The organism is Aliiruegeria lutimaris, assembly GCF_900099935.1.
Taxonomy (GTDB): domain Bacteria; phylum Pseudomonadota; class Alphaproteobacteria; order Rhodobacterales; family Rhodobacteraceae; genus Tropicimonas; species Tropicimonas lutimaris.
On the sequence record NZ_FNEK01000040.1, the window covers coordinates 1 to 42,679 of the forward strand.

44 protein-coding genes and 1 tRNA gene are annotated in these 42,679 nt (G+C 62.7%); 31 read left to right on the forward strand and 14 right to left on the reverse strand.

Going from position 1 to position 42,679, the window contains the following annotated elements; genetic code table 11:
• The 5 genes from BLR85_RS17315 to bcoG all read right to left on the reverse strand — a co-directional run.
• A partial coding sequence (locus BLR85_RS17315) for a helix-turn-helix domain-containing protein (protein WP_139188436.1) occupies positions 1–299 on the reverse strand: 299 nt, incomplete at its 3' end.
• Between the two features lie 229 nt (positions 300–528).
• A tRNA-Glu gene (locus BLR85_RS17320) sits at positions 529–603 on the reverse strand.
• An 88-nt stretch (positions 604–691) separates the two neighbouring features.
• A complete protein-coding gene (locus tag BLR85_RS17325; RefSeq protein WP_093159233.1) occupies positions 692–2,104 on the reverse strand; it encodes a carnitine 3-dehydrogenase in 1,413 nt (470 codons plus the stop codon).
• Positions 2,105–2,112: 8 nt separating this feature from the next.
• The gene (locus BLR85_RS17330; RefSeq protein ID WP_093159238.1) at positions 2,113–2,433 is read right to left on the reverse strand and encodes a hypothetical protein; all 321 of its coding nucleotides are present in this window, start codon (positions 2,431–2,433) and stop codon (positions 2,113–2,115) included.
• Positions 2,434–2,458: 25 nt separating this feature from the next.
• Entirely contained in the window at positions 2,459–3,370 is a 912-nt protein-coding gene (gene bcoG, locus BLR85_RS17335) for a 3-dehydrocarnitine:acetyl-CoA trimethylamine transferase BcoG (RefSeq protein WP_093159242.1), read from the reverse strand.
• Positions 3,371–3,445: 75 nt separating this feature from the next.
• On the opposite strand from bcoG, the gene BLR85_RS17340 reads away from it, so the two are divergent.
• The 8 genes from BLR85_RS17340 to BLR85_RS17375 all read left to right on the forward strand — a co-directional run bounded on the left by BLR85_RS17340 (position 3,446) and on the right by BLR85_RS17375 (position 12,861).
• Positions 3,446–4,387: a GlxA family transcriptional regulator gene (locus tag BLR85_RS17340; RefSeq protein ID WP_093159247.1), complete on the forward strand. Its 942-nt coding sequence runs from the start codon at positions 3,446–3,448 to the stop codon at positions 4,385–4,387.
• 137 nt (positions 4,388–4,524) lie between these two features.
• Positions 4,525–6,114 (forward strand): ABC transporter substrate-binding protein, encoded by a 1,590-nt coding sequence (locus BLR85_RS17345; protein ID WP_093159251.1) that lies wholly within the window; start codon positions 4,525–4,527, stop codon positions 6,112–6,114.
• 285 nt (positions 6,115–6,399) lie between these two features.
• On the forward strand, positions 6,400–7,491 hold the full coding sequence (locus BLR85_RS17350) for a M24 family metallopeptidase (RefSeq protein WP_093159256.1): 1,092 nt from the start codon (positions 6,400–6,402) through the stop codon (positions 7,489–7,491).
• Positions 7,491–8,498 (forward strand): ABC transporter permease subunit, encoded by a 1,008-nt coding sequence (locus BLR85_RS17355; RefSeq protein ID WP_093159261.1) that lies wholly within the window; start codon positions 7,491–7,493, stop codon positions 8,496–8,498. Before BLR85_RS17350 ends, BLR85_RS17355 begins: the two co-directional genes overlap by 1 nt.
• A 1-nt stretch (position 8,499) precedes the next feature.
• A complete protein-coding gene (locus BLR85_RS17360) occupies positions 8,500–9,390 on the forward strand; it encodes an ABC transporter permease subunit (protein ID WP_093159267.1) in 891 nt (296 codons plus the stop codon).
• A 4-nt stretch (positions 9,391–9,394) separates the two neighbouring features.
• Positions 9,395–10,372 carry an ABC transporter ATP-binding protein gene (locus BLR85_RS17365; RefSeq protein ID WP_093159270.1) on the forward strand — a complete coding sequence of 326 codons (978 nt, stop codon included), beginning with the start codon at positions 9,395–9,397 and terminating at the stop codon, positions 10,370–10,372.
• Positions 10,369–11,322, forward strand: coding sequence for an ABC transporter ATP-binding protein (locus BLR85_RS17370; RefSeq protein WP_093159273.1), 954 nt, complete (start codon positions 10,369–10,371; stop codon positions 11,320–11,322). The genes BLR85_RS17365 and BLR85_RS17370 overlap by 4 nt, the downstream gene beginning before the upstream one ends.
• A gap of 285 nt (positions 11,323–11,607) precedes the next feature.
• On the forward strand, positions 11,608–12,861 hold the full coding sequence (locus tag BLR85_RS17375; protein ID WP_139188437.1) for a tryptophan 2,3-dioxygenase: 1,254 nt from the start codon (positions 11,608–11,610) through the stop codon (positions 12,859–12,861).
• 17 nt (positions 12,862–12,878) lie between these two features.
• On the opposite strand, the gene BLR85_RS17380 is transcribed toward BLR85_RS17375, so the two are convergent.
• The gene (locus tag BLR85_RS17380) at positions 12,879–13,496 is read right to left on the reverse strand and encodes a nucleoside/nucleotide kinase family protein (RefSeq protein ID WP_093159282.1); all 618 of its coding nucleotides are present in this window, start codon (positions 13,494–13,496) and stop codon (positions 12,879–12,881) included.
• Between the two features lie 242 nt (positions 13,497–13,738).
• Between BLR85_RS17380 and BLR85_RS17385 the strand changes: the two genes are divergently transcribed.
• The 3 genes from BLR85_RS17385 to BLR85_RS17395 all read left to right on the forward strand — a co-directional run bounded on the left by BLR85_RS17385 (position 13,739) and on the right by BLR85_RS17395 (position 16,469).
• The gene (locus tag BLR85_RS17385; protein WP_244520765.1) at positions 13,739–14,965 is read left to right on the forward strand and encodes an ROK family transcriptional regulator; all 1,227 of its coding nucleotides are present in this window, start codon (positions 13,739–13,741) and stop codon (positions 14,963–14,965) included.
• 71 nt (positions 14,966–15,036) lie between these two features.
• A complete protein-coding gene (locus BLR85_RS17390; protein ID WP_244520766.1) occupies positions 15,037–15,831 on the forward strand; it encodes a tryptophan 2,3-dioxygenase in 795 nt (264 codons plus the stop codon).
• A 77-nt stretch (positions 15,832–15,908) separates the two neighbouring features.
• Positions 15,909–16,469 carry a hypothetical protein gene (locus BLR85_RS17395; RefSeq protein WP_093159290.1) on the forward strand — a complete coding sequence of 187 codons (561 nt, stop codon included), beginning with the start codon at positions 15,909–15,911 and terminating at the stop codon, positions 16,467–16,469.
• Positions 16,470–16,542: 73 nt separating this feature from the next.
• On the opposite strand, the gene BLR85_RS17400 is transcribed toward BLR85_RS17395, so the two are convergent.
• The gene (locus BLR85_RS17400) at positions 16,543–16,941 is read right to left on the reverse strand and encodes a phage holin family protein (protein WP_093159295.1); all 399 of its coding nucleotides are present in this window, start codon (positions 16,939–16,941) and stop codon (positions 16,543–16,545) included.
• Between the two features lie 187 nt (positions 16,942–17,128).
• Between BLR85_RS17400 and BLR85_RS17405 the strand changes: the two genes are divergently transcribed.
• The 16 genes from BLR85_RS17405 (at position 17,129) to BLR85_RS17480 (ending at position 33,045) form a co-directional block, all read left to right on the forward strand.
• A complete protein-coding gene (locus BLR85_RS17405; RefSeq protein ID WP_093159299.1) occupies positions 17,129–17,506 on the forward strand; it encodes an SHOCT domain-containing protein in 378 nt (125 codons plus the stop codon).
• A gap of 444 nt (positions 17,507–17,950) precedes the next feature.
• A complete protein-coding gene (locus BLR85_RS17410) occupies positions 17,951–19,072 on the forward strand; it encodes a LacI family DNA-binding transcriptional regulator (protein WP_093159303.1) in 1,122 nt (373 codons plus the stop codon).
• Complete coding sequence (locus BLR85_RS17415; protein WP_093159308.1) at positions 19,072–20,418, forward strand: ABC transporter substrate-binding protein; 1,347 nt, start codon at positions 19,072–19,074, stop codon at positions 20,416–20,418. Before BLR85_RS17410 ends, BLR85_RS17415 begins: the two co-directional genes overlap by 1 nt.
• Before the next feature lie 90 nt (positions 20,419–20,508).
• The gene (locus BLR85_RS17420) at positions 20,509–21,756 is read left to right on the forward strand and encodes a carbohydrate ABC transporter permease (RefSeq protein ID WP_093159312.1); all 1,248 of its coding nucleotides are present in this window, start codon (positions 20,509–20,511) and stop codon (positions 21,754–21,756) included.
• Between the two features lies 1 nt (position 21,757).
• Complete coding sequence (locus tag BLR85_RS17425; RefSeq protein WP_093159316.1) at positions 21,758–22,972, forward strand: carbohydrate ABC transporter permease; 1,215 nt, start codon at positions 21,758–21,760, stop codon at positions 22,970–22,972.
• A gap of 6 nt (positions 22,973–22,978) precedes the next feature.
• Complete coding sequence (locus tag BLR85_RS17430) at positions 22,979–24,238, forward strand: MGH1-like glycoside hydrolase domain-containing protein (RefSeq protein WP_093159320.1); 1,260 nt, start codon at positions 22,979–22,981, stop codon at positions 24,236–24,238.
• Between the two features lies 1 nt (position 24,239).
• Entirely contained in the window at positions 24,240–25,292 is a 1,053-nt protein-coding gene (locus BLR85_RS17435) for an ABC transporter ATP-binding protein (RefSeq protein ID WP_093159325.1), read from the forward strand.
• 19 nt (positions 25,293–25,311) lie between these two features.
• The gene (locus BLR85_RS17440) at positions 25,312–26,565 is read left to right on the forward strand and encodes a glycerate kinase type-2 family protein (protein WP_093159330.1); all 1,254 of its coding nucleotides are present in this window, start codon (positions 25,312–25,314) and stop codon (positions 26,563–26,565) included.
• Positions 26,566–26,673: 108 nt separating this feature from the next.
• Positions 26,674–27,468: a S49 family peptidase gene (locus BLR85_RS17445; protein WP_093159335.1), complete on the forward strand. Its 795-nt coding sequence runs from the start codon at positions 26,674–26,676 to the stop codon at positions 27,466–27,468.
• A complete protein-coding gene (locus tag BLR85_RS17450) occupies positions 27,469–27,657 on the forward strand; it encodes a hypothetical protein (RefSeq protein WP_093159339.1) in 189 nt (62 codons plus the stop codon).
• Between the two features lie 4 nt (positions 27,658–27,661).
• Complete coding sequence (locus tag BLR85_RS17455; protein ID WP_093159344.1) at positions 27,662–28,657, forward strand: calcium/sodium antiporter; 996 nt, start codon at positions 27,662–27,664, stop codon at positions 28,655–28,657.
• A 16-nt stretch (positions 28,658–28,673) separates the two neighbouring features.
• Positions 28,674–29,459, forward strand: a complete 786-nt coding sequence (locus BLR85_RS17460; RefSeq protein WP_093159349.1) for an SDR family oxidoreductase — start codon at positions 28,674–28,676, stop codon at positions 29,457–29,459.
• A gap of 297 nt (positions 29,460–29,756) precedes the next feature.
• On the forward strand, positions 29,757–31,655 hold the full coding sequence (gene uvrC, locus BLR85_RS17465; protein WP_093159354.1) for an excinuclease ABC subunit UvrC: 1,899 nt from the start codon (positions 29,757–29,759) through the stop codon (positions 31,653–31,655).
• Between the two features lie 37 nt (positions 31,656–31,692).
• Positions 31,693–32,352, forward strand: coding sequence for a CDP-diacylglycerol--glycerol-3-phosphate 3-phosphatidyltransferase (gene pgsA, locus BLR85_RS17470; RefSeq protein ID WP_093159358.1), 660 nt, complete (start codon positions 31,693–31,695; stop codon positions 32,350–32,352).
• A gap of 3 nt (positions 32,353–32,355) precedes the next feature.
• Entirely contained in the window at positions 32,356–32,604 is a 249-nt protein-coding gene (moaD, locus tag BLR85_RS17475; protein ID WP_093159363.1) for a molybdopterin converting factor subunit 1, read from the forward strand.
• Positions 32,605–33,045 carry a molybdenum cofactor biosynthesis protein MoaE gene (locus tag BLR85_RS17480; RefSeq protein ID WP_093159369.1) on the forward strand — a complete coding sequence of 147 codons (441 nt, stop codon included), beginning with the start codon at positions 32,605–32,607 and terminating at the stop codon, positions 33,043–33,045.
• 33 nt (positions 33,046–33,078) lie between these two features.
• On the opposite strand, the gene BLR85_RS17485 is transcribed toward BLR85_RS17480, so the two are convergent.
• From BLR85_RS17485 to ubiA, 3 genes are all read right to left on the reverse strand, one after another.
• Positions 33,079–33,408, reverse strand: a complete 330-nt coding sequence (locus BLR85_RS17485) for a hypothetical protein (protein WP_093159374.1) — start codon at positions 33,406–33,408, stop codon at positions 33,079–33,081.
• Positions 33,405–35,465 (reverse strand): OmpA family protein, encoded by a 2,061-nt coding sequence (locus BLR85_RS17490; RefSeq protein WP_093159379.1) that lies wholly within the window; start codon positions 35,463–35,465, stop codon positions 33,405–33,407. The genes BLR85_RS17485 and BLR85_RS17490 overlap by 4 nt, the downstream gene beginning before the upstream one ends.
• 92 nt (positions 35,466–35,557) lie before the next feature.
• Positions 35,558–36,553 (reverse strand): 4-hydroxybenzoate octaprenyltransferase, encoded by a 996-nt coding sequence (gene ubiA, locus BLR85_RS17495; RefSeq protein WP_093159384.1) that lies wholly within the window; start codon positions 36,551–36,553, stop codon positions 35,558–35,560.
• Positions 36,554–36,575: 22 nt separating this feature from the next.
• Here ubiA and BLR85_RS17500 point away from each other — a divergent pair, with 22 nt between their 5' ends.
• The 4 genes from BLR85_RS17500 to BLR85_RS17515 all read left to right on the forward strand — a co-directional run bounded on the left by BLR85_RS17500 (position 36,576) and on the right by BLR85_RS17515 (position 40,173).
• Positions 36,576–37,298 (forward strand): 16S rRNA (uracil(1498)-N(3))-methyltransferase, encoded by a 723-nt coding sequence (locus tag BLR85_RS17500; RefSeq protein WP_093159389.1) that lies wholly within the window; start codon positions 36,576–36,578, stop codon positions 37,296–37,298.
• Positions 37,298–38,158, forward strand: coding sequence for a GNAT family N-acetyltransferase (locus tag BLR85_RS17505; protein ID WP_093159394.1), 861 nt, complete (start codon positions 37,298–37,300; stop codon positions 38,156–38,158). Before BLR85_RS17500 ends, BLR85_RS17505 begins: the two co-directional genes overlap by 1 nt.
• A 16-nt stretch (positions 38,159–38,174) precedes the next feature.
• A complete protein-coding gene (locus BLR85_RS17510; RefSeq protein WP_093159397.1) occupies positions 38,175–38,702 on the forward strand; it encodes a hypothetical protein in 528 nt (175 codons plus the stop codon).
• A 100-nt stretch (positions 38,703–38,802) separates the two neighbouring features.
• Positions 38,803–40,173: a glutamate--cysteine ligase gene (locus tag BLR85_RS17515; RefSeq protein WP_093159400.1), complete on the forward strand. Its 1,371-nt coding sequence runs from the start codon at positions 38,803–38,805 to the stop codon at positions 40,171–40,173.
• A gap of 24 nt (positions 40,174–40,197) precedes the next feature.
• On the opposite strand, the gene BLR85_RS17520 is transcribed toward BLR85_RS17515, so the two are convergent.
• From BLR85_RS17520 to BLR85_RS17535, 4 genes are all read right to left on the reverse strand, one after another.
• Entirely contained in the window at positions 40,198–41,046 is an 849-nt protein-coding gene (locus BLR85_RS17520; RefSeq protein ID WP_093159405.1) for a DUF805 domain-containing protein, read from the reverse strand.
• Between the two features lie 124 nt (positions 41,047–41,170).
• On the reverse strand, positions 41,171–41,545 hold the full coding sequence (locus BLR85_RS17525) for a DUF805 domain-containing protein (RefSeq protein WP_093159410.1): 375 nt from the start codon (positions 41,543–41,545) through the stop codon (positions 41,171–41,173).
• Between the two features lie 41 nt (positions 41,546–41,586).
• Entirely contained in the window at positions 41,587–42,204 is a 618-nt protein-coding gene (gene plsY, locus BLR85_RS17530) for a glycerol-3-phosphate 1-O-acyltransferase PlsY (RefSeq protein WP_093159414.1), read from the reverse strand.
• Positions 42,205–42,363: 159 nt separating this feature from the next.
• Positions 42,364–42,679, reverse strand: a 316-nt coding sequence (locus tag BLR85_RS17535; protein ID WP_139188438.1) for a transposase, incomplete at its 5' end; no start/stop codon positions are given.

Genomic DNA, 42,679 nt, shown 5'->3' on the forward strand with positions numbered 1-42,679 from the left:
CTCTCGATCACCTCGGCCACCTGAGCGTCCGATACCGTGCGGGGCCTTCCAGGGCGATATTCGTCGGTCAGACCCTCGATCCGGTCCTTCACGAACCGCCTGCGCCACTTGCCCACCGTGTGCTCATGCACCCCAAGTCGCGCACCGACCTCCTTGCTTTGAAGCCCCTCCGCACAGAGCAGGATCATCCGACACCGGTCCGACAGCGAGCGCGGAGCCTTGTGCCGTCGGATCTGAGCCTCGAGAAAGCTGCGCTCATCGGCACTCAGAATCACCTCGTCTGCAACCCGGCCAACCATATCATCCCCCCGAAATCACTCGGATCAATGATACGAACTACAGTTCCAGGTGACTAGCGACGAAGAGCATCAGCATGAATGCGGTTTCCATGGTGCGGTGGTCCTTTCTGGTTGGCAGCGGTGCCGCAGAGGCCTGTTTCAGCGCATTTTCAGGATGTTGGGTTTTATGATGGGCGGGAATGCCGGCTGCCCGAAAATATCTTCAAAATCAAAATTTTATGGGATGTCTTGGCAGTCCGTAGGGGAATCGAACCCCTCTTTCCAGGTTGAAAACCTGGCGTCCTAACCGATAGACGAACGGACCATACCGGCGTGGCGGTCTTACTAGCCAAGGATTCGCGGCATTGCAACCCGGATTTGCAAGTGATCGGCACAAGACAAGGCGAATGTTTTCAGAGGCGTTCCTTTGGCGCGGGCTGCTTTAGATTCCGGTGCGCTGCAGCCATGCTGTCAAGGCGGTTTCGGACCATCTCGGCGGGCTCGCAAGCGCGGCGCGTTTGCAGGCTCACATGGATCAGCAATTGCTCGGCGGTGGCCATTTCCTCGCCGGAAGCGTTGAACATGCGATGGAACAGGCGCAGCTTCTTGCCGGAGCCGTCGAGGAGCTGGCTGCGGACGACAATACGCTCCCCGGCCTTGGCTTCGTTGAGGAACCGGATGCGGATATCGACAGTGAAATAGCTCAATCCACCCGCCACGTAATCGGCATCCGCCCCGATGGCCGCCATCATTGCATCGGCGGCATCCGAGAAGGCCTGTCCGAAGCGGCTCTCGTTCATGTGGCTGTTATAATCGGTCCAGTCGATAGGCACGATCCGGTCAACCGTGGTGATCGGCCCCTCCGCTTGCGCGAGAGCGGGCAAGGTGGCCTCGTGCTCCGAGATCAGCGCGCCCGCTGCCGCGCCGCGGGCCTTGAGCGCGCGCATCATGGCGACGAGATTATCGTCGCGCAGGCGTTCCAACTCGCGGATGGAGAGATGGCCGGATTGTGCGTCCGATTGCCCGGCGATCAGCTCGACCAGCTCGTCGGTGAATTCGGGCACGTCCATGAGCTTGGTCCATGGCCATTCCAGCGCCGGGCCGAACTGGGCCATGAAATGTTTCATACCCGCCTCGCCACCGGCAATGCGGTAGGTTTCGAACAGGCCCATCTGCGCCCAACGGAGACCGAAGCCGTAGCGGATCGCGTTGTCGACCTCCTCGGTCGTGGCGATGCCGTCCTTGACCAGCCAGAGGCTCTCGCGCCAGACGGCTTCGAGCAGCCGGTCGGCGATATGGGCGTCGATCTCGGCGCGCACCATCAGGGGATACATGCCGATGGAACGCAGGATGTCGGCGAAGGCCGGGGTGCCGCCGACGATCTCGACAAGCGGCAACAGGTAGACAGGGTTGAAGGGATGGGCCACGAAAATGCGCTCGGGATGCGCGCGGCCCTCTCGCAGCTCCGACGGTTTGAAACCCGAGGTCGAGGACCCGATCGGCAGGTCCGCAGGCGCGGTGGCCTCGATCTCCTCCAGCACCATCTGCTTGAGAAAGAGCCGCTCCGGCACGCTTTCCTGCACCCAGTCGGCACCGTCGATGGCCTGGGTGATGGTGTCGACCTTCGTGAGTTGACCTTCGGGCGGGAGCGAGCGGTCATAGAGCATGGGCAGCGCATGGCGGGCATTGGCCAGCACCGCGCCGATCTTGCGCTCCGATTCCGGGTCGGGATCGAATAGCCTCACGTCCCAGCCGTTCAGGAGGAAGCGCGCGGCCCAGCCGCCGCCGATAACCCCACCGCCAATGATCGCCGCTGTCTTTGTCATGCAAATCCTCAGTCGATACACATTTCGTATTCGCGGCCCTCATCATCCAGAAAGACGTGACAGCCGAAGATGGGGCTGTGCGTGGAACATGTCCGCGTGTTGGCCATGCACATTCCGCTGCAATCCGTTTCCGCATTGCATGCCTTGCCAGCGTCGGGTGTCGGCAGCGTGCAGATGGGGTTCGGATTGAAGGCTCCCGCTACGCCCCAGTGCCCGCCTTGCGCAGCGCATTCCGCCGCTCCGGCGTCGTCAACCTCCGATTGTGCCTCTTCGGTCTGGCAGGAGGCGAGCGCGAGAAAGGCAAGGCCCACACGAAAATAACGTAGCATTTCGGGTCTCCCTTCGGCCTCGACCCTACGAAAGCGGAGCCCGCTTCTCCAAGCCGAGCCGTTGCCGCACGGCCTCGGGGCCGACAACCTGTGCGCCCATCCCCTCGATGATCCCGCGGGCACGCTCCACGAGCTGGGCATTGGTTGCCAGAATACCCTTTCCAAGCCAGAGATTGTCCTCAAGCCCGACGCGAACGTTGCCACCCGCCAGCACGGATGCGGCGACGAAGGGCATCTGGTGGCGCCCCAGCGAGAAGGTGGACCAGGTCCAATCTTTCGGCACATTATTTACCATCGCCAGGAAGGTGTTGAGGTCGTCCGGGGCGCCCCAGGGTACGCCCATGCAGAGCTGCACGAGGGCAGGGGAAGTGAGCACGCCCTCCTCCACAAGTGCCTTGGCCAGCCACAGGTGGCCGGTGTCGAAGGCCTCGATCTCGGGCTTCACGCCCAGCTCCGTCATCATCGACCCCATTGCGCGCAGCATGCCGGGCGTGTTGGTCATCACGTAATCGGCCTCGGCGAAATTCATCGTGCCACAATCGAGCGTGCAGATCTCAGGCCGGCATTCGGCGATATGGGCTACGCGTTCCTCAGCGGAGATCATGTCGGTGCCCGGCTGCAAGGGCAGGGGAACGTCGGGACGGCCGAAGACAAGGTCGCCCCCCATGCCGGCGGTCAGGTTCAGAATCACGTCGACCTCCGAGTCGCGAATCCGCTCCGTCACCTCGCGGTAGAGCGCCTTGTCGCGCGCCGGGGCGCCGGTTTCGGGGTCGCGAACGTGGCAGTGGACTATCGCCGCGCCGGCCTTCGCGGCCTCTATGGCAGACTGGGCGATCTGTTCGGGCGAGCGCGGCACATGCGGGGAACGGTCCTGCGTTCCGCCCGATCCGGTCACGGCGCAGGTGATGAAGACCTCGCGGTTCATTTCGAGGGGCATGGGCGATCCTCCTTGGGGGGTTCGACAGAGGCTAGACGGATTGACCGGCTTGTTTGTGCCCGATTAACTGTAAATATGCCGGATTGGATCAAGCCTTCGCAGAAGAGTTGGCAAGTCGGGGTGCTGCTCTTCGAGCGGTTCTCGATGCATTGCCTGTCCAACACGGTCGAACCGCTGCGCGCGGCCAACGAGCTTCTGGGGCGGAGGTTCTATCGGTGGGACGTTCTGACGCTAGACGGGGCGCGGGTCAGCTCGTCTTCGGGTTTCACCGTGACGCCCGATCACGCGCTGTCCCGCGGGCCGGGGGGGGACATGCTGTTCGTGCTGCCCAGCTATGGAGCCCGGTCGTTGGCGACGCCGGGCTGCAACCGGGCGCTGCGCGGGGCGGCGCGACGTTTCTCCACCCTTGTCGGGCTCGACATGGGAAGCTGGTTGCTGGCCGAGGCGGGCCTGCTGGACGGCTATGAGGCAACGATCCATTACGACGAACTCGACGCCTTTTCCGAGCATTTTCCCGAAGTTCATGCACGCCGCCGCCGCTGGGTGAAGGACCGGAATCTTTGGTCAGCGGGTGGCGCGGTGGCGGGCTATGAGTTGATCGTCGATCATCTTGCCGAAACGCACGGGGCGGCGCTCTCGCTCGAACTGGCCTCGCTCTTCATGCATTCCGATGCCGAGGCGCCGCGTTTCGACATTCCCTCGCAGAGCGATCGCTATGTCGCTCGCGCGCTTGCGGAAATGGAGGCGCATATCGAGGAGCCCTTGCCGATCGTCGCGCTCGCCAGCGCGGCCGGCTGCCCGCAGCGGGAACTGGAGCAACGATTCTCGCGTCGGCTCGGGGCGACGCCTCGCAAGGTATATGCCCGGCTGCGGCTGAACGTGGCGCGACGGCTGCTGCAGGAGGGGCGTATGCGCACATCCGAGGTGGCTCTTCGGTGTGGGTACACGAATTCCAGCGCCTTCTCTCGCGCCTTCAGGCGGGAATTTGGGTGCTCTCCGAGGGAGTTAAGACCCTGATGGGGGAGCGGGGCGACAGAATGCGCCGCCGGTTTCTTGGGCAAGATGTTGACGGGCCATTGCATCCCAAGCGGTTTGGTAGTCAAATCCGCGCCACCTGCCCGCGACGCGGGCAATACCAACTTGGGAGAGTTTTCATGAAAATTTCGCGGACCGTCACCGCGGCGCTTCTTGGCGCCACCGTGATCGCCGGCGCTGCCTCGGCTAAGACCCTTGTCTATTGCTCCGAAGGCTCGCCTGAAGGTTTTGACCCGGCGCTCTACACGTCCGGTACCACCTTCGATGCGTCTTCGCACCCGATCTACAACCGCCTCGTCGAGTTCGAAACCGGTACGACCAACGTTGTCCCGGGCCTGGCCGAGAGCTGGGAATCTTCCGAAGATGGGCTGGAATACACCTTCAACCTGCGCAAGGGCGTTAAGTTCCATTCCAACGACGCCTTCACGCCGACGCGTGATTTCAACGCCGACGACGTGATCTTCTCCTTCGAGCGCCAGTGGAAAGAAGAAAACCCATATAACCAAGTTTCCGGCGGAACCTGGGAGTATTTCGGCGGCATGTCCATGCCGGACCTGCTGAAAGAGATCGTCAAGGTCGACGATTACACCGTGAAATTCGTGCTGAACCGTCCGGAAGCCCCGATGGTTGCGAACCTCGCGATGGATTTCGCCTCGATCCTGTCGGCAGAATATGGCGATGCGATGCTGGCCGCCGGTACCCCCGAGCAGCTTAACCAGGCGCCGGTCGGCACCGGCCCGTTCAAGTTCGTGGCCTACCAGAAAGACGCCGTGATCCGCTATGCGGCCAACCCCGATTACTGGCAGGAGCCCTCCCCGCTGGAGAACCTCGTCTTCGCCATCACGCCCGACGCCTCGGTGCGCTACCAGAAGATGAAGGCCGGCGAATGCCACGTGATGCCCTATCCGAACCCGGCCGATCTCGAGGCCATGTCCACGGATGAAGACATCAACCTGCTCCAGCAGGAAGGCCTGAACGTGGGCTACCTCGCCTATAACGCGCAGGTTGCGCCCTTCGACAACCCGAAGGTCCGCAAGGCGCTGAACATGGCGATCGACAAGAACGCCATCATCGACGTGGTCTTCCAGGGCGCCGGTGTGGTCGCCAAGAACCCGATCCCGCCGACCATCTGGTCCTATAACGACGCTGTCGAGGACGATCCCTACGATCCGGAAGCCGCCAAGGCTGCTCTGGAAGCCGAGGGCGTGACCGACCTGTCGATGAAGATCTGGGCGATGCCGGTGCAGCGTCCCTACAACCCGAACGCCCGCCGCATGGCCGAACTGATGCAGGAGGATTTCTCCAAGATCGGCGTGGATGTCGAGGTGGTTTCCTACGAATGGGGCGAGTACCTGTCGCGTTCGAAGGAACTGGACCGCGACGGTGCCATCCTTCTCGGCTGGACCGGCGACAACGGCGACCCGGACAACTTCCTGGCTGTGCTGCTTGGCTGTGACGGCGTCGGCAAATCGAACCGCGCCCAGTGGTGCAACGAAGAGTTCGACGCGCTGATCCAGAAGGCGAAAGTCACCTCCGACGTGGCCGAGCGTACCAAGCTCTACGAAGAAGCCCAGGTTGTGTTCAAGCGCGAAGCGCCGTGGGCCACCATCGCTCACTCGACCGTCTTCATGCCGGTGCGTCCGGAAGTCGAGGGCTACAAGGTGCACCCGCTGGGCGGGCACATCTTCTATGGCGTGGATCTGAAGTAATCCACCAAATGGACCGGGGCGGAAACGCCCCGGTTCTTTCTTTGCCCAACCGGGGCGACGGGATGGCCGACGTGGACGGGGGCGCTGCCCCCGGAGCTCTTCGAACTCTCCCCCGGGATGTTTGAGGAAAGATGAAGGAAGCAGGTTCGTACCCGTTTTTCACCTTTCTCCAAATATCTCCGCCGGAGGCACGATCTTCCCCCGGAAGATCGTTTTCGGCCCTCGGGAGCAGCAATTCGGACGCCTCTGCCGCTTTTTGCTCACTATCCAACAAGGTTTGCCATAATGGACCGCTACTCCGCGCTTCGCCAAACGGCTCGGCAGCTTGGTGTTGACGCCATCGCCCTGGTGCCGGGACCGAATTTCGAACGGCTCTACAACAAGTCGTTTCACAGCCACGAGCGGCCGCTTGTGATCGTTGTTCCCGCCGAGGGGCCCCCGGCTGCTGTCGTTCCCAATCTGGAACTGAAGAGCTTCGAGGCGCTTGGTTTCGAAGGCGCGGTCTTCGATTGGCGCGACCAGGTTGGCTATGGTGGGGCATTCGAGGCGTTGGCCGCCCATCTGCCGCTGACGCGGCTCGCCGTAGAAGGGCAGGTGATGCGCGTCTTCGTGCACCAAGCCTTGAGCGCTGCGAATCCTGGGCTCGAAATCGTCGATGCCGAACGGGAGATCTCGGGCCTGCGGCTGGTAAAGACGCCCGAGGAGATTTCGATCCTTGAAGAAGCGATCCGGATTTCCGAGACCGCGCTGTCCGAGACAGTGGCACAGGTCCGTGCCGGCCAGACCGAGCGCGAGGTCGAGAACCTGTTGACCATGGCGCTGTTTCGCAATGGCGCCGAGGAGCATGCGTTCGGTCCGATCGTGGCCTCGGGCGACAATTCGGCCAAGCCGCATGCCCATTCGCGCATCGATTACGCGATCCAGCCCGGCGATGCGCTTCTGTTTGATTTCGGGGCGAAATTTGGCGGGCTAAACGCTGACATCACCCGTACGTTCTTTGTCGGACATGCACCGGAGGAGGCTGCCGAGCTTTACCAGGCGGTGCTGGCGGCCAATCTCAAGGGACACGAAATTACCCGCGCCGGCGTCACGGCCCATGAGGTGGACGATGCCTGCACCACGGTATTGGAAAGCTCGAAGTTTGCGGATCTGATCCGCCACAAGACCGGCCACGGACTCGGCCGGGCGGTGCATGAAGCGCCGCAAATCATGCGCGGAAACCACGAAAAGCTCGACTCCGGTATGGTGTTTACCATCGAACCGGGGCTATACCGCGCCGGATCTATTGGGGTGCGCATCGAGGACGACGTGCTTGTCACCGACACCGGGTGCCGCTCTCTCACCACCTATCCCAAGAACCTTACGGTAATAGGATAATGCTGAATTTCCTTCTGTCCCGCCTGTTGACGTTCATCCCGACTTTCATCGGCGTGACACTCATCTCCTTCTCCTTCATCCGCGTGCTGCCGGGCGATCCGATCATCGTCATGGCCGGCGAACGCGGCATGAGCGAGGAACGCTACAACGAACTGCGCGCGCAGTTCGGCTTCGACCAGCCGCTTTTTTCCCAGTACTGGGATTACATGACGGGCGTGCTGCAGGGCGACCTCGGCACGAGCTTCGTCACCAAGAAGCCCGTGTTCGACGAGTTCTTCGCCCTCTTCCCGGCGACGCTGGAACTTTCGCTCTGCGCGATCACGTTGGCGATCCTGCTCGGTATCCCGGCAGGCGTCATCGCGGCGATCAACCGTGGCAAGTTCTTTGACCGGGCGCTGATGTCCTCGGCTCTGGTCGGTTACTCGATGCCGATCTTCTGGTGGGCGCTGCTGATGATCATCGTCTTTTCCGGCATTCTCGGTTGGACGCCGGTCTCCGGACGGATCTCGCTGATGTTCTATTTCGACGATGTCACCGGCTTCATGCTGATCGACAGCCTGCTCTCGGGGCAGGCGGGCGCCTTCAAATCGGCGGTCAGCCATCTCGTTCTGCCGACCATTGTTCTGGCCACGATCCCGCTCGCGGTCATCGCGCGCCAGACGCGTTCCGCCATGCTCGAAGTGCTGGGCGAGGACTACATCCGCACCGCGCGCGCCAAGGGCCTTCCGCCGTCGCGGATCACTTATGTCCATGCGCTCAGGAACGCGCTGATCCCGGTCATCACCGTGATCGGCCTGCTGGTCGGCACGTTGCTGGCCGGCGCCATCCTGACCGAGACGATCTTCTCCTGGCCGGGTATCGGCAAGTGGATGGTCGACTCGATCTACCGCCGCGATTACCCCGTCGTGCAGGGCGGCCTGATGCTCATTGCCGTCATGGTGATGGTCGTGAACCTGACCGTGGATCTGCTCTACGGCCTCATCAACCCGAAGATCCGGAAATCCTGACATGGCTGAAACAACCCTATCCGTTGAACGCCCGGGCCGCCTGAAGGAATTCTGGTACTATTTCCGGGAGAACCGTGGCGCCGTAATCGGTCTATATGTTTTCATCGGCGTGTTCTTCGTGGCCGTCTTCGCCCCGTGGCTCGCCCCCTATGACCCGACCGAGCAGTTCCGTGAACACCTGCTGCAACCGCCTGCCTGGCAGGAGGGGGGCAGCTGGGCCTATGCGCTCGGCACCGACGCGCTCGGGCGCGACCTGCTTTCGCGGCTGATCCATGGCGCGCGCTTCTCCTTCTTCGTGGGCGTGGTCGTCGTGGTCATCGCAACCACGGGTGGGATCACCATCGGTTTGCTGGCGGGCTTCGCGCCGAAATGGCTCGATACCATCATCATGCGCCTGATGGACGTGATCCTGGCCTTCCCCTCGTTGCTGCTGGCGCTGGTGCTGGTTGCCGTGCTGGGCCCGTCGCTGATGAACGCCGTCATCGCCATCGCTATCGTGCTGCAGCCGCATTACGTGCGCCTGACGCGGGCCGCCGTGATCTCGGAACGGCACAAGGACTACGTGACCTCGGCCAAGGTGGCCGGTGCCGGCCGCTTCCGGATGATGTTCATCACCGTGCTGCCCAACTGCCTTGCACCGATCATCGTGCAGGCGGCGCTGAGCTTCTCCAACGCCATCCTCGACGTGGCCGCCCTTGGCTTTCTCGGCATGGGCGCGCAGCCGCCCACCCCGGAATGGGGCACCATGCTCGCCGAGGCGCGGGAATTCATCCTGCGCGCCTGGTGGGTCGTCACCTTCCCTGGCCTTGCCATCCTGATCACGGTGCTGGCCATCAACCTGATGGGCGACGGTCTGCGCGACGCGCTCGATCCCAAGCTGAAGAGGAGCTGACGACATGTCCTTGCTTGAAGTCCGCAACCTCTGCGTCGATTTTGAAACCACGTCGGGTCGCTTCCGCGCCGTGGACGGGTTCGACCTGACACTCAACCCGGGTGATATCACCGCAATCGTGGGCGAATCCGGCTCCGGCAAGTCGGTGGCTTTCCTCGCCATGATGGGGCTGCTGCCCTGGACCGCGACCATCACCTCGGACGTGATGAAATTCGACGGGCATGACCTGAACGTGATCACGCCAAAGCAGCGCCGGCAGATCATCGGCAAGGACATGTCGATGATCTTTCAGGAACCGATGACCTCGCTCAATCCGTGCTACACGGTCGGTTTCCAGATCAAGGAAGCGCTGCGCATCCATCTTGGCATGGACCGCAAGGCGCGCCATGCCCGCGCCATCGAACTGTTCGAACAGGTCGGCATCCCGGCACCGGAAACCCGCCTTTCCGCCTTCCCGCACCAGATGTCGGGCGGCATGAACCAGCGGGTGATGATTGCCATGGCGATCGCCTGCAAGCCCAAGATGCTGATCGCCGACGAGCCGACCACGGCGCTCGACGTCACCATCCAGGCGCAGATCCTCGAACTGCTCACCTCCTTGCAGGAAGAGACTGGCATGGCGCTGGTGCTCATCACCCATGACATGGGCGTGGTGGCCGAGACGGCACAGCAGGTCTCGGTGCAATATGCCGGGCAGAAATGCGAACAGCAGGAGGTGACGGCGCTCTTCACCCGCCCGCATCACCCCTACACGGCCGCGCTCCTGGCCGCGCTGCCGGAACGTGCCACCACCAAGCATCTGCCGACCATCCCCGGCGTCGTGCCGGGGCAGTTCGACCGGCCAAAGGGCTGTCTCTTCAGCCCGCGCTGTTCGATTGCGACGGATCTCTGCCGGGAGGCGCCGCCCCCCGTCGGCGGAGCGGAGATCGGATTCGCGCGATGCCACACGCCCATCAATCTCAACGCGGAGGAGACCGCATGAGCGAACCCGTCCTCATCGCCGAGAACCTGACGCAGGAATATGTGCTCAAGGGCGGCATGTTCGGCCACGACCGCATCGTCCGGGCCCTGACCGGCGCCTCCTTCAGCCTGGAGCCGGGCAAGACGCTGGCCGTGGTAGGCGAAAGCGGCTGTGGCAAGTCCACGCTCGCGCGCTGCATCACCATGATCGAAGAGCCGGTCGCCGGCTCTTTCGTGCTCAACGGAACAAAAGCAACCCCCGAGAATTACAAGGAGTTGCGCACAACGGTTCAGATCGTCTTTCAGGACCCTTATGGCTCGCTCAATCCACGCCAGCGTTGCGGCCAGATCCTCGAAGAGCCGCTGATCATCAACCATCCCGAAATGTCGTCGGCCGAACGCACCCGCCGGGCGCGGGAAATGCTGGAACTGGTGGGCCTGCGCCCCGAGCATTACGACCGCTACCCGCACATGTTCTCCGGCGGCCAGCGCCAGCGCATCGCGGTCGGCCGCGCACTGATGCTGGAACCCAAGGTGCTGGTGCTCGACGAACCTGTATCGGCGCTGGACCTTTCCATCCAGTCCCAGATCCTCAACCTGTTGGTGGACCTGCAGGAACGCCTTGGGCTGGCCTATCTCTTCATCAGCCACGACCTCTCGGTGGTCAAACACATCGCTGACGACGTGATCGTGATGTATCTCGGCCGCCCGGTGGAAGTCGCCGCCAAGGAAGCGCTGTTCGAGCACCAGCGCCACCCCTACACCAAGGCGCTGCTCTCCGCGACGCCCATGGCGGACCCGACACTGCGCAAGCAACGGATCAAGCTCACGGGCGAACTGCCCTCGCCAGTGGACATCCCCCCCGGCTGCCCCTTCAGCCCGCGCTGCTGGAAGGCAACGGACAAATGCCGCACGGAACGTCCCGAACTGGATCAGGGCGCCCACCGAGCCGCCTGTCATTTCCCGGAATAGACCGGCACATCACTGCAATCATCTTTCCGGAAATATCCCGGGGGGAGCGCTTGCAAAGCGCGCGGGGGGCAGCGCCCCCCGTCCGGCTTCTCCACCTTCCAATGACGTCCGCCCCCGTGCGATGGGCCTCACAAGCCGCTCATTTCACGGGCAAGCCGTCTGTTCGTTGCGAAAACCTTTTTGGATCGAGTGAAACGGTTGCTCGCGGGCGCGGCCCTGCCTAAAACTGGTGGGGTAGCGCAAACAGGGTCATCCCGACCACTGCGGGATCTTGGGGAGAACTCGGTGTATTCCAATCCACCGGGACAGATGCAACCAGAGCTTGCCGAAATGACGGCATTCTCCCAGGCCTTCGAAGCGTGGGAGGCCACGGCTTGCGTGGCCGACTTTCCCTACGCGTCGGTGTTGGCGCTGTATCACAAGCTCGGAAAGCATTTCGTGCCGGAGCCGGTGACGGACTGCCTGATACGGGCACGCGAGGCGCATGTACCGGCCGGTGGAGCGCCGCGTTTGAGCGCCTTTCTGGACTGCATGTTGGACAAGAGCGATGACCGTTACGACTACGCCAGTTATTGCGCGCTTGAACTGCTGGAACTGCCCTGCGGTGACCCCGTCGCCCTGACCTTGGATGAGATCGCGCGGGAGCGCGATATGGCGCTGCTGGCCCTGCTCGGGGACCTTGTCGGGTTCGAATGGCGTGCATTGCAGGGGCAGGAATCCCGGCTGCCACAGATGCGCCCCGATGCGGCGCTTGCCAGCAAACGGGTACAACGCGTGCTGGCGGCGATGCGCCCCTCGCTTTTGCGTTTGGGCTGTTCGAGTCACGCTTTGCCCGGCAAGATCGATGTGCAAGGGTTTCTCGACTGGCGGCAGGCCGTCTTGCCCGATGAGTGCCGGACAAGAATGGCGTTGAGCATCCTGCCGGTGCACGTCGTACATGACGAGTACCTCTTCCTGCGCACCCTTCAGGCCTTCGAGGCGAATTTCGCCTGGATCGCGGTGCTCCTGCGCGGCGCGCTTCATGCGCTGGAACGCGATGGCGAAAGCGCATTGGAAAGCCTCGAACAGGCCAACGGCTACCTGCGCGAGACAGCGCGGCTCTTTCCCTTGCTTGGCACCATGCAGATCGCCGCCTTCCACGATTTCCGCCGCTTCACCGAGGGCGCCAGCGCGATCCAGTCGGCCGGCTACAAGAAGGTCGAAGCGCTCTGCCGGCGGCCGGATGAGGAGCGCTTGAATTCGATCGCCTATGCCGCCGTGCCGGGCATTCGGGACGCCGTGCAAAACGGGCAACCCACACTGGAAGAGGTCTATGCGCGGGCATGCGCGCGGCGCCATCTGTCCGTGGCCGTTCTGGGCAAGATCGAAGCGCAAATGGGCCTTTTCGCAAGCCAGTTGCTGCGCTGGCGGCAGGCCCATCTGCAACTGGCGCGGCGTTTTCTCGGGGAGCGGGGCGGCACCGGCTATACCGAAGGCGTGCCCTATCTCGCATCGGTAAAGGACATTCCGGTTTTTCGGACCGTCCCGGCGCGTTCCTGAACGCCGCGGTTCCGTGCCTAGAAAACCCTGTCCACTTTCCCGACCGCCCCGGCGATGCGGCGCGCATTGGCGAGGTCGTTTCCGCGCGCGCGGGCTTCGGCCTCCTCCGGCGTGTGGTCGTGATTGACCCACCGGCGCACGAGGCGCTCCAGCAGGATCGCCTCGGGGATGTCGAGATAGCAGGACAGGTCCCACAATTCGGCGAGGCGGTTCCAGGGGGCTTCGGCGAAGCAGAGGTAATTGCCCTCGACCACCGCGATCCGGTCCTTCGGGCCGATGGCGATCGCCCCGGCAACCGAGAGGTCGCGGCCGCGATCGAAGGTCGGCAGGATGACCTCCTCCTCTGTCTTCAGGCGCCCCATCGCGTGGATGAACCCCATCGCGTCGAAGGTCTCTGGCGCGCCCTTTCGCGGCAGCAGCCCGCGCGCTTCCAGCAGGGCATTGTCGAGATGGAACCCATCCATGGGCACATTCACCGCCCCCGCGCCGCGGGAATTGAGTTCTTCCACCAGATCGCGGGCGAGGTGGGATTTTCCCGAGGCCGGCGCTCCGGCAATCGCGATCAGGCTCCGGCGCCCGGACGGCTGCACGCCGGTGATCTGGTCGGCAAGTTCAAGCAGACGCTTTCGGTTCATATCCTCCCCCTTCCTTTGCGGACCGTACTCGCAGCCGGGCAATAGCGGCAAGTGACGGCCTCGATCTATCTGCCCGTTCGGTGGGCGCTTCGCATCTAGCGGAGATTCCGCTGCCGGAACATGGGGCATGATGCGCGCCAAGGACGGTCGGATCTGCCATTCGCGCGGCCCGGAAAATTCATTGCATGTTGACAGCTTAAACGCACCTTTTCATTGTTCCCTTCTGGATTAGGGGGTGCACCGTGACGACAAGCGACGGGGACAGTAAGCCCAACAGGGAGGCCGTCGCTTCCGTGCGCGGGTCAAACCAGAGCGGGTTGCGTGCCCATAACGAACGTCTCATCCTGTCGCTTCTTCGCAACAAGGGGCCAATGCCAAAGGCCGAGATCGCGCGGGTGACGGGGCTGTCCGCCCAGAGCGTTTCCGTCATCATGCGCGGGTTGGAGCAAGAGGGGCTGCTGGAACGGGGCGAGGCCATTCGCGGCAAGGTCGGCCAGCCGTCGGTGCCGATGCGCCTGTCGCCGAACGGTGCATATTTCTTCGGGCTCAAGATCGGACGGCGTTCGATCGACCTGCTGCTGGTCGATTTCATCGGCAACGTCCTCGGGCGGACCCATCTGGCCCACGCCTATCCGACCCCGGGGGAAGTCATTCGGTTCGCCCTGTCTTCCGTCCAGGAACTGCGGAAGAAATTGTCGCCCGAGCAGGCCCCGCGCATTGCCGGGCTTGGCATCGCGATCCCGTTTCGCCTGTGGGACTGGGCGGTCTCCATCGGGGCTCCGGCCGAGGAAATCCGCGAGTGGCAGAACCGGGATATCCAGCAGGAACTATCCGAGGCGCTCGATTTCCCCGTCTATCTTCAGAATGACGCAACCGCGGCCTGCGGAGCCGAGCTGATTTTCGGAACCGGGCCGAAGCCGCCGGATTTCCTGCATTTCTTCATCGGCTATTTCGTCGGTGGCGGGCTGGTGTTGAATGGGCGTCTCTTTGTCGGGCGCACCGGTAACGCCGCGGCACTCGGCTCCCTGCCGATCCCCGCGCTCGGGGGCGCGCATCTCCAGCTTGTCGATGTCGCCTCGCTCTCGGTGCTGGAAGGGATGTTGGCTGATCAGGGTGCGGCGGCCGTTTCCGCGCTCTGGGACAATCCGAAGGAATGGAATTTCAACGGGGAGGTGGTCGATCGCTGGATCCGCGATGCCAGCGCCGGACTGGCCTATGCAATTGCCGCCTCGGCCTGCGTGGTCGATTGTGATGCGGTCCTGATCGATGGCTGGATCCCTGACGACATCCGGGGGCGTCTCGTCTCGCAGACCAAAGCGGCGCTGCGCCATCTGGATGTCAGCGGGATCGAATTGCCGCGGGTTTACCCGGGCACGATCGGACCGGACGGGCGCGCATTGGGCGCCGCCGGCCAGCCGCTCTCGAACCGTTACCTTGTCGATCTCAACGCGATGCTCAACACCGGGTAGAACGGCCCGTTGATCCAGTTGCCGGGCGCCGCTAGGCATGATCGAACCCGCCGCGAAACAGGATGCTGGAAATGGCCGACACGTCAGAATTTTCCTACGGAAGCCACCTGCAATTGGACAAGCTCCTGTCGACGCAGGTCCCGGTCTCGGGCCGGCATGACGAATTGCTGTTCATCATACAGCACCAGACGAGCGAGTTGTGGTTTCGCCTTGTTCTGGCCGAGATCGACGCGGCCCGCAGCCGCCTGAAGGCCGGCGATCTGCGCGGCGCGCTCAAGGCGCTGAAGCGTGTCGCGGTGGTTCTCTATCACCTCGTTCAGAGCTGGGAGGTGCTGCGGCAGCTGGATCCGGTCGATTTCCTGTCCTTTCGTGGTGACCTTGGCGAGGCGTCCGGGTTCCAGTCCTGGCAGTACCGGCTGCTGGAATTCGCGCTCGGAAATCGCGAGCGCCACATGCTCGACGCGCATCGCGACCGGCCGGAAGCCATTGCGCAACTGGAGGCAGAGCTTTCCCGCCCCTCTCTTTACCAGGAATGCCTGATTGTTCTGGACGCGGGGATTGGGGCGGAAATCCCTATCGAAGCGTTGGTGCCGGGGGGAGGTTATGAACAACAACAGGCGGTGCTCGATGGCTGGGCCGTGGTCTATCGCGACCGGGCGCGCCATGCGGAACTCTATGATCTCGCCGAACAGCTGATCGAAATCGAAGACCGGTTCCGCTGCTGGCGGTTCAACCATGTCACCACGGTCGAGCGGGTGATCGGCGCTAAAGGGGGCACGGGGGGCACGAGCGGCGTGCACTATCTCAGGCGCATGTTGGACGTCGTGCTGTTCCCGGAACTCTGGGAGGTTCGCACGGTGCTGTGAGGCGCCCGAGCTTTGCGCTTGCGTGCGGCAGTTGCACCTGCAAGGCATGGGCAAGGAAATTTTGGAGGTCGCTGAGAATGAATCTGAAAGTGGGTTTGGTCGCCTGTTCGCTGCTGCTGGCTGCGGGATGTGACACGTTTACCGGAAATACGAATTTTGCCGAGCGGAGCGAGACCGTCAGCCTGACCGGGACGGTCGAGGCGATCTTCCCGGAAGACCGGCTGTTCAAGGTCCGCAATGGTGGTACCGCCGTGGTCTTCCGTGCCGGACCGCAGGTCAAGAATTTCGCAGAGCTGGAAGTCGGCGACACTGTGACGATGGACTATTACGAGTCCGTCGCCGTCGGCATGGCCGACCCGGCCGATCCGGGCACTGCGATCGGTGAAGTCCTCGTCGGAACGGCCGCGGAGGGCGACAAACCGGGCGCTGCGATGGTCGGCTCCGGATCGACCGTGGTCGAGTTCCTGTCCTATGACGAACTGACCCAAACCGCGGAGATCAAGCTGGCAGACGGAACGGTGGAGCGCGTCGGCGTTGCGCCGGAAATGCGCGCCTTCGCGGCCGCGAGAACCGCGGGCGACCGGATCGCCGTCGCCGTGGACCGGGCGCTTGCCGTGGCGGTCGTTCCGAGCGAGTGACAACTGCCACCCGAAAAGATTACGGCCAGCCGTCATGGCTGGCCGTTACTGTTTAAGACCCTTTCGGCCTACCTTATTTCTTGTCGTCTTTCTTGCTCTGGACGTATTTCTTGAGCAGAAACATCGGCAAAACCATGATGGCGATCATCGTGGCGACCCAGACGATCAGGGTGCCCAGCAGCCAGGTGCTCAGACCGGTGATCTGCATCCCCCCAACCAGAATCGTGGTGATCCACAACCCGACAAAGGTGGTCACGAGCGCGACACCGCCCTTGAGCGCCGGCAGGCTCTTCTCGGACATGGACTCGATAACCGGACCGGCAATCGCGATGGCCAAGGAGAGCAGGAGCGTCGCGACGATGAATCCCTGCGCGGTAAAAGAGAAGGACTCGCCGAGCAGAACGCTGGCGACAAAAAGCCCGACCGCATTCGCCAGGATATGCGTGGCAATATTAATCAGCATCCGAACCATCTGGTCCTCCTAATTGGCTGTTTGAGACCGATAGTAACCTCCGAATGCCCTAATCCAAGGAATAATTGCGTGGAATCGTTGTGCTTAAAAAGCCTTCGGCTCTATCGTTTCGTCGGGCGGCTGTCGTATCCGTCCGATAACCTCGGTAGAAAGGCTCGCCATTTCGGCGCCACAACAGGAGAGAATTATGCCCATCCTTCATATTTTCTGGTCGATCTTTCTGATCTTCCTTCTTGTAGCTTGGTTCTGGACGCTGATTGCCGTGGTCAGCGATATCTTTTCCAGCGACGACCTCAACGGCATGAGCAAGGGGCTCTGGATGCTCGGAGTGATCATCGTGCCCTGGCTCGGTGTGTTGCTCTACTTGATCATTCGCGGTGACGCGATGCAGGAGCGCTCCCGCGCGGCGGCGGAAAAGCTTCAGGAAGCCCAGAAAGCCTATATCCGCGATGCGGCCGGTGCGGTTTCCACAGCGGACGAGTTGGATAAGCTGGCCAAGCTGAAAAACGATGGCGTGATTACCGAAGAGGAATTCGCCGCCCAGAAAGCCAAGCTGCTAGGCTGAATCGCCTTCTGCGCAAGCCACGGCGTTCTCGCATCGCTGGCTGATCTCTGTTCGCAAGATGCCGGGGCGGCGGCATGATTCGTTTTTTGCCGCCCCGAAGGTTCGATTTTGACGACGGATGGACCGTTTCAGTGCGTGACTGGTGGTGGTAGAGGCGCCGGCTGGAGCGCCGAATATCGCCTTTCGGCGGCTTTTGTCCGAACTGCGCCGAAGCCTCAGATTGAGACGCCGTGCGGTGTGAAGTCTTCTCAAGAGCGTCGTCAAACCGCTGTTCTGCAAGGAAATCGGTTTCGGAAACCCGCGGTTTCTCCCGTATTCTGCAGCTGCAAAATAATGATTTGAAAAGAGAAAACTCCCTAGGTCGGAAAATATCTCCCGACTGATGCAACTTTTCTGTTGCCGAAACCGGTTTCGGATCTTCTCGTAACAAGCAGGGAGAGAGACATGACTGATTTGGCCCAACGCAGGGTGACAATTCCGGGGCGACGCCAACGCGTCACCATTTCCGATCTTGCCGAGTCGCTTGGTCTGGCCAAGGGCACCGTGTCGCGGGCGCTCAACGGTTATCCGGATATTTCCGAGAGCACCCGGCTGCGGGTGAAACATGCCGCTGAGGCGATGGGCTACAGCCCGCTGAGCCATGCGCAGGCGATCCGTACCGGTGTCGTGCGCTCCGTGGGGCTTGTCCTGCAGACCACCGAGCACGATGGGCACCGCCCCTTCCTTGCCAGTTTCCTGGCCGGCATCAGCGAGGCGGCCTCCGAGGCGGATTGGTCGCTGACCCTGGCGACGGCGTCCTCCAACGAGGACACTGAACGGGTTCTGGGCCGGCTGGTGGGCGCCCACAAGGCCGACGGTTTCATCCTGCCGCGGACCTACATGGACGACCCGCGCATCGATTTCCTGAAAAAGAACCACGTGCCCTTTGTCCTGTTCGGTCGCACCCGCGATCCGGAGGGCTGCGCCTGGTACGATATCGAGAGCGAAGTGGCGATCGAGGAGGCTGTCTGCATCCTCTACGGCCTCGGTCACCGCAGGATCGGGTTCGTTCCGGGACGGGACGGCTACACGTTTTCCGAACTGCGTCTGGAGGGTTACCGCTCCGGGCTTGCCATGTGCGGCTTGCCGGACGCGCCGGAACTGATCGGGCAGGGGGCGCTCAACCCGGAGGCCGGCGAAGCGGCCGCCAGGGAATTGCTGACACTGGAAAACCCGCCGACCGCGCTTGTCTTTTCCGCCGACCGGGCCGCTTTCGGCGGTTACACGGCCGCCGAAACGCTCGGGCTCAAGATCGGCCGGGATGTATCGGTCGTCTCCTATGATGGCCTGCTCGAAGGCGGGATGTTGTCGCCCGCGCTTTCGACCTTTTCGGTCGATATGCGCCAGGCGGGGGTTCGACTGACCGAACTGCTCATTCGCAGGATCCGGGGAGAGGCCCCGGAGGATCTGCGTGAACTGGCACAAGCCAGGTTCGTTGCCCGTGGATCGCACGGGCAACCAAGTATGTCCCCGGCGGAACTCGCCCGCCGGGTGTCTAAGGAACTGAAATCCCAAGGGAGGAATTGATGTCGAAACATGGCAAATTGTTGACCGGGTCGGCGCTTGCACTGCTGCTATCCGGACTTGCGGCCAACGCGGATACGATCCGCTTCTGGACTACCGAGATCCAACCGGAGCGGATGGCCAAGCAGGAGGAAATGGCGAAGGCGTTTACCGCAGAATCCGGGATTGAAGTCGAGGTAATTCCGGTCGATGAAAAGGATCTTGGAACCCGCGCCACGGCCGCGTTCGCTGCCGGCGACTTGCCCGATGTGATCTATCATACTCTGCAATACGCCCTTCCTTGGGTCGAAGCCGGCATTCTCGACACCGATGCCGCCACTGAGGTGGTAGAGGCGCTAGGCCGAGACACTTATGCCGAAGGGCCGCTGGCGCTCGCTGCGGTTGAGGACGGCGTCGCCTCCGTGCCTGTCGACGGTTGGACGCAGATGATCGTTTATCGCAAGGACAAATTCGAAGAAGCCGGACTCGAGCCGCCGACGACATACGCCAACGTGCTTGCTGCGATCGAGGCGCTGCACAATCCGCCCGAGATGTATGGCTTCGTAGCCGCCACAAAAGTGGATGAGAATTTCATGAGCCAGGTTTTGGAGCATGTCTTCCTCGCCAATGGAGTCTCGCCCGTCGGCCCCGACGGCTTCATGCCGCTTGATGAGGCCAAGACCATTGAAGTGCTTGATTTCTACAAGGCGATCGTTGAAGCCTCACCGGCAGGCGAGCTGTTTTGGAAACAGTCGCGCGAGCTCTATTTCGCCGGTCAGGCGGCGATGATCATCTGGTCGCCCTTCATCCTTGATGAGTTGGCCGGCCTGCGCGACTCTGCCCCGCCAACCATCAACGATGACCCGACCTCCTCGGAACTGGCCTCGCTCACCGGTGTTGTCACCACCTTCTCTGGACCGTCCAATCCAGACGGCGCGGCCTGGGGCGACATCCGGTATCTAGGTATAACCAATGATGCCGATACCGAAGCAGCGATGGATTTCGTTGAGTTTTCGATGGGCGAGGGTTTCATGAACACGCTCTCGATCGCGCCCGAAGGCAAGTTTCCGGTCCGCAAGGGCACGGCTGACGATCCCGAGAAGTTCACGATGGCCTGGTCCAAGCTGGATGTGGGGGTGGACCGCAAGGCCCCGCTCTCCGAACTTTACGCTCCGGAAATGATTAGCGAGATCGTGGGCGGTCTGGACGTGGCCCAGCGTTGGGGCGTCAAGGAAGGGCAGCTGGCGCTGGCCTCCAAGATGATCAACTCCCAGGTCTTCAACCGGCTGGTGCGTGAGTATGTCGATGGCGAGCGCGATGCCGCGGCCACCGTCGCTGCGCTCAACGAAGAGCTGGCCAAGATCCAGTAAGCGGAAGACGGCCCCGGGGATGCGCTCCGGGGCCAACCACTCCATCACAGGCTCGCCCCATTTCCCCGCCGGCGACCAGCGGAGACCCAAATGACAACCGCAGTACCTCCAAAAGGTACAGGCCCGCTCGCAAAGCGCGAAGCGCGTCTGGCCTGGGGACTCCTGTTCCCGACGATATTCAGCGTGGCGATGGTCATCATCCTGCCTCTGCTGTCGATTTTCTGGATTTCCTTCAAGCCGGTACAGCTTGCCGACCTGCGCCCGCCGATCCCGGTTGTGCGCGAATCCGTCAAGGGAAAGCCCGAAGCCGCGGGAGATACCGCAACGATTGAATACCGCCTGTCCAACCGCAGCCAGGATGCGATCATCGAAGGCGTCACGCTCAAGGATGAATGGCCGGTGGGCGTGACCGTGACAGGTGAAATGCCCGAAGCCTGTGAGCAGACCGGAACGACCTTCTACTGTGACTTCGGCACCATCGACCCGAAATATAACGAGCGTTTCCGCATTGATGTGGAAGTCGGCCAAGAGTATTTCGACTGGGGTGGCGATCCGAAGGACAGCGAACCGGTCGTGACCGGCAAGGCCGATTTCGTTCTGACGAACGCCCAGTTCACGCTGGAGAATTTCAAGCGTGTCTTTGACGGCTCCGAGTTCTGGAGCGTCTTCGGGGTAACGCTGGCCTACACGGTTTTCGGCACCATCGGGGCCATCGTGGTCGGCCTGTTCGCGGCGCTTCTGCTGAACCACGAATTCCGTGGCCAGGGCATCCTGCGCGGCCTCTACCTCTTTCCCTATGTCGCCCCTGTCATCGCCGTGGCCTTCACCTGGGTGACGCTGTTTGACCCGACCTCGGGCTCGGCCAACGAATTGCTGATCCGGATGGGCGTGACCGACGAGGGCATCAACTTCTTCGGCCAGAAACCGCTGGCGCTGATCATGGTGATCGTCTTCGAGGTCTGGCGCTATTTCCCGCTCAGCTTCCTGTTCATCCTGGCCCGCCTTCAGGCGATTGACACCGACATGTACGAAGCCGCCGACATGGATGGCGCCTCGCCGTTCCAGAAATTCTGGTACCTGTCGATGCCCATGCTTCTCGGCATCCTCTCGGTCGTCTTCCTGCTGCGCTTCATCTGGACCTTCAACAAGTTCGACGACATCTTCCTGCTCACGGGCGGTAACGCGGGCACGCGGACGCTCACCGTGAACGTCTACGAGCAGGCTTTTGCCGTCTCGAATATCGGGGCAGGGGCAGCGGTCGCGGTGATCGTGTTCGGCTGCCTGCTGATCTTCTCGATCTTCTTCTTCAAGTTCATCAGCCGTGAGGAGGGTCTGTGAGATGAAAGCTCTTCGTCAAGGAAAGCTCGTGGGGCCGGTCATCGGTTTCCTCTGGCTCTTTGTCATCGTCACCACCGTCGCCGTCATGATGTCCTTCATCACCGGCGCCGCCTTCCGCCCCGGCCTGATCGGAACGTTGATCGTCGGCATGGGGCTCGGCCTGGCCGCGTTCAAGGTGACCAACAAATGGGCATTGATCGGCGGCGGCGCGCTTGCCACCTTTGCGCTGATGCTGGTCGGCCTCGGGCCGGTTCTGACCGGGGAAGGTGTCACCTTCACCCACAAGGTTCTGACCGCGCTCTTTGTCGGTATCGGTGCCGGCTGGCCGCTGGGTGCAATGCTCGGCGGGCACCCGATGGGGGAAATGAACCGGCACGAATTCGAGGGGGTCGTGATCTCCTTCCTCACCGGCTTCGGCTATGTCTTCTTCACCGCCATCGTCATCATCCCCTTCTACGTGATGGTGATGACCTCGTTCAAATCCCAGCAGGCGCTCCTTCAGAACCCGCTCGACTTCACGCTCGACCTGTCGAAGGGCTGGGGCCTGTTCCGATCCTACCAGGAGCTGTTCACCGATTTCGGCTTCGGCTCCTACCTGTGGACGTCCTTCTTCATATCCGTGGTCACCGTTTTCGTGACGCTGCTCTTCTCGGTGCCGGGCGCCTATGCGGTGGCACGGCTTCGCTTCAAGGGCGCGGCGGCCTTCTCCCGCTCCATCCTGCTGATCTACATGGTGCCGATGATCGTCGTCGCGCTGCCCATTTACATCGTCTTCTCGATGACGGGGCTGCGCAACTCGCTCTTCGGGCTGATCCTGATCTACCCGGTCACCACGATCCCGGTGTCGCTCTACATGCTGCAGGGCTATTTCCGGGGGTTGCCGGCCGAGGTGGAAGAAGCCGGCCTGATGGACGGTCTCTCCCGGCTCGCCGTGATCTGGAAGATTACCCTGCCGCTTTCGCTGCCCGCGCTGGCCTCGGTCTCGCTCTATGTCTTCATGATCGCTTGGAACGAGTTCCTGCTGGCCTTCATGCTGCTGGACGATCCCTCCAAGTTCACGCTGACACGCGGGGTGGCCTCGCTCAACTCCTCCGAGGTGCCACGACAACACCTGATGGCCGGCGCGGTGATCGCCACCCTTCCCATCATGGTGCTCTTCCTCGGGCTCGAAAAATTCATGACCAAGGGCCTGACGGCCGGATCGGTCAAGGGATAACGGTAAATGACCTACGAACATCTAGACGAAGAGGCCCGGCAGATCCTGCGGGACAACGACCGTGGCATCTATACCGTGCCCACCTCGGGCCTCTACCCCTACCAGTGGAACTGGGACAGCGCCTTCGCGGCCTGGGGTTTCTCGACCTTCGATAACAATCGGGCATGGGTCGAACTGGAGACGCTGTTCGCGTCGCAATGGGAGGATGGGATGGTGCCCCATATCATCTTCCACCGGCAGGTGCCGGAATACTTCCCCGGCCCGGATGTCTGGGGCGTGGATCACACGCCGCCGACCTCCGGCATCTCCCAGCCGCCGATCGCGGCGACCATGGCGCGCGCCGTCTACGAGAGCGACAAGGCGGCGGGCCGTGCCCGGCTCGAAGGTCTTTTCGAGGGGCTTCTGAACTGGCACCGCTGGTTCATGCAGGCGCGGATCACCGACGGTCTGTGTTGTGTCACCCACCCATGGGAATCCGGGCGGGACAATGCGCCCGACTGGGACAGCTCCATGGCCAATGTCGATACCTCGATGGTCGGCGAGTACAAGCGGCGGGACACCAGCCACGTCAATAACGACATGCGGCCGACCAAGCAACAATATGACCAGTATCTCGCGCTGCTCTATTTCTCTCGCGATTGCGGCTGGGACATTGACACGATCAACGAGAAATCACCGCTCCGCGTGGCCGATCCGGGCATGCATTTCATGCTGCTCCGCGCGCATCGGGACCTTTTGTGGGTCGCCGGGGAGCTTGGCAAGCCGGACGGCGCGGAGATTCAAGGCTGGATCGACTCGATGGTCGAAAGCGCCGAGAAGTTCTGGAACGAGGATGGTGGTTACTACGACAGCATCAACATGCGCGCGGGCGAATTCACTCACACGCTCTCCTGCGCCTCCTTTTATTGCTGGTACGCGGGCATCGACGAGACGCGGATGGTCCCCCATCTCGAACGGATCCTCGGGTCGGTCAAATACCCGGTCCCGTCCGTCGATCCGGCGCGGCCCGATTTCGACCATATCCGCTACTGGCGCGGCCCGCTCTGGTGCATGGCCAACAGCCAGATCGGCGCCGGTCTTGCCGAGATGGGCTATGCCGAGCTTGCCGAGAAGGTGCGCCTGGGAACCCGCGCCGTGATCGCCGATCAAGGATTTGCCGAATATCACAGCCCCGTCGACGGCACCCCCGCCGGCGGTCAACATTTCACCTGGACCGCGGCCGTCTGGCTTACCTTTGCCAGCCCGCAAGCCAAGGGAGGATTCTGATATGGGTTCGATCACGCTCAAGGCCGTCGAAAAGTGGTACGGCGAGGTTCAGGTCATCAAGGGAGTCGACCTTGAAATCAACGATGGCGAGTTTGTCATCTTCGTGGGCCCCTCGGGATGCGGAAAGTCCACGCTGCTCAGGATGATCGGTGGGCTGGAAGAGATCTCGCGCGGCAGCCTCGAAATCGACGGCAAGGACGTTACCGACCACCCGCCTGCCAAGCGTGGCCTGTCCATGGTGTTCCAATCCTACGCGCTCTACCCGCATATGTCGGTGGCCGAGAACATGGGGTTCTCGCTGAAGACGGCCGGTGCGCCCAAGGCGGAAATCGACGCCAAGGTGGCCGAAGCCGCCCGCATCCTGAAGCTGGAGAGCTATCTTGAGCGCCGGCCCAAGGATCTCTCGGGCGGTCAGCGCCAGCGGGTGGCGATCGGTCGTTCCATCGTGCGCGATCCGACGGCGTTCCTGTTCGACGAACCGCTCTCCAATCTCGACGCCGCGCTCCGGGTGGAGATGCGCTACGAGATCGCCAAGTTGAGCCAGAACCTCAACACAACCATGATCTACGTAACCCATGACCAGATCGAGGCCATGACGCTCGCCGACCGGATCGTGGTTCTGGAATTCGGTAAGATCGCCCAGATCGGCACGCCGAAAGAACTCTACGAGCACCCGGCGAACCTCTTCGTGGCGCAGTTCATCGGCTCGCCCAAGATGAACATCCTGCCCTGCACGACCAGCGATGGCCGGTTCCATCTTGAAGGCGGTCGTGGCGGCGCGTATGGCTTCGGCGGCAAAGCCGTGAGCGTCGGAGCACGGCCCGAACACATCACGCTCGGCGAACCGGGCGAGGGCGCCTGCGACGGTGTCGTCGACCTGGTCGAGTATCTTGGTGCGGATACCTATGTCATCATCGATGGCGGGCCGCTCGGGCAGATCACGGTTCGGGGGTCTTCCGAGGATCCGCACAAGCCGGGCGACAAGGTGGGCATCATCTTCGATGACAGATGGCAGCTCTTCTTCGATGCGGACGGATTTGCCGTAACGGCCTAAAAATCGAAAGACCAGCCCCATGCCGAGACAGGACCCCGACAGTTTCCTCCGCCGCCTCTTTGATATCGCCGTCGAAGTGGCCGACCCCATGGCCGTTATCCCGCGCGTGCTTCCCGAAAAGCCCAAGGGGCGGGTCGTGGTCATCGGTGCGGGCAAGGCCTCGGCGCGCATGGCGGAGGCCGTGGAAAGCGTCTGGGGGCCCTGCGAAGGGCTGGTGATTACCCGCTACGGCTACGGACGCCCATGCGAGGGGATCGAGATCGTCGAGGCCGCCCATCCCGTCCCCGACGAGGCGGGGCTTGTGGCAACCTCGCGCATGTTGCACCGGTTGCAGGGGCTGGGCGAGGGCGATTTCGTGCTTGCGCTGATTTCCGGCGGTGCCTCGGCGCTTCTGGTGCAGCCAGCGGGCGACATCACGCTGGCGGAAAAGCAGGCGGTCAATGCCGCGCTGCTCGCCTCCGGCGCCCCCATCGACAAGATGAACACGCTTCGCAAGCACCTCTCCCGCGTCAAGGGCGGGCAGCTCGCGGCGGCGGCCTATCCGGCCGACATGCTGTCGCTGATGATTTCCGACGTGCCGGGCGACGACATGGCCTTTATCGGCTCCGGCCCGACCGTCGGCGACGCGACCACTTCAGCCGATGCGCGGGCGATCATCGAAAAATGGAAGATCGAGATCCCGGCATCCGTCGACGCTGTGCTTTCGGTCGAGACCGGCGTTGTCGGTGTCGGCGACGAAAGGCTGTCCAAGATCGACAACCGGGTGATCGCCGCGCCGTCCCAATCGCTGGCCGCCGCGGTCAAGGAAGCGGCCGCCGCCGGCTGCGAAGTGCGCCTTCTGGGCGACGACATCGAGGGTGAAGCGCGCGACGTTGCGGCAGAACACGCGAAGGCCGCGCTTTCCGCGCGTGGCTCCAGGCCAGTGCTGCTGCTCTCGGGCGGCGAATTGACGGTGACGCGACGCGGCAACGGTGTGGGCGGACCGAACGCGGAATATGCACTGGCGCTGGCCGAGGCGCTGGACGGCGCCGAGGGGATCTATGCGATCGCCTGCGACACCGATGGTGTTGACGGCGCGGCGGAGGTTGCCGGCGCCGTGGTCACACCCCGGACCTTGGCGCGAGCCCGGGATCTGGGTGTCGACCCGGCCGAAGCACTGGCCCGGAACGACGCCCATACTTTCTTTGCCCGTCTGGAGGATCAGGTCGTTCCCGGTCCTACGCTTACAAATGTGAACGACTTCCGGGCGATATTGGTGCTGCCCAACGCCTGATGGCCGGATCCGCGCCGCTGGTCGTCGGGGCGGGCAAGCTGGCAACAGGGGGGGCGGATATCGTCTCACGACTTGTTCCAGGCTGGTCCGAGCCCTACATGGGAGCGCATGAAACGTTTCGTGCCCTTTCTCAAGAAGCCGCCGGTGGTTTCGGTCATTCGCCTCAATGGCATGATCGCTTCCGGCCAGCGTGGCCTGAACGATGCGGGGACCGCCGAGATGATCGAGCGGGCCTTTCGCAAGGGCAAACCCGTTGCGATCGCGCTTGCGATCAATTCGCCCGGCGGCTCGCCCGCGCAATCCTCCCTGATCGCGGCGCGTATTCGACGGCTCGCAGAAGAGAAAAAGCTTCCCGTTACGGCATTTGTCGAGGACGCGGCCGCCTCCGGCGGCTATTGGCTGGCCTGCGCGGCCGATGACATCATCGTTGATGCCAATTCCATCGTCGGATCCATCGGTGTGATTTCGGCGTCTTTCGGGTTGCACGAGGCGATCTCGCGGCTAGGCGTGGAGCGGCGCGTGCACACGGCCGGCCAGTCCAAGAGTTTCCTCGATCCGTTTCGCCCCGAAAAGGAAGAGGATGTGACACGCCTGCGCGAATTGCAGGACGAGATCCATCGCAACTTCATTGCGCATGTCCAGTCCCGGCGTGGGGACCGACTGACGAAAGAACCGGACCTTTTCACCGGGGACGTGTGGATCGGGCAGCGCTCCGTCGAGATGGGGCTGGCCGATAATGTCGGCCATCTTGCCGCCACGATGAAAGAACGCCACGGAGATTCGGTAAAATTTGTAAACCACGGGCCGCGCCGCAACTTGTTGCGGCGGTTCGGGCTGTCGATGGCGTCCTCGGTCGCCGCCGAAGTGGAAGAACGCGCCCTCTGGGCGAGATATGGCCTCTGAGTGCTGGTCAAGATCGTTACATTTTTCCTGATTGGGATCGCGGTGCTCGCGATGTTCGGCCGGCTGCGCTGGCCGGGCGGGGCGCGGCGTATCGACAAGAAAAGCGAAAACCCCGGTAAACCGCGCCGCTGCAAGGCCTGTGGAAATTACATCATCGGCAAGGGGCCTTGCCCCTGCGGAAAGGGCTAGCTGAATGCTGACCGACATTTCGTTGCTGGTCCTGGGGCTGAGTATCCTGCTTCTGGCGGGCGATGCATTGGTCAAAGGCGCGGTGAACCTCGCGCTGCGGGCCGGCGTCCCCGCGCTGCTGGTCTCGCTGACGATTGTCGCCTTCGGAACCTCGGCACCGGAACTGCTGGTGTCGGTGAAGGCGATCCTGAACGGCGCACCGGGTATCGCGCTCGGCAATGTCGTCGGGTCGAATATCGCGAACGTCCTGTTGGTGCTGGGCATCCCGGCGCTGCTGACGGGGCTGCATACGTCGGGCTGTGACAGCCGGAAAACCTTCGTGATGATGATGGTGGCGACATGCGTCTTCATCGGACTTGCCTATACCAATCTGTTCAACTGGATCGACGGTTCGGTCCTGCTGTTCGGACTGGCGCTGATGCTGGGCGACGCGTTGCGCTCGGCACACATACACCGACGTGAACGAAAGACTGCTTTCGCGGCAGCCGAGATGGCGGGGACCTGCTCTGCGATTGCGAGCGAGGAGGGCGAGGTCGAAGGCGCGGATGATTCTGTTCCGACCTGGAAAATATGGGTCTATCTCGGGCTGGGCCTGCTCGGGTTGCCGCTCGGCGCGGATTTGCTGGTCGATGCCGCGGTCAACATTGCAAATGATCTCGACGTGCCTGAAACGGTTATCGGCCTGACGCTGGTTGCGCTCGGAACCTCGCTGCCCGAACTTGCCACGACGGTGATGGCGGCGATCCGCGGCCAGACCGAGGTCGCCATCGGCAACGTGATCGGCTCTAACCTGTTCAACATGCTCGCGATCATCGGGATCGCCAGCTTCGTCGGCGACATTCCTGTCGATCCGCAGACGCTGCGTTTCGATATCTGGGTGATGTTCCTCTCCTCCGCGATCCTGATCCCGTTTGTCTTCTTCAAATGCGATATGAAGCGACCTGTCGGCTTTGTCTTGACCGCGGGCTACATAGCCTATGTTCTTCAGGTAATCGCCTGAGGAGGAGGGTCCTGTCATGACCGAGAAACGTGCATTGGTAACGGGCGCGGCGCGGCGTTTGGGGCGTTACATGGCGCTTTACCTGGCCGACCGAGGTCACGATGTGGCGATCCATTACCATGGGTCTGCCGATGACGCCGAAGCTCTCGTGGCCGAAATCGAGCGCATGGGACGCAAGGCGGTTGCGCTTCGGGCGGATCTGACGCGCGAGGCGGAGATGCAAACGCTTCTGCCCGCAGCCTCCGAGGCGCTTGGCGGGGCGTTCAACCTGCTGGTCAATAACGCGTCGATCTTCGAGGAAGATTCGCTTGCCACCGCCACGCGCGAGAGCTGGGATCGGCATATTGAGTCCAACCTGCGCGCACCGGTCGTTCTGACCCAGGCTTTTGCCGAGCATGCGCCGCGCGCTTTCCGCGATCACCATCACGAAGCGCTCTCACAGTCGCTCGTGGTGAATATCCTCGACCAGCGCGTGCGCAAGCTGACGCCGCTCTTCATGAGCTACACGATCGCCAAGATGGGCCTGTGGGCTTTCACCCAGACCGCCGCGCGCGATCTGGCGCCGCATATCCGCGTCAATGCCATCGGTCCCGGTCCGACCTTGCCGGCCGAACGGCAGAGCGAGGAGAACTTCCGCGCGCAGCGGGCGAACTGCCTTCTCGAACGTGGTTCCAATCCCGAGGATGTCTGTGCCGCGCTTGGATATTTCATTGATGCGCCCTCGGTCAGCGGTCAATTGCTTTGCGTGGATGGCGGCCAGCATCTCGCCTGGAAGACGGCGGATGTTATCATACCAGAATAATTCTTGATCGCATGTCACGTCACTTATGCACCTGCTGCAACGCCTTCACAAAACTGTCAGAAATCTTTTAAGATTTTCAAGTATTTGCCAGGCGGTCGAAAAAATACCTCGCAATATCAATTGTTTAATTTGGTGCACAAATATTAGGCATCGTGATGATTCACCCGGAAAAACAGGGGTATCAGCGGTTCGGACACAGGTTATCCAGAGGCTTATCCACAGAAAACGTGGACATGTTTGCTGTTGCCTCAGTCCCCGCTAAGTTGCAGCGATCCGGAGAATCGATGACGAGGTTTCATGGCAGAGGGTGACGCTCTCTCAGATGGGCAGACCGAGGCCGCCCAAAGCGGCGGGCCGACCGGGCATGACTGCATTCAGGGCTACCTGAAAATGCTCGATGCCTCGCCGGGTGTGTATCGCATGCTCGATGCGCAGGCGCGGGTGCTCTATGTCGGCAAGGCGCGCAATCTCAAGGCGCGGGTGTCGAGCTATGCCCGGCCCACGGGGCATTCGGCGCGCATTGAGCGGATGATCCGCGAGACCGCCTCCATGATGTTCCTGACCACGCGGACCGAGGCCGAGGCGCTGCTCTTGGAGCAGAACCTGATCAAGCAGCTCAAGCCGCGCTACAACGTGTTGCTTCGGGACGATAAGAGCTTTCCGAATATCCTTGTCTCCAAGACGCATGGATTCCCCCAAATCAAGAAGCATCGTGGCGCCAAGAAGGAGAAGGGCGCCTACTACGGCCCCTTCGCCAGCGCGGGCGCCGTCAACCGGACGTTAAACCAGCTTCAGAAGGTGTTCCTGCTGCGCAATTGTTCGGATTCGACCTTCGAGAGCCGCAGCCGGCCCTGCCTGCTCTACCAGATCAAGCGCTGTAGCGCGCCTTGCGTGGGCTATATTTCCGAGACGGACTATGGCGCGCTCGTGGGAGATGCCGAGCGCTTCCTGCAGGGCAAGTCGACTAATGTGCAGGAGGAGTTGGCTGCCGAGATGATGGCGGCCTCCGAGCGACATGAATTCGAGCGCGCCGCCGCCTTGCGCGACCGCATCCGCGCGCTGACGCAGGTGCAATCGGCTCAGGGCATCAACCCGCGCGGCGTGGCCGAGGCAGATATCGTCGGGCTGCACATGGAAGGCGGGCAGGCCTGCGTGCAGGTCTTCTTCATCCGGGCGCACCAGAACTGGGGAAATCACGACTACTATCCGCGCACTGGGGGCACGCAGTCGTCGGCCGAGATCCTTCGCTCTTTCCTCGCGCAGTTCTATGACGGCAAGCAGCCGCCGCGTCAGGTGATCCTGAGCCACGATATCGACGACCGGGAATTGATGCAGGAAGTCCTGAGCCAGAAGCTGGAGCGCAAGGTGGAGATCCTCGTGCCGCAGCGGGGCGAGAAGGCCGAACTGGTGGCGGGCGCCGTCCGCAATGCCCGCGAGGCGCTGGCCCGCAAGATGTCCGAAAGCGCGACACAGGCGCGGCTGCTATCCGGGCTGGCCGACGCGTTCGGGTTGCAAGCTCCGCCGACGCGGATCGAGGTTTATGACAACTCGCATATCCAGGGCACCAATGCCGTGGGCGCGATGATCGTTGCGGGGGCGGAGGGCTTTCTCAAGAGCCAGTACCGCAAGTTCAACATCAAGGGCGAGGAGCTGACCCCCGGCGACGATTTCGGCATGATGAAGGAGGTACTCACCCGCCGCTTCAAGCGCCTGCTGAAGGAAGACCCGGACCGCGAGAGCGAGGCCTGGCCGGACCTGCTGCTGATCGACGGAGGCGCGGGGCAGGTGAGCGCGGTGGCCGAGATCATGGCCGAGCTCGGCGTCGAGGACGTGCCTTTCATCGGCGTGGCCAAGGGCGTGGACCGCGATGCAGGCAAGGAGGAATTTCACCGCCCGGGCGAGAACGCTTTCGCCCTGCGTCACAACGACCCTGTGCTCTATTTCGTTCAGCGCCTGCGCGACGAGGCGCACCGTTTTGCCATCGGCGCCCATCGCCAGAAACGCGCCAAGGCGGTCGGCGCCACGCCGCTCGACGACATTCCCGGCGTGGGGGCCACGCGCAAACGGGCGCTGCTGGCCCATTTCGGGTCCGCCAAGGCCGTGGGCCGGGCGAACCTGGCCGATCTCAAGGCGGTGGATGGCATTTCTGCCGGGCTGGCCGAGAAGATCTACGATTTTTTCAACGAGCGCGGCTGACGCTTTCACCTGCCCGAATTCCGCGTTAGGTAGGGCCATGCGTTGGACCGTTCCGAATATCCTGACCATCATCCGCCTTCTGTCCGCGCCGGCGGTACTGATGGTCTTTCTCGTCCTGCCCCGTCCCTTCGCGGATTGGGTGGCGCTCATCCTGTTCGTAGGAGCCTCGGTGACCGACTGGTTCGACGGCTACCTGGCGCGCAGGTGGGGGCAGCAGACGAAGCTTGGCACGATGCTGGACCCGATCGCGGACAAGGCGATGGTGATCATCGCGCTGGCCGCCCTGGTCGGACTGATGGGACTGAACCCCTGGATCCTTTTGCCGGCGGCCGTGATCCTGTTCCGGGAAACCTTCGTCTCCGGCCTGCGGGAATTCCTCGGCGATACGGCGGGCACGCTCAAGGTGACGAAACTCGCCAAGTGGAAGACGATGGTTCAGATGGTGGCGATCTCCGTGCTCTTCATCAGCGGCATCTTCGAGCATCACGTGGGCGCGCTCAGCTTTGGCATGGATGCCGCGACGCTTCAGGGCGTGATGGAAGGCAACCTGTCAGATGCGCGCGGCCTGCGCGTCAGCATGTATGCGAAGGGCATCACCGGGACGCTCGGCGTGCTGCTGCTCTGGGTTGCCGCGACACTGACCTTTGTCACCGGGCTCGATTATTTCAACAAGGCCCGGCCCTATCTCAAGGACTGACCGATGATCGAAATCCTCTATTTCGCATGGGTGCGGGAGCGCATCGGCCTCCCGCGGGAGAAGGTCGAAACCACCGCTGGTACCGTTTCCGAACTGGTCGCGGAACTGTCGGCCCGCGAGGAACGCTACGCGCTGGCCTTCTCCGATCTGTCCGCGCTTCGCGTCGCAGTCGATCAGGAGCTGACCGATTTCGACGCGCCGTTGGAAGGCGTGCGCGAGATCGCCTTTTTCCCGCCGATGACGGGCGGTTGAATGGAAGTCCGGGTTCAGGAAGCGCCCTTTGCGGCGGGCGCCGAGCTTGACCGTTTCACGGCCCGCGCAGACGGAGCCGGGGCCGTGGTGAGCTTCTCCGGGATCGTGCGGGACGATAGCGGTCAGATGGCCGAGATGCTCATCGAACACTATCCGGGCATGACCGAGAAAGCGCTGGAGAGTATAGCCGGGCAGGCCGTGGAACGCTGGTCGCTCGCCGATGTGCTTGTCATCCACCGGTTTGGCGCGATGAAGCCAGGTGACCAGATCATGATGGTCGCCACTGCGGCGCGCCACCGCAAACACGCTTTCGAGGCCGCCGAATTCCTGATGGACTACCTCAAGTCGCGCGCGCCCTTCTGGAAACAGGAGCGTGGGCCGGACAGTACGGAATGGGTGGCGGCAAAGCAGGATGACGAGGACTCGCTCACCCGCTGGTGAGGCGCCCTGCCGGCCTGAAATATGGCAGGGCTCTCAGGAGTCCGCCTGCACACTCTCGATATAGTTGCGCAGCTCTTCGGCTTCTTCGCGGGCATCGCGCAGCCCGTCCATGGCGGCCTGCAATTCGGCCTCGGTCTGGGTGAGCTGGTTGGTCAGCTCCGCCTCGCGCTGCTGAAGATAGGTGATCGCCTGGTCGCGGGTTTCCTCGGCCTCGTGGAGCGACTGGGCCATCTTGTCGAGCTCGCCCATTTCGGACTGCGTCACCCGCGTCACGCGATGGATTATCCAGGACGCGAACCATCCGAGCAGAAATGCCACGAACAGGACCGCAGCGGTCGCGATGATGAATTCGGAGCGGTTCACTGGTTCTCCTCCGTGCCGGTCTCGGCAGTGTCTGACTCGTTTTCAGGCGCAACGGCCGCGCCGGTGGTTGCGTCCAGCGCCTCTTCCGAGGCGGAGGGATCGGTGGTCTCTTCGGCTGTCGCGTCGCTATCGGTGCCTTGGGCTGGCGCGGTCTCGGCCGCCTCGGCACCCTCGCCGGTGCCTTCCGCCCCGTTCTCGTCCATGGCGTCGTCCACCTCCGCGTCGGTCAGCAGCAGGAACTCGATCCGGCGGTTGGCCTCGCGGCCTTCTTCGGTGTCGTTATCGGCAATCGGGTTGCTCTCGCCGTAACCCTTCGCGTCGATCCCCGAGGTGAGAACCCGGCGGGCAACCAGTGCATCAAGCACGGCCTGCGCCCGTCCTTGCGACAGCTCCAGGTTCATTTCCTCGCGCCCCTGGCTGTCGGTATGGCCCGCGATCTCGATTTCCATCTCCACTTCGCGGCATTCCTTGAGGATGTCGGCAATGTCGTTGATCACGCCCACGGCGCTGCCCGAGATATCGGCCGATCCCGGCTCGAAGGTGATCTTGGTTTCCGACAGCAGGTCGTTGACATTGGCGACGCATTCTTCCGGGGTCGGCATGGCTGCGATCGGATCGAGCGCTTCCTCGTAGACAACGTCGATCTTGTAATGCTGGTTGTCGCCCAGCTTCTCGCCGAGAATGCGAGCAATCTCGGGCCGGGCGGCCTTGCTTCCGGTTTTGCCGCGCAGGGCGATGAAATCCTCCTGGATCATGGCCGAGCCGCTGTCGAGTTCCGACAGGGCCTGGAGCCCCGCCAGCACCCGAACGGGCCATTCGTCGGGCAGTTCTTCGTCGATCCGGGCGGCCGTATAGACGTTATCCACCCCGAAACGTGCCTTGGCAAAGCTCTCGACAGTGCTGCGGACCATGTCGTTGTTGAGCCGGCCCCGCAGTTGGACCTGCCCTTCGGGGCTGCGGGTGGCGGTGAATTCGGGCGGGCCGTCACCTTCGCCCGCGCCATCCATGACGACGGGTTCGGGTAGGACGGAATGCAGCGAAAAGACATCCGGCAGGTTGGATTCGAGTTCGCCCACGATGCGGTCGAACAGGGCCTGAGGCGTGGTTTCCAGGGCCACCAGCGTCACGTCGGCATCGGAAAAGGTTACCGAGCCGCCTTCGAATTCGGCCACGGCCCGGATGCCCTGGATCACCGCCTCGGCCCAATCCGTGGACGGAACGCCCAGCCCGAGCGTGCAATCCACCTCCCCCTCGAGGCCGGCTTCGGATGCAGCAGAGAGGATCCGTTCGCGCGTATGTGCTGTATCGGCCGAGCAGGCATCGAAATGGGGGCCGTTCTCGTCGATCAGAAAGCGCAGGGTAAAGGGCGTGATCACCGGTCGCGGCGCGGAAATCCGGTAGTCGACCTCCAGCCCAAGGTTGCTGCGCCGGCGCAGCGCAGCTTCGATTGCCTGCTCCATCTCGAGCTTCTGCTCCTCGGACTCGGCGATGGCGGTGATCTCGATCTTGCCCGCAGAGATCGAGATCTTGGAGCGCGGCAACCGGGCGAGCGCGTTCAGCCCGTAATGGACCGCAACCTCCCAGCCCTCGGGCGTGGGGTAATGCGCGGCCTGGAGCAGGTCGGTCACTTCCGATCCCTGCGCCAGCGACATGATCTCGTTCACCATGGCGGCGCGGTCCTGCGTGTCGGGGATCAACCCGATCAGGGTCACGCCTTCGTCGTTGCGCAGGATTTCCATCGAATAGCGCGGCGGCGCCAGCGGCTCGGAAGGCTGGACCGTCGTGCCATCGACAATCCGCGTCGCGTCCACCATCGTTCCGGCCACGTGCAGCGCGTTGAAACGCTTGGCCTCGCTCGGCGCGATCCCGCCGATATGAACCTGCAATCCATCCGTGTGGACATCGGCCCAGTCATGGCCCTGCTCGATCAGGGCGATGGAAACCGCCTTGCCGGAACGGTCCTCGATGATGTCGGCTGCCGTGACGGCGGCAAGCCAGCAAAACAAGGCGGCAAGGATTACGGCTGCCGCGGAAATGATCTTTGGGCCTAGGCGCATTTGTCTGTTCTTCTTGTTCCCAGTAGCGCTGTCTTAGAGGGGCAGGGCGGCGGGATCAATCTCCCGCTGACCGCAGGGCAAAACGCTTTCGGCTAGATCGCCAGCAGGGCGAGCACGAGACCGCCCACCAGGATCATGCCGGTCTGGGTCAGCGCCCGGAAGTTCGACAGGCAGGAATGCGGGTCTTCCAGTTCGACCGTGGCGGCAAGCCAGGCCATGTGCAGCCCCATGCCCCATGCCCCGATCAGGCCAAAGGCGAGTGCCAGCGGGTTGCCGGTCGGCCCGAGCGCAAGAAGGATGCCGACGGTCATCATCAGCACGGTGACCATCACGAACAGCCGCAGCCAGGCCGGCGTCTGGTCGCCAAAGAGCCGCGCGGTCGACTTCACGCCGATCAGCGTGTCGTCCTCGATATCCTGGTGGGCATAGATCGTGTCGTAGAAGATCGTCCAGGCGATGCCGCCGAAATAGAGGAAGATCGGCGCGAGCGAGAGATCGCCGGTATGCGCGGCCCAGGCCAGCAGCGTGCCCCAGTTGAGGTTCAGCCCCAGAATGAATTGCGGCCACCAGGTGAAGCGCTTGCCGAACGGGTAGAGCGCGACGAGGAAGATCGAGAGCACCCCGAGCAGGATCGCGGTGGAATTGAAGGTCAGCAGGATCAGGAAGGAGAGCAGCACCTGCACCCCCATCCAGATCATCGCCTGTTTCACCGTGACCTGCCCCGAGGGCAGCGGGCGCGACTTGGTCCGCTCCACAAGCGCGTCGATCTCGCGGTCGGTGATGTCGTTCCAGCTGCAGCCGGCGCCGCGCATCAGGAAGGAACCAAGGATCACGGCGACCACGATCCAGATGTCGAAAGTACGCCAGCCGGTCGCGGCGGCAGCGGCGAACAGGCCCCAGAAGGAGGGGATGACCAATGTCCAGAACCCGACGGGACGGTCTGCCCGCGACAGGCGCAGATAGGGACGCATCGCGGCGGGCGAGAAGCGGTCCACCCAGTTTCCATCTACGGCATCGGCCACGGCGCCGGGGACGGCAGCCCCGGAATTGGTTGCGTTGGTGTCTGGAGTCTGTAGGTCGTCGGTCATATGGTCCGCCCGGAACGTGGGGATGAGGTCAATGGCAAAGGTCCGCCTGTATCTAGAACAAAGCCTCCATGAGGGGCAAAGCGTTTCGCTGACGCGGGAGCAGGCGCATTACCTTTTCGGCGTAATGCGGCTCACCGTTGGCGAGGAGATCCTTGTTTTTGAGGGGAAAAACGGCGAATTCCGTGCCGAAATCGTCGAAACGGGCAAACGCGGCGGTGTTTTGACCTGCGTCGAGCAGACGCGGCCATTGCAATTGCCACCCGATCTGTGGCTGCTTTTCGCGCCGATCAAGAAGGCGCGGACCGATTTCATCGTCGAGAAGGCGGCCGAGATGGGGGCTGCGCGAATCTGCCCGGTGCAGACAGAGTTCACCAATGCCGAGCGCATCCGCCGCGACCGGCTGCAGGCTCATGCTGTGGAGGCGGCCGAGCAATGCGGCGGCACCTTCGTGCCGGAAGTGGCCGAACTGGCGCGGCTCGACCGCGTGCTGGCCGACTGGCCGGCCGAGCGGCGGCTGATGTTCTGCGACGAGGCGCTGGTCGGCGCGCGGGAGGCGCTTGCCGGTCCGTCCGGCCCCTGGGCGATCCTGATCGGGCCGGAAGGCGGATTTTCTGATACCGAACGCCGTCGCTTGCATGATATGGAGCAGGCGGTTGCCGTGAGCCTCGGCCCGCGTATCCTGCGGGCCGACACCGCGGCCGTTGCCGCTCTGACCCTCTGGCAGAGCAGTTTGGGGGATTGGTAATGAACTTCCGTGCGGCCCTGGCGGCCGATGCCGACGCGATCGAGGCGTTTCTTGTCGTCTATTCCGACACGTCGATGTTCCTGCGCGCCAATTTGGCGGCACACGGGCCATGCGGCGGCGAGGCGCGCAACGCCACGCGCATGTGGGTCCGCGAGGAGGCGGGCGTGGTGACCGGCGTTTTCGGCATCACCACCGCCGGGTTCGTCCTGGTCCAGGTCCCGGAGAACATGCCCGACGCGCAGCTCTCCGAGACCCTCAAGCCCTACGAGATCAACGGCATCTTCGGCGCCACCACACAGGTGCGACAGGTGCAGGCGGCGCTTGGCCTGTCCGAGGCGGAAGCGCAGCTCGACGATGACGAACCGCTCTATTCGCTGGATCTGACCAAGCTGGTTCTGCCGCACGCCCATGTCGCGCTGCGCGAGGCGACGGCGGCGGACAAGCCGCTTCTGGCGCATTGGCGCGCGTCCTACCTGGTCGAAATCTTCCATTTCCAGCCCGAGGACGCGCAGGAAATGGCCGGCGACGACGTGGATGCGATGTTGTCGAAGCAATCGCTGATGCTGCTGGAATCGGAGGAGGGCCAGCCGCTGGCCATGACCTCCTTCAACGCCATTCTCCCCGACACCGTTCAGATCGGCAATGTCTACACGCCCGACGAGGTGCGCGGGCAGGGGCATGCGCGGCGCGCTGTTGCCCTGCATCTCGATCGCGCCCGGCAGGACGGGGTCAAGCGGGCGATCCTCTTTGCCTCCGGGCCGGCCGCCAGCCGCGCTTACGAGGCGATCGGCTTCGAGCAGATCGGGCTTTTTACCCTGCTGTTCTTCGCCGACGCGCAGGCCGTGAAGGCGGCCGCTTGAGACGGTTTGCCGGCTGATGAGTATTGTTCGCCCTGAAGTTGCCCGTCACCTGTCGCGTTGGAGCGAGGTTCTCACTGCCTTCGTCGCCGCTTTCTTCGGACTATGGCTGACAGGGCTGGGCGGGCTGGTGATGCTGACGCTTGGCGGGATCGTCATTGCCGTTTCGTTGCTGATGGCGGTCTTTGCCTGGCGGCGGATGCGTTTTCGCCTCGAAATCGAGGCGCCGGGCGCCGTTTCGATAGATGAAGGGCGCATCGCGTATCTTGGCCCGATCATGGGGGGGACGGTGGATCTGTCCGAATTGGTCGAGGTCGAGGTGATCGACGTGGCGGGCTCCCGCCGCTGCTGGCGCCTGCGGCAGGCGGACGGGCAGGCGCTACTGGTGCCGCTGGCCTCGGCCGGTGCGGACGCGCTGTTCGACCATCTCGCGGCGTTGCCGGGAATGGAAATGCGCAGCCTGATGTCGGCGCTCGACGGAGAGGCGATCACGGCGCGTCGGATATGGCACCGCGACCTGCCGCCCGAAATCATCCTTCCGCGATAGTGTCCGGCCTGTGCGCTTGCGCACGGCCCCGCCCCTTGACTTGTGCAACTGCACGGCGCACCTAAACCGGACCAAGCGGCCAATCCGGAGAGTCTTTACAATGTCCATTCCTCAGTCCGGCGGTGGGCCGATCGAGCGTTACGAACAAATGGTCGAGTACCTTGAAAGCGGCTGCAAGCCGAAGGAAGACTGGCGCATTGGCACCGAGCATGAAAAATTCGGGTATTGCCGCGACACGCTGAAGCCGCTGCCCTATGACGGTCCGCGCTCAATTAAGGCGATGCTCGAAGGGCTGCGCGACCGATACGGCTGGTCGCCGATCTATGAGCAGGACAATATTATCGGGCTGGAGTTGAACGGCGCCAATATCAGCCTGGAGCCGGGAGGACAGCTGGAGCTGTCCGGTGCACCGCTGACCTGCATCCACCAGACCTGCGACGAGGTGAACGAACACCTGCGCGAGGTGAAGACCGTTGCCGACGAGATCGGCGCCGGTTTCATCGGGCTCGGCACCGCGCCGACATGGACGCATGAAGAGATGCCGCAGATGCCCAAGGGGCGCTATCGGCTGATGACCGACTACATGGACAGCGTCGGCGATCTGGGCAAGCAGATGATGTATCGCACCTGCACCGTGCAGGTGAATCTCGACTTCGCCGACGAGGCCGACATGGCCAAGAAGCTGCGCGTGGGCCTTGCCCTGCAGCCGGTCGCGACGGCGCTGTTTGCCAATTCGCCCTTCCTCGAAGGCAAGACAAACGGCCACAAATCCTGGCGTTCGCGCATCTGGCGCAATCTCGACGATGCTCGCACCGGCATGCTGCCCTTCGTCTTCGAAGACGGTTTCGGCTTCCAGGCCTGGGTAGATTACGCGCTCGATGTGCCGATGTATTTCGTCTATCGCGACGGGAAATACATCAATGCGCTCGGCCAGTCCTTCCGCGACTTCCTCAAGGGCCAGTTGCCGGCCCTACCGGGCGAGACGCCGACTCTCAGCGACTGGGCCGACCACCTGACGACGGTCTTCCCCGAGGCGCGGATCAAGAAATACATGGAAATGCGCGGCGCCGATGGCGGCCCGTGGCGCAGGCTTTGCGCGCTGCCGGCCTTCTGGACCGGGCTGCTCTATGACGGTACGGCGCTCGATGCGGCCTGGGACCTGGTGAAGGGCTTGGACGCGGAAACGCGGGAGGGGCTTCGTGCGGCGGCCTCGGTCGATGGGTTGCAGGGCGAGGCCGGTGGTGTTTCGCTTCGTGAACTGGCGCGCAACGCCGTGAACATCGCGCAATCCGGCCTGGAAGCGCGGGCGGTGCCCGGTGCCGGCGGCATGATCCCGGACGAGACGCATTTCCTCAACGCGCTGCAGGAAAGCATCGACAGTGGCAAGGTGCCGGCCGACGAGCTGCTGGAGCATTACCACGGCGATTGGAACGGAGACCTGTCCCGGGTCTTTGCCGAATACAGCTACTGACGCCCCGCAGGACGGCCCGCGGCGTCAGTTCTGCTGACGCCCGAGCACACGTTGTTCGTAAAGGCTGTGAACCTGTTGCTTGCGGGCGGCGATTTCCGCTTCCGTGGGTTTCTGTTCGGTCCGTGTGAGGAGTGCGTAAGAGGCAAACGCATTGTGTTCGCCCTTCGCATTGGATCTCGGCCCGTGGTCGAAATGGCTGGGCAGACCATAGGCATTCTCGTCCCGTTCCGAGGCGATCGTCATGAGGAGGAGATAGATCAGCAGCGCGATGGGCGGATAGACGAACATCATTCCCATGATGATCAAGGCCGGAAGAACCATGCTGGTGTCCGCGCCCGTGTTGCGGCCTATAGTGGCGCTCATGTCACCCGCGGAGGGGACAGAGCCGACGAAGTGAATGCTGTCGATGTTCTGGATAAATTCAAACACGGTCAGAACGATCGCTTCGGTGGAGGTCGGATTGACCAGCAGGGCTGCCGGTATCTGGAAGTCACTGAAATCGGTATCGACGACGAAGGCACCGCTGGTTGCCAGCCCAAAAATGCCCATCAGTGCCAGGAAACCCGCCGAATAGGGAAGTGTGGCCCATTTTCCCTTTCGCCCACTATCCTGCAAGCGCCGCATGGCAAGGGTGATGCGCGGGATCGCTGTCAACAGGATGAACAGGACGGAGCCGTAGACGAGCGGGTTCACGCTCGGCATTTCGCCCCCATCGAGCGTGTTCCAGATGCTGCGGAAGTCCCACAAGGCCAATCCGATCATGACCGCCCAGAGTACCGGCATGACGCACCAATACTCGGAGCGCGACGAACGGCCGAGAATGTCGAAGGACTTGAAGACGAAGCTGTCGAAAGCTGCGAAAAACCGGCGCAAGGCTGCCACTCCCTTGGTTAACCCACAAGAAAACTGCCAGAGATTTACGGCAATTCTTGGCCGGTTGAGAGGAAATTCTGCCGCAAGATCGAAGTGCGGGCCCGGAGCAAAAAAGGGAGCCGGATCAGAGGCCGCGCGGTTTCACCCTGGGCTCTGCGCCGAACTGGTTCTTGCCCTTGGTCCCGGGCTGCACGAACCACCAGATCAGAACGATTGTTCCGATTATCGGGATGAGGCCCAGAAGCAGCCACCAACCAGACTTGTCGAGATCATGCAGGCGCCGCACGCCGACCGCGATTGCCGGCACCAGCACCGCGAGGCCCCAGATGACGCCCAGAAGACCATTTCCGGCGCCGAGCAGGAGCCGATCCAGCAGTCCGAAAACCACGTTGCCGATCCAGATGAAGAGCACAAACCACCAATATTCCGGCCGGCGCGCGCGTCCCTTGAAATCGGCGTACTTGTTAAGGCAGGTCTTAACAGCTTCCTGAAAGGTCATTCGGAGATCTCCACAAAAATGGATTCGACCAAAGGCTGGTCTCAGCTCTTTTTCTTGTCAGCACCGATACGAGGTTCCTCGCCGCGCAGCAGCCGACCGATATTGGAAGAGTGGCGAATATAGACGAGGGCTGTCAACAGCAGGGCAAGCAGAACCATTTCGGGGCGTCCCAGCACGAGCATCCAAGCGGTTGAAAGTCCGGCGGCGACGAGGGCCGCCAAGGAGGACAGCCTGAAAAGGAACGCGATCACGAGCCAGGTCGCGCAACAGGCCAGTCCGACCTGCCAGTCAAGCGCCAGCAGCACGCCGAGAAAGGTGGCAACGCCCTTGCCCCCTTTGAATTTCAGCCAGACCGGGTAGATATGGCCGAGAAATGCGGCGAAACCCGAGATCTGGGCCGCGTCCTCGCCAACGACCGCACGGGCGATCAGAACGGCCACGCCACCCTTGGCCGCGTCGAGAACCAGCGTCAGGAAGGCGGCGAGCTTGTTGCCGGTGCGCAGCACATTGGTCGCGCCGATATTGCCCGAGCCGATCACGCGCAGATCGCCCAGCCCGAATAACCGTGCCATGACGATGCCAAACGGAATCGAGCCGAGCAGATAGGCCAGCAGAGCCGTCAGGATCAGAGGGGCAGGGGCGGTATCGATCAGGGGCATGGGAATTCCTTTTCGCGACTGGCCGCGACTATTCCTTCAGGCGCACGGAATGTCCACGCGGAAGCCACGCGCCAACATGCTTTGGTGCGTCATTTCCCCAGCGGCGCAAAGCGCGAAAGGCACCCGCAGTATGCAGGTGCCTTCTAGAGCGTGTCGCGTTTAATCGGCCTCATAGCCTGCGGCTTTGAAGTAGTTGTAGCATTCTTCGTCCGAGAAGAGGTTGCAGACCTGTCCGACGGCGGCCCAGAGTTGGTCATAGGTTCGCGCGGCGGCCTTCCTGATCAGTGTCTTGAGTTTCGAGAAGGCCATCTCGATGGGATTCAGATCTGGGCTGTAGGGTGGCAGGAACAGGAACCATGCACCAATCGCGCGTAGGGACGCCGCTGCGGCCGGGGCTTTGTGGCTCGACAGGTTGTCGAGTATGACAACGTCGCCTTCGCGCAGCGTCGGCCCCAGTTGGGTTTCGATGTAGAGG

Coding starts and splice junctions, on each gene's coding strand:
- BLR85_RS17325 (WP_093159233.1), bottom strand. CDS start 2,104: ATGACAAAGACAGCGGCGATCATTGGCGGTGGGGTTATCGGCGGCGGC.
- BLR85_RS17330 (WP_093159238.1), bottom strand. CDS start 2,433: ATGCTACGTTATTTTCGTGTGGGCCTTGCCTTTCTCGCGCTCGCCTCC.
- bcoG (WP_093159242.1), bottom strand. CDS start 3,370: ATGCCCCTCGAAATGAACCGCGAGGTCTTCATCACCTGCGCCGTGACC.
- BLR85_RS17340 (WP_093159247.1), top strand. CDS start 3,446: ATGCCGGATTGGATCAAGCCTTCGCAGAAGAGTTGGCAAGTCGGGGTG.
- BLR85_RS17345 (WP_093159251.1), top strand. CDS start 4,525: ATGAAAATTTCGCGGACCGTCACCGCGGCGCTTCTTGGCGCCACCGTG.
- BLR85_RS17350 (WP_093159256.1), top strand. CDS start 6,400: ATGGACCGCTACTCCGCGCTTCGCCAAACGGCTCGGCAGCTTGGTGTT.
- BLR85_RS17355 (WP_093159261.1), top strand. CDS start 7,491: ATGCTGAATTTCCTTCTGTCCCGCCTGTTGACGTTCATCCCGACTTTC.
- BLR85_RS17360 (WP_093159267.1), top strand. CDS start 8,500: ATGGCTGAAACAACCCTATCCGTTGAACGCCCGGGCCGCCTGAAGGAA.
- BLR85_RS17365 (WP_093159270.1), top strand. CDS start 9,395: ATGTCCTTGCTTGAAGTCCGCAACCTCTGCGTCGATTTTGAAACCACG.
- BLR85_RS17370 (WP_093159273.1), top strand. CDS start 10,369: ATGAGCGAACCCGTCCTCATCGCCGAGAACCTGACGCAGGAATATGTG.
- BLR85_RS17380 (WP_093159282.1), bottom strand. CDS start 13,496: ATGAACCGAAAGCGTCTGCTTGAACTTGCCGACCAGATCACCGGCGTG.
- BLR85_RS17390 (WP_244520766.1), top strand. CDS start 15,037: ATGGCCGACACGTCAGAATTTTCCTACGGAAGCCACCTGCAATTGGAC.
- BLR85_RS17395 (WP_093159290.1), top strand. CDS start 15,909: ATGAATCTGAAAGTGGGTTTGGTCGCCTGTTCGCTGCTGCTGGCTGCG.
- BLR85_RS17400 (WP_093159295.1), bottom strand. CDS start 16,941: ATGGTTCGGATGCTGATTAATATTGCCACGCATATCCTGGCGAATGCG.
- BLR85_RS17405 (WP_093159299.1), top strand. CDS start 17,129: ATGCCCATCCTTCATATTTTCTGGTCGATCTTTCTGATCTTCCTTCTT.
- BLR85_RS17410 (WP_093159303.1), top strand. CDS start 17,951: ATGACTGATTTGGCCCAACGCAGGGTGACAATTCCGGGGCGACGCCAA.
- BLR85_RS17415 (WP_093159308.1), top strand. CDS start 19,072: ATGTCGAAACATGGCAAATTGTTGACCGGGTCGGCGCTTGCACTGCTG.
- BLR85_RS17420 (WP_093159312.1), top strand. CDS start 20,509: ATGACAACCGCAGTACCTCCAAAAGGTACAGGCCCGCTCGCAAAGCGC.
- BLR85_RS17425 (WP_093159316.1), top strand. CDS start 21,758: ATGAAAGCTCTTCGTCAAGGAAAGCTCGTGGGGCCGGTCATCGGTTTC.
- BLR85_RS17430 (WP_093159320.1), top strand. CDS start 22,979: ATGACCTACGAACATCTAGACGAAGAGGCCCGGCAGATCCTGCGGGAC.
- BLR85_RS17435 (WP_093159325.1), top strand. CDS start 24,240: ATGGGTTCGATCACGCTCAAGGCCGTCGAAAAGTGGTACGGCGAGGTT.
- BLR85_RS17440 (WP_093159330.1), top strand. CDS start 25,312: ATGCCGAGACAGGACCCCGACAGTTTCCTCCGCCGCCTCTTTGATATC.
- BLR85_RS17445 (WP_093159335.1), top strand. CDS start 26,674: ATGAAACGTTTCGTGCCCTTTCTCAAGAAGCCGCCGGTGGTTTCGGTC.
- BLR85_RS17455 (WP_093159344.1), top strand. CDS start 27,662: ATGCTGACCGACATTTCGTTGCTGGTCCTGGGGCTGAGTATCCTGCTT.
- BLR85_RS17460 (WP_093159349.1), top strand. CDS start 28,674: ATGACCGAGAAACGTGCATTGGTAACGGGCGCGGCGCGGCGTTTGGGG.
- uvrC (WP_093159354.1), top strand. CDS start 29,757: ATGGCAGAGGGTGACGCTCTCTCAGATGGGCAGACCGAGGCCGCCCAA.
- pgsA (WP_093159358.1), top strand. CDS start 31,693: ATGCGTTGGACCGTTCCGAATATCCTGACCATCATCCGCCTTCTGTCC.
- moaD (WP_093159363.1), top strand. CDS start 32,356: ATGATCGAAATCCTCTATTTCGCATGGGTGCGGGAGCGCATCGGCCTC.
- BLR85_RS17480 (WP_093159369.1), top strand. CDS start 32,605: ATGGAAGTCCGGGTTCAGGAAGCGCCCTTTGCGGCGGGCGCCGAGCTT.
- BLR85_RS17490 (WP_093159379.1), bottom strand. CDS start 35,465: ATGCGCCTAGGCCCAAAGATCATTTCCGCGGCAGCCGTAATCCTTGCC.
- ubiA (WP_093159384.1), bottom strand. CDS start 36,553: ATGACCGACGACCTACAGACTCCAGACACCAACGCAACCAATTCCGGG.
- BLR85_RS17500 (WP_093159389.1), top strand. CDS start 36,576: ATGAGGTCAATGGCAAAGGTCCGCCTGTATCTAGAACAAAGCCTCCAT.
- BLR85_RS17505 (WP_093159394.1), top strand. CDS start 37,298: ATGAACTTCCGTGCGGCCCTGGCGGCCGATGCCGACGCGATCGAGGCG.
- BLR85_RS17510 (WP_093159397.1), top strand. CDS start 38,175: ATGAGTATTGTTCGCCCTGAAGTTGCCCGTCACCTGTCGCGTTGGAGC.
- BLR85_RS17515 (WP_093159400.1), top strand. CDS start 38,803: ATGTCCATTCCTCAGTCCGGCGGTGGGCCGATCGAGCGTTACGAACAA.
- BLR85_RS17525 (WP_093159410.1), bottom strand. CDS start 41,545: ATGACCTTTCAGGAAGCTGTTAAGACCTGCCTTAACAAGTACGCCGAT.
- plsY (WP_093159414.1), bottom strand. CDS start 42,204: ATGCCCCTGATCGATACCGCCCCTGCCCCTCTGATCCTGACGGCTCTG.